Genomic DNA, 55,418 nt, shown 5'->3' on the forward strand with positions numbered 1-55,418 from the left:
CGCATAGACCGTGAGGAACAGGAAGCGCGATTCAGTGTCGAGCAGCTTGCGGCAATCGGCGATCAGGCCGGGCAGGCCTTCCTCTAGTTTCCACACCTCGCCTTCCGGCCCGCGGCCGAACTTGGGCGGATCGAGCAGGATGCCGTCATAGCGACGGCCGCGCCGGACCTCGCGCGCGATGAACTTGGTGGCGTCATCGGTCATCCAGCGGATCGGCTTGTCCGCCATGCCGGAGAGCACCGCATTGGCGCGGGCGGCCTCGACCGATTTCTTCGAAGCGTCGACATGGACCATCTTCACGCCTTTGGCCGCCATCGCCAGCGTGCCGACGCCGGTATAGCCGAACAGGTTGAGGCACTCCGGCGCCCCCCTGTCGGCGACTTGTTCACGCATCCAGCTCCACACTGGCGCCATGTCCGGGAAGAAGCCCAGATGGCGGAAGGGCGTGTTCTGCGCGGTGAAGCTGACATCGTCCCATTTAAGCGGCCAGCCCTCGCGCGGGACTGGCTCGGAGAACTCCCAGCGGCCACCGCCGTCCTCGTCGGAGCCGGGAATGAATTCGGCCTGGGCGCGCCAGTCGTCCTTCGCCGGCGCCCACAACGCCTGTCCCTCGGGGCGGATGAAGCGGAAGCGGCCATAGCGTTCGAGCTTGCGGCCGTTGCCTGAATCGATCAGCCCGTAGTCGGCCCAGGGTTCGCCGATGAGTGTCTTGAGGTCCATCTAGAAACCCGTTCGTATCGAGTAGAGGCCGAGCGCGTCGAGAACGCGTATCGAGACACATTTGCCCCTCGACATGCCATCTCGACAAGCTCGATGGCTATTCGGGGCGAACGGCAATTGGGACAGCCCGCTCGGCGATATAGCCGGTAACCGCCTCGAATGTGCCTGGCAGCGACGCGTACCGCTCCTCGCGGTCGAACAGGTCGCCGATCCGCGCGGGCAGCGACGGGCGGATGCCGGTCGCGCGTTCAACCGCATCGCCGAACTTGGCCGGATGCGCGGTCGCGAGAGTCACCACCGGTACATCGGCGGGGAGATCGATTCGACGCGCCGCGGCAAGGCCGATCGCGGTATGCGGGTCGATCACCTCTCCCGAACCATCGGATGCCCAGCGCATCGCCAGCGCCATGTCGTCGAGATCGACCCGGTCGCTAGCGAACAGGCTCGCCGCGCCTTCCCGCTGGGCGTTGGTAAGGCGCATCGCTTTCGTCGATTCGAAACCGCGCATCTGCTCGCATATCGCGACGCCGTCACGGCCGCCGAGATCGAACAACAGGCGTTCGAAATTGCTCGACACCTGGATGTCCATTGACGGGCTTGGCGTCGGCACGACGGTGCCTTGCGAATAATCGCCTTGCGACAGCGCGCGGTGGAGGATGTCGTTGACGTTGGTCGCCACCACCAGCTTCGCGACGGGGAGCCCCATCTTCGCCGCGACATAGCCGGCGAACACGTCGCCGAAATTGCCGGTCGGCACCGAGAAGGCGACCGGCCGGTCAGGCGCGCCGAGACGGACCGCAGCGTAGAAATAATAGACCACCTGCGCCATCAGCCGCGCCCAGTTGATCGAATTCACCGCCGATAGCTGGAATTTCCCGGAGAATCCGGGATCGTTGAACATCGCCTTCACCAGCGCCTGGGCGTCGTCGAAGCTGCCGTCGATCGCGATGTTGTGGATGTTGGGCGCGAGCACCGTGGTCATCTGGCGGCGCTGCACGTCGGAGACGCGGCCCTTGGGATGGAGCATGAACACATCCACGCCAGCGCGGCCGGCCAGCGCGTCGATCGCGGCCGAGCCGGTATCGCCCGAGGTCGCACCGACGATCGTCACCTGCCGGTCGGAACCGGCAAGGAAACGTTCGAACAACAGGCCGAGCAACTGGAGCGCCACATCCTTGAAGGCGAGCGTCGGGCCGTGGAACAATTCGAGCAGCCATTGCTGATGGTCGAGCTGGACCAGCGGGGTGACCGCGGCGTGCGAGAAACGGCCATAGGCCTGGGCGCAAAGGTCGCGCAGTTCCTCGCGGGAGAGCGTGCCCTCGACAAAGGGCGCCATCACCGCGACGGCGGTATCGACATAGGAAAGGCCGCGCAGCGCCGCGATCTCGTCGGCGCTCAGGCTCGGCCACGTCTCGGGGACATAGAGGCCACCGTCGCTAGCAAGGCCTGCAAGCGTAACCTGTTCGAAGTCGAGGACGGGTGCCGCCCCACGGGTACTGATATAGCGCATGGCCGACGCGCCTAACCCCGGCGCGCGAAAGTCACAAGCATCTCAGGCTTTCGGGCGCATCAAGCTTTCAGGCGCCGACGCACGGCTATCGCGTAGATCACCGCCGCGACGAGCGCGAACAGGAACCATTGAACGGCATAAGCAAGGTGGTTGTTGGGGACCGCCGACAGATCCGGACCAGGATTGGCATCGAGCCCCGGCGCGGGCGGGTCGGCCATGAGCATCAGCGTCTTGGGTTCGGACGAGAAGATCGAGGCGATCAATGGCCGATGGTCGAGCGCGTGGGTGATATAGCCGGTCACCTCGCCACCGCGCCATGTCGGCTTCGCATCGGGTGCCTGGGCGACGCCGATCTGCACCGTCAGCCCAGGCCCTTCGGCACCAGTGCGGCATTGAGCGATCTGGCGCCAGCCGACCCCGCCGCGCGCGTTGCGACCGCCCTCGACCCTGAAGCTGACCGGTTCGAGGCAGAACGCACTTGCCCGGCGAAACAACAAGCTGTCGTCAACCGGAATGCGCGGAAAGGCGATCGGCGGCAGTCCGCGATTTGCGGAGAGGCGCACGAGCATCGCTTCCTTCTCGCCCTTGCGCTGAAGTTGCCAGACGCCGAGCGCAATCATCGCCGCGATGGCCAGGCCGACCAGGACGGTCGCCACGATGGGAAAGCGCTTCATTCGTCCGCGATCCGGCCTTCGCGCGCCGAATTGCGATATTCGAACGCGAGCAGCGCGCCTTTGGCGACGCGCAGCGACCCGGTCACCGCGATGGCCGCGAGCGGCACCAGGATCAGCGCGAGCAGCCAGAGCGGCGGCTCGACCGTCAGTTGCAGCGTCACCGCCACACCGACGAGCAGGCCACCGACGATCAGGGTCAGGAACGCGGCGGGGCCGTCCCCGACGTTGAACCGGGTGAGATCGAGCCCGCAGGCGGCACAGCGATCGGCGAATTTCGTCATGCCGGCGAACAGCGTGCTGGCGCCGCAGCGCGGACACAGGCCCTTGAGCGCCACATCGAACGGCGCGGGGCGCGACGAGGCGACCGGATCAGGCGCGACCGACGCACCAGGGATCGGGCTGCATGTCGACGGGCACACCCACGGCATCGGGCGCGGGGTAGCGCAGCTTGAAGGTGAAGGCGCGCTCGCTCGGGCCGAACCGGTCGAGCAGCCAGAGTCGGGCAAAGGCCTCGTCGATCGTTGGCACGGCCCCGACAGGGACCCACCACAGCGCCTGATAGGCCCCGTCGAATCGATCGAACCAGCTGCGGCGTTGCGCCATCACCGGGGTGTGGGCGCTGCGATAGACATAGTCGAAAAGTGCTTCGGCATCGGCCCAGACCGACATGTTGACGATCAGTCTGGGATCGGGCGTCGGCTGAAGATCGGTGGCGCTGTTGCCCTCGCCCTTCAGCCGCCAGACGAATCCCGCGCTTGCCTCGGCGAGCGCGTTGATCCGGTCGAGTTCCTGGAAGAAGCCGGCCACCTGCGGGTCATCGGCCGGCGCGACGAGCCGACCGATATTGACCTGCGCGAGATGCCAGCCCGACGTCACGCCGGGGTTAGCCGCCGTGCACCGCAGCGCCCCAGCCGCCCCAGACATAGATCGAGACGAACAGGAACAGCCACACCACGTCGACGAAGTGCCAGTACCAGGCGGCAGCTTCGAAGCCGAAATGCTGGCGCGGCGTGAAGTCGCCCTTGTACGCCCGGATCAGGCAGACGATCAGGAAGATCGTGCCGATGATGACGTGGAAACCATGGAAACCGGTCGCCATGAAGAAGGACGCGCCATAGTTGATCCCGTGGAAGGGGAACGGCGCCTCGGCATATTCATAGGCCTGGATCGACGAGAACAGCAGGCCGAGAACGATCGTCAGCCACAGGCCCTTGAGCACGCCGTCGCGGTTGCCGACGCCGAGCAGGCCCCACAGGCCGGTCTTCTCGCCGCCGCGCTGGTTGTGGATCAGGGCGTGGTGCGCCCAGGTGACCGTCGTGCCGGAGGTGAGCAGGATGATCGTGTTGAGCAGCGGGAACTTGAACGCGTCGATCACCTCGATGCCCTTCGGCGGCCAGGTGCCGCGCGCTGCATCGGCGATCAGACTGACCGTGCCGTCGGCGATCTGCACCGGCGCCGGGAACAGCGAGAAATCGAAGAAGGCCCAGAACCAGCCGACGAAGAACATCACTTCCGAGGCGATGAACAGGATCATGCCGTAGCGCAGGTGGAGTTGCACCACCGGCGTATGATCGCCGGCATGTGCTTCACGGATCACGTTGCTCCACCAGGAGAACATGGTGAGGAGAACGGCCGCGACGCCAATGAAGAAGATCGTGCCGCCGCCGATGCCGAACACGCTGCCGGAATGCATCCACATGATGCCGCCGATCGCCATGGTGAGCGCTGAGAACGAGCCGACGAACGGCCAGATATCGGGTGGCAGGATATGGTAGTCGTGTTTCTTGGCGCCGGCCATTCTTCGGTCCCCGTTAATAGGCTGTCGACAACGCTCTAGCTGGCTGCTTTCGCGGAATCCACAGGGTAAAAGGTGTAGCTGAGGGTGATCGTCTTCACGTCAGCCGCGTCGGGATCGGTGAGGATCTTCGGGTCGACGAAGAAGATCACCGGCATGCGGGCGGTCTCGCCCGGCTTGAGCGTCTGCTGCGTAAAGCAGAAGCACTGGATCTTGGTGAAATATTTGCCCGCCTGGGCCGGCGTGACGTTGAAGGTCGCGGTGCCGGTCACTGGCTTGTCGCTGTTGTTCGTCGCGGTGAAGAACGCCATATCGCGCGCGCCGATCGCGATCGTTTCCGACGGCACTTCCGGCTTGAACGTCCAGGGCAGCTTAGGCGCGACATTGGTGTCGAAATCGATCCGCACCTGCTCATGCCCGACCGCGCCCGGCGCCACCAGGCCGCGCTGGGTGGTGCCGTTGAGCCCGGTCGCCTCGCAGAACATGCGGTATAGCGGCACGCTGGCATAACCGAGCCCGGTCATGAAGCACACGCCGACACCGGCGAGGATCGCGGTGCGCAGCGTGCGGGTCAATGCGCCGCCCCGGCCTTGATCTTCACGATGCTGATCGCGAAGACGAGGATGACGAAGGCGCCGAGCAGCACTGCCATGACGATCGCGCGGGAACGCTGACGGGCGCGAATCTGATCGTCTTCGTTCTTCATCAGCCGACCCACCTGTCGACGACCAGCGCGCCGAAAATAATGAAAAGATAAAGGATCGACCAGGCGAACAGCCGCTTTTCGGGCCGCATCGCATCGCCCATGCCGGTCGTGCGCAGGCTGACCTGAAGCGCGAGCGCAGCAAAGACAAGCGTCGTCGCGATGGCAACCCCGCCATAGATCGCGCCGGTCAGGCCAAGCGCCCATGGAGCGATCGCGACCGCCGCCATCGGGATGGTGTAGAGCCCGATCTGCAGCCGGGTCGTGCGCTCCCCGGCGACGACCGGCATCATCGGCACGCCGGCAGCGGCGTAATCCGATTTCATGAACAGCGCGAGCGCCCAGAAATGTGGCGGGGTCCACAGGAAGACCAGGGTGAACAGCAGCACCGGCAGGGTCGCGACGTCGCCGGTGGCGGCCGCCCAGCCGATCAGCGGCGGGAAGGCGCCGGCGGCGCCCCCAATAACGATATTCTGCGGCGTCCGACGCTTCAGCCAGACGGTATAGATCAGGACATAGAACAGGATCGAGGCGGTGAGGATCGCGGCGGCGATCAGGTTCACCGCCAGTCCCATCAGGATCACCGAGAAGAATGCCAGGCCGACGCCGAAATGCAGCGCCGCCTGCCGGTCCATGCGGCCGGCCGGCAACGGCCGGCGTTCGGTCCGCTTCATCCTGGCGTCGAGATCGGCCTCATACCATTGGTTGAGCGCGCCGGCAGCGCCGGCGCCGAGCGCGATGCACAGGATCGCGGTGAAACCGAGCACCGGATCGATGCCCACCGGCGCCGCCAGCATCCCGCACAGGCCGGTGAAGACGACGAGCGTCATCACCCGCGGCTTCGTCAGCGCGAGGAAATCGCGCCAGTCGGCGGGAAGGGCAGAGGCGGGCAATGTGGTCGTCGTGGTCATTTCTTTATTCTCCCCTCCCGCATGCGGGAGGGGCCGGGGGAGGGCATGTCGAGAGGAGGGCCCTTACAGGCCCTCCCCAAAGCCCCTCCCGCATGCGGGAGGGGGATTTCCTTGAGCCGCCCGCGAGCGGCCCCGTGCGGTCAGTCGATGCGCGGCAGCGTCTCAAACTGATGGTAAGGCGGCGGGCTCGACAGCGTCCACTCAAGCGTCGTCGCGCCTTCACCCCAAGGGCTGTCGCCTGCCTTCTTGCCCGCGAACAGCGACCAGAACAGGTTGACGAAGAAGACGACCATCGACGCTGCCATGATCATGTAGCCGACCGTCGCGATCCAGTTCCAGTGCTCGTACGCCGGGTTATAGTCCGGGATACGGCGCGGCATGCCCTGCAAGCCGAGGAAGTGCATCGGGAAGAACAGGATGTTCACGCCGATGAAGAAGACCCAGAAGTGCAGCTGGCCAAGGAACTCGCTGTACATCCGGCCCGACATCTTCGGGAACCAGTAGTAGAAGCCGGCGAACAGACTGAACACCGCGCCGAGCGACAACACATAGTGGAAGTGCGCGACGACGTAATAGGTGTCCTGCATGTAATCATCGACGCCGCCGTTCGCGAGCACGACGCCGGTCACGCCACCGACGGTGAACATGAAGATGAAGCCGATCGCCCACATCATCGGGGTCTTGAAGCTCATCGAGCCGCCCCACATCGTCGCGATCCACGAGAAGATCTTGATGCCGGTCGGAACCGCGATGACCATCGTCGCGGCGGTGAAGTACATCTTCACGTTCACGCTGAGGCCGGTGGTGAACATGTGGTGCGCCCACACGACGAAGCCGACCACGCCGATCGCGACCATGGCATAGGCCATGCCGAGATAACCGAACACCGGCTTCTTCGAGAAGGTGGAGATGATGTGGCTGATCATGCCGAAGCCTGGCAGGATCATGATGTACACCTCGGGATGGCCGAAGAACCAGAACAGATGCTGGTACAGGACGGGATCGCCGCCGCCGGCCGGATCGAAGAAGGTGGTGTGAAAGTTGCGGTCGGTCAGCAGCATCGTGATCGCCGCGGCGAGAACCGGCAGCGAGAGCAGCAGCAGGAAGGCGGTGACCAGCACCGACCAGACGAACAGCGGCATCTTGTGCAGGGTCATGCCCGGCGCGCGCATGTTGAAGATGGTGGTGATGAAGTTGATCGCCCCGAGGATCGAACTGGCGCCCGCGAGATGGAGCGACAGGATCGCCATGTCGACCGATGGCCCCGGCTCCCCATATGTGGAGAGCGGCGCATAGACCGTCCAGCCGGTGCCGGCGCCCCCGAAGAAGGGCGAGGCGAGCAGCAGCGTGAAGCTTGGCACCAGCAGCCAGAAGGAGATGTTGTTCATGCGCGGGAACGCCATGTCCGGCGCGCCGATCATCAGCGGCACGAACCAGTTGCCGAAGCCGCCGATCATCGCCGGCATGACCATGAAGAACACCATGATCAGGCCGTGCGCGGTGATGAGCACGTTCCAGAGATGCAGCGCGTGATCCAGCCCCTGGTCGCCGCCGGGCAACCAGGCAGCCCATTCGCCGAGATACTGGATGCCGGGATGAGCCAGCTCGGCGCGCATCAGGCCCGAGATGCCGCCACCGATGATGCCCGCGCAGATCGCGAAGATCAGGTAGAGGGTGCCGATGTCCTTGTGGTTCGTCGACATGAACCAGCGCGCGAAGAAGGCTGGCTTGTGATCGGCGTCGTGATGCGCATGATCGTCATGATGCGCGTCGAACGCGGACGGGTGAAGGGCGGTATCGGTCATTGTCTTACTGTCCAGCGTTGCCGGCGCCGGCGACGTTGGTCGCGGCAGCCTGGTTGGTGGCGGGAGCGGCGCTGGTCGCGTTCTCGACCGGTCCGGTGGCGTTTTCGGTGGCCGTTTCGGCCGGCGCGGTCGCCGCTGCGTCGGCCGACTTGGCGCCGCCGGCAGCCGGCATCGTGCCGCCCTTCGCCTTGACCCAGGCGGCGAACACCGCTGGTTTCACGGCCACGACCGTGATCGGCATGAAACCATGGCGCGCGCCGCAAAGCTCGGAGCACTGGCCGAAATAGACGCCTTCCTTCTCGATGGTGAAGCTCGTCTCGTTCAGGCGACCCGGGACCGCGTCGAGCTTGATCCAGAAGGCGGGCATCGCCCAGCTGTGAATCACGTCGTTCGCGGTGGTGATGAGGCGGATCGGCACGCCAACCGGCAGCACGATACGGTTGTCGGTCGCGAGCAGCGCAGGGCCGTCGGCATCGGTGCGCGCGCGCTCACCCGGCTGAACCTGGCCCTTTTCCTTCAGCATGTTCGAGGTGATCTCGAACCCGCCATGATCGGGATATTGATAGGTCCAGTACCACTGGTTGCCGATCGCCTTCAGCGTGACGGCATTGGCGGGCGCCGGCTTGAACTGCGCAGCCAGCAGCCCGATCGAGGGCGCGGCGATCAGCGCGAGGATGATGACCGGGACCGCGGTCCAGATGATCTCGATAAAGGTGTTGTGCGAGGTCTTGGATGCGACCGGGTTCGCCGCGCGGCGATAGCGGAACATCACCCACATCAGCAGGAACAGCACGAGCACCGAGATGGCGGTGATGACGGGGAGCAGGATCGCATTATGGAACCAGTGAGCACGACGGCCATTCGGCGTCACCTGATCCTGCAGGGTCAGGTGCCCGTCCACCGGCATGCCGACACCCGGGACCGGCCGGACATCCGGCCCGCCATCGAGCACGAGCATCGGATCTGCCGGCGCCGCGACGGCGGGCGCGGCGCTGGTGGTCGGCGCAGCATTGGTCGTTGCCGGGGCCACCGTCGTTGTAGGCGTGGCCGCCTGTGGCGCCGGTGCCGTGGCGTTGCCGATACCCGCTATCGCGAGTCCTGCCGCCAGCACAATCGACTTCAACCCCTTACTGCGCATGCGTCTCGTCACCCCTGATTGCGCCTTTTCCGTCTCCGGCGCGCGAGCGGACATACGCTCGTTGCGATGGGCCTATACGCGGGAGGTGCTGGTGCCTCAAGCGTGTCGGGGCGTTTTTTGACACTGGGGCCGACCCGGACGTTGCGCGCGCCCTGCCGGGCTCCTATCAACCCTTCGCTTCACGAAAGACCCGCGCAGATGACCGACGACGAGATCCTGGCCGAGTTCCGAGCCGCCGACGCCCTGCTTGAAGGACATTTCATCCTGTCCTCGGGCCTACGTTCCTCGCGCTACCTGCAATGCGCGCGCGTGCTGATGGATCCGGCGCGGGGCGCTCGCCTGTCGACCGAACTGGCGACGCGAATCCCGACCGAGCTGCGCTCTCGGATCGACGTCGTGGTCTCGCCTGCGATGGGCGGGGTGATCGCCGGGCACGAGATGGCGCGCGCGCTCGGCGTCGAGGCGATGTTCCTCGAACGGCCCGACGGCGTGTTCGAACTGCGCCGCGGCTTTCGCCTGTCGCCCGGCGCCAAGGTGCTCATGATGGAGGATGTCGTCACCACCGGCCTTTCGTCCCGTGAGGCGATCGCGGCGATCGGTCGGGCCGGGGGCGAGACGATCGCGGCTGCCTCGCTGGTGGACCGGTCGAGCGAGACCGCCGATCTGGGCGTGCCCTTCTTCCCGCTGATCCGGCTCGACGTACCGACCTACAGGGCCGAATCGCTGCCGCCCGAGCTGGCGGCCCTGCCCGCGATCAAACCGGGCAGCCGGGCCGCGGCATGAACGATTTCCTGCGGCTCGGCGTCAACATCGACCACGTCGCGACCGTCCGCAACGCGCGCGGCGCCGGCTATCCCGATCCGGTCCGCGCCGCGCTGGCCGCCGCCGAGGCAGGCGCCGACGGAATCACCGCGCATCTGCGCGAGGACCGGCGCCACATCACCGACGATGATATCGCCCGCCTGTCAGAACAGCTGACCATCCCGCTCAATCTTGAGATGGCGGCGACCGACGAGATGCTCGCCATCGCGCTGCGCCACCGGCCGCACGCCGCCTGCATCGTTCCCGAAAAACGCGAGGAACGCACCACCGAAGGCGGGCTCGACGCGGCGGGACAGCATAACCAGCTTGCCCCCCTGGTCAGCGCACTGGGCGCTGCGAAGATCCGCGTATCGCTGTTCATCGAGCCCGACGCGCGGCAGATCGAGGCAGCGCTGCGTCTCGGCGCGCCGGTCGTGGAGCTGCATACCGGCCGCTATGCCGAGCTTGAAGGCGCGGCGCAGGCGGACGAACTGCGCCGGTTGAACGACGCCGCCGCGCTCGCCGCGAAGAACGGCATCGAGGTCCATGCCGGGCACGGCCTGACCTATGACAATGTCGCGCCGATCGCCGCGATCCGGCAGGTGCGCGAGCTGAACATCGGTCATTTCCTGGTGGGCGAGGCGATGTTCATCGGCCTTGGCGAGGCAGTGCGCACGATGCGCGCCGCGATGGACGCCGCGCGGTGATTCCTTCCCGGCACGGCGAGGGGGACCGCGCGCTTCTTCAGCGCTTGGTGGAGGGGGGCTTCCACGAGCGCTTCGCCTGCGGAAGCCACCCTCTACCATCCTGCGGATGGTCCCCCTCGCCGTACCGGGGAGGATTTGCTCCATGATCATCGGGCTCGGTTCGGATCTGTGCAATATCGAGCGGATCCAGGCGTCGCTCGATCGATTCGGCACGCGGTTCGAGAATCGCGTGTTCACCGAAATCGAACGCGCCAAGGCGGATCGCCGCCCTTTCACCAAGGCCGGCACGCTGGCCAAGCGCTTCGCCGCGAAGGAGGCTTTCTCCAAGGCGGTCGGCACCGGATTCAAGCGCGGCGTTTTCATGAAGGACATCGGCGTGATCAACGCGCCGTCGGGCGCCCCGACACTGGCGCTGACCGGCGGCGCCCGGGCGAGGCTTGACGCGCTGACACCCGCGGGCCACGTCGCCCATGTACATCTGACGCTGACCGACGACCACCCATGGGCACAGGCCTTCGTGGTGATCGAAGCGATCAGGACCGAGTAGGACGACATATGAGTGAGGAGTTGGCGTTGGACCGAGTGCCCGAACAGGAGGCCGCGCCCGCGCCGGAAGCCGTCGAGACGCGCCCGACCACCGACTGGTGGGGCGAGGTGAAGGGGATCCTCTGGCTGATCCTGGCAGTGCTCGGCTTCCACAGCTTCATCGCCAAACCCTTCTACATCCCGTCTGAATCGATGTTGCCCGGGCTACAGGTCGGCGATCAGCTGATCGTCACCAAATATGCCTATGGCTGGTCCTTCGTCTCGCCGACCATCCCCAACCCTGTCGCGATGTTCCGCAGCCTGGTGCTGCATCAGGACGTGGAAAGCTGGGGCGTGCAATTGCCCTTCATCCAGGGCCGGCTGTTCGGGAAGATGCCCGAGCGCGGCGACGTCGTCATCGTGACGCCGCCGGGACGCAACACCGACTACATCAAGCGCCTGATCGGCCTGCCCGGCGACCGTCTCCAGGTGATCGACGGCACCGTCTATCTGAACGGCACCGCGGTGAAGCGCGGGGTGCCGCACGACACGCTGATTCCGGTCGATGCCAAGACGGTATGCGATCCGGAACAATATCCCGGCGCGCTCCAGACCGACCCCGACGGCAAGCAATATTGCCGCCTGACGCTGGTGACCGAGACGCTGCCCAATGGCCGTCATTACGACACGGTCGAGTCCGGGCCGAGCGACGGCGACAATTACGGCCCGATCACGATCCGCCCCAACCATGTGTTCCTGATGGGCGACAATCGCGACCATAGCGCCGACAGCCGCTTCTCCGTGTCGGCCATGGGTCTGGGCGGCGACGTGCCCTGGGAGAATCTGGGCGGCCGCGCCGAATTCATCACATTCTCCAAGAGCGGCAACGGGACGTGGAATCCCTTTACCTGGGGGCAGAGCTTCCGATCCGGCCGTGCTGGCACCTCGCTCCACGCGGCGCGGGACACTCCGAAGGAATGAGGATGGCGACACCGCCCGCAGCAACCGAACCCGGTCCGAACGAACTCCGCGATCCCTTCGTCCGCAAGGAGCTGAAGCGCGCGACCGTGTGGCTCGGGCTCGCCGCGGCGATGGCGTTGGTGGTGGTGCTGATCCAGCCGATCCTGATCATCTTCGGCGGCCTGGTCTTCGCCGCGATGCTCGACGGCGGCGTTCGCCTGATCGGGCGCGTGCTGCCGCTCGGACGCGGCCTCCGCCTGCTGATCGTCGTGCTCTGCACCATCGCGTTCGTGGTGGGCGTCATCTACATGACCGGCGTCCAGGTCACCGACCAGGCGGAACAACTGCGCGTGACGCTCGAGGTGCAGGCCAACCATCTCGTCACCTGGGCATCGGGCATGGGCCTGATGCCGGGACGCGCCGATGTGAACGGCCTGCTCCAGCAGGCGATGGGGTCCTTCGGCAAACTCACCTCCTGGGTCGGCTCGGCGCTGGGGGCGCTGACCAGCCTGTTCATGGTACTGGTGATCGGCCTGTTCGTGGCGATGGAGCCGCGGCTTTATGATCGCGGCCTGCAATGGATGGTCCCCTCCGACGTGCGCGGCGAATTCGCCATCACCATCGACCGGATGGCCGCGACGATGCGACGGCTGCTCGCCGGGCGCCTGGCGGGCATGTTGTTCGAGGGCGTGCTGACCTGGCTCTGCCTGTGGGCGGCGGGCGTGCCGATGGCGCTGCTGCTCGGCATCCTGACCGGCCTGCTCGCCTTCATCCCCAATATCGGCGCCTTCACCAGCGGCGTGCTGATGACTGCGGTCGGCTTCAGCGCCGGGGTCGAGACCGGCCTGTGGGCAATCGCTATCTATTTCACCGTCCAGACCTTCGACGGCTATGTCGTGATCCCGATGGTCGCCCGGCGGACCGTCGACCTGCCACCCGCCCTGACCCTGTCGTCGCAGATTCTGGCAAGCACGCTGTTCGGCGTGCTCGGCCTGGCCCTGGCCGATCCGATCGTGGCGATGATCAAGGTCGCGCTCGAGCGCAATTCGGAGCGCGCGATCGAAGACGCCAGCGAAGAGCGGGCCAGCGCGGCATGATCAGGCTCTATGATTACTGGCGGTCGTCCGCTGCCTATCGCGTGCGGATCGCGCTGAACCTCAAGCATGTCCTTCATGAGCGCGAAAATATCGCCCTGCTCGAAGGGGTGCATCGGTCGCCGGAGAATCTGGCGCGCAACCCCCAGGGATTCGTGCCGACGCTGGTGGTGGAAGGCGAAGCGCTGACTCAGAGCCTGGCGATCATCGACTATCTCGACGCGCTTTATCCCGATCCCCCGATGGTACCGCGCGACCCGCTCGCCCGCGCGCGCGTGCTTGCCCAGGCGCTTTTGATCGCGGCCGACATCCATCCGATGAACAATCTGCGCATCCTCAAGCGATTGGAAAGCCAGTTCGGCGCCGACCAGGCGGCGAAGGACGAATGGTACCGCCATTGGATCATCGAGGGCTTCACGGCGCTGGAGAAGTTGGCGAAATCGGGTCCCGGCCCGCTGCTCGGCGGCAACGCGCCCAATCTCGCTGATGTCTGTCTGGTGCCGCAGATGTTCAACGCCCGCCGCCTCTCGGTCCCGCTGGAGGGTTTCCCCAGGCTGGTGGCGGCTGACGCCGCAGCGAATGCGATTCCCGAGATCGCAGCCGCGCATCCCGACCGCGTCAAACCCGAGCGCTAGCGCCGGGCGACGACCGAATCGAACAGGTCGAGATAGCGCCGCGCTGAATCGGCGCCCGGTTCGGGCATCGGTTCCGGGCGGAGACGATCGGGCATGAGCCAATGGTCAAGCGCGCCGACCAGGGCATCGTCATCCCCCACCGGCACGATGCTGCCCTGCGCCGGGATCGTGACGATCTCGCTGACCGCAACGCTCGAATCGGTCGACACCACCGGGGTTCCCTCAGCGAGCGCCTCGCGCAGCACGCCCGGCACGCCTTCGAAATCGGAGGTCAGCACGACCGCGGTCGCCCGTGCCAGCACATGGCATGGATCGGGATGATAACCAGGCAGATGGACCCGGCCATCCAGGCCGAGCGCGGCAACCTGCGCCTCGAGCGCGGGCCGTTCGGTGCCTTCCCCCAGAATCACCAGTTGCACATCGTCATCCGCCAGCCGGGGCAGTGCAGCGATCATGCGATCCCAGCGCTTCTGCGGCGCGAGCCGGCCCACGCCGAGCAGGAAGCGTCCTCCAGGGAGCCAGGCAGGCGTGTCGCACCGCGCCCTGTGCGCCGGCGGATTGGGGATCACGCTGATCCGGTCAGCCGCGACTCCCATCCTCCCGATCGATTCGTCCCGCATCGCCGCCGTCATCGCGACGACATGGTCGACGAATCGAGGATGGATGGACAACCAGACCCGATAGGCCGCCGAAAGAAGTGGTCCCTGGTCGGCTCGGTCGAGCCGGTTCGACACCTTGGCGACGATCGGCGGGCAGCGCCTGCCAAGACGGAGCCGCAGGTACAGGGCCATGCCGGTATAATGGTTGCCCGGGCAGAAGATCAGGTCGGGCGACAACTCACGGGCGATTCCCGCCACCGCACGCAGCCCGCCATAGGAGCCGTCGCCGAGGATACGAATGTCCAGGGTTTCGGGCGCGATGAGAGGAAGCTCGCGCGCCAGCGGGCCGCTCGCGTCGCCGATCACCAGGGTGACGCGCCGCCCCGCCTCGCTCCAGCTGCGGGCAAGTCGCAGCAATACCCGCTCGACTCCGCCACCTTCGAGCGTCTGCGCATAGGCCAGTATGCTGGCTGCCTGTAGGGAGGGATTCGGCATCTAGCGGAGTGCCATAACGGCTCATTGCAGCAAAAGTGTCGCAGCGCAGCACAAAACGGACATTATTTGGGTGCAGGTTGCAAATTGCCGCAGAAAAACGATCTAGCTAAAGGCGCGCCAACCCCGGTCAAGACCGGAACCAGAATAAAACAGGTCGAAACGTGGACGGACTGGGCTCGAAAATTCCTATCATCGACAGTGCCAATGCGCCCCTGGTGACGGTCCCCGACCTCGCTGGGCTCGAACCCGTGCAGACGCTGAAACGGCGCTGGCCCATGGTGATCGGGGCGATCATCACCCTCGCGATGATCGGGGGGCTCGTCCGCGAGCTGTTCGGATCGGGCCTTGCCGGCCTGAGTCGCGCCGTGCCGCACGACCCGCTTTTCTACGTCGCCTTCACCCTGTTGTATCTCGCGCCGCCGGTCGGCGACTTCATCATCTTCCGCAAGCTGTGGCGCATTCCCCTGTCCGGGCTGGCCGCGCTGCTGAAGAAGCGGATCGCTAACGACGTGGTGCTCGGCTATTCGGGTGAGGCCTATTTCTACGCCTGGGCGCGGCAGCGCTCGCAGATGGTGGCGGCGCCGTTCGGTGCGGTGAAGGACGTCAGTATCCTGTCCGCGATCGCGGGCAACGCCGTCACCCTGGGCATGATCGCGATCGCGCTGCCGCTCGGCGTAGATCTGCTCACGCCGATCCAGCTCCACACCGTGGCCACCTCGGCAGCGATCACCTTCGCCATGTCGCTGCCCTTCCTGATCTTCTCGAAGCGTGTCTTCTCGCTGCCACGCCGCACCCTGTGGTGGATCTTCATGGTCCACGCCATCAGGCTGATCTCCGGATCGGTCTTCCTCGCCTTTGCCTGGCACTATGCATTGCCGACCGTTTCGATCGGCATGTGGCTGATCCTCGGCGCGGCACGACTGCTCGTCTCCCGGCTCCCATTGGTGCCGAACAAGGACCTTCTTTTCGCCAATTTCGCGATCATATTGATCGGGCAGGATGCAGAGCTTTCGGAACTGATGGCGATGACGGCTGCCCTGGTGCTGCTCGTGCATGTCATCCTGATCGGTTCCTTCAGCCTGTACGGCTTGCTGAGGACGAAGAATGTCGTTGCGTAAATCTCTCGCGGGCATCGTGCTGTGCGGCGCGATGATCGTTCCGCTGGCGGGCCAGGCTCAAGCCGGCGTGCTCGGCCCGGACAGCACGGCGTGCACCAGCGGCGCTGGACCGGCAATCCGGGTCAATGTTTCCGGGCTGAAGGATCGCACCGGCGAGCTGAAGCTCGAACTCTATCCCGCGACCGAGGCGGATTTCCTGAAGGACGACCGCGATCTCATCAAGGAAGGCAAGTTCTTCCGACGGGTCCGCGTACCCACGCCCCAATCGGGCGCGATTACGATGTGCATTAAGGCGCCAACGCCGGGCCACTACGCGCTGCTGTTCACGCACAATCGCGACGGCCGGAACAAGTTCGATTTCTGGAGCGACGGCGCGGGATTCCCGAGCAATGTGAAGCTTGGCCGGACGCGCCCCAAGCTGAACATGGCGATGATCAACGTCGGCCCGGGCGTGACCACCACCGATATCCAGGCGCAATATCTGCGCGGCCTTGGCGGCTTCGGCCCGATTAAGCCGAAGAGCTGAGGGCGGCATGCGAATCGTCGACGTCAACGAATTCTATTCACCCACCGGCGGCGGCGTCCGCACCTATATCGACCGGAAAATGGGAATCATGTCCGAACTGGGGCATGAGCTGATCGTGATTGCCGCCGGCCGCGAAGACCTGGTCGAGGAACGGCCGGGCGGCGGCAAGATCATCTACGTCAAGGCATCGCGCCTGCCCTTCGACAAGAATTACGGCCTGTTCTGGGATGCGGCACCGGTCACCCGCCTGCTCGACGATCTCAAGCCCGATCTGGTCGAGGCATCCTCCCCCTGGCGGCCGGCATGGATCGTGGGACAATGGCAGGGAGACGCCGCCAAGGTGTTCTTCATGCACAACGACAATGTCGCCGCCTATGCTCTGCGCTGGTTCGAGGGCCTTGCCGCGCAGGACCGGATCGAGCGCGCCTTCGCCTGGTACAGCCGCTATATGAGCCGCTTCCTCGACAATTACGACGCGGTGGTCACCAACGGCCCGGCGCTGGAGAAGCGGCTCAAGGCCCGCGGCGTCCGGATTGACGCAGCGATGCCACTTGGCATCGAGCGCGGCCACTTCTCCCCCACCCTGCGCGACGAGAAACTTCGGTCGGCTCTGCTCGCCCAGTGTGATCTGCCACCGGAAGGCCATTTGCTGCTCGGGCTCGGCCGGCACCATCCCGAGAAGCGCTGGCGGCTGGTGATCGACGCGGTCGAGCGGGCGGGATCATCGCTCCCGGTCGGCCTCATCCTGCTGGGCACCGGCGTCGAGAGCCGGACGATCGAGAAAAGGATCGCCGGATCGCCACATATCCGCATGTTCCGCCCGGTTTATGACCGCGAGCGGCTGGCGCGGATCGTGGCGAGCTGCGACGCGCTGATCCACGGGTCAGAGGCAGAGCCGTTCGGGCTGGTCGCGTCGGAAGCGATGGCGGCGGGCCTGCCGCTGATCGCGCCCGACACGGGCGGCTGCGCGGAAATCGCCGATCCTCATTGTTCCGAACTCTATACGGCACGCGATGCGCAATCCGCGGCGGTTGCCATCCACCGGCTGTTCGCGCGAGACCAGTCGATCCTGCGCCGCGCCGCGAACGTCGCAGCCGGCAAGGTGCGCAGCGATCGCGAGCACACCATCGAACTGATGGACTATTATACCAAGCTGGTCGCGGCGCGGCGCGAATCCGGCGGGACAAGCGCCGTCGCCTGACTCGATCGCGCGAACCGACGGCGCGTTTTAAGGGCGTCGGGACGCCCTTTAGGGGAAGGGGTTGACAGCGACTGCCCCTTTCCGGACAGGTACCTAGGGCAGCTTTGGAAGCCCGGCATCATATCGATAGCGGCGCTGCCAGGCATGAAGGCGACCGGATTTTGCGAGAAACAGGCGAACGGTCGATCATCCGGAGTCGACAGCTCTCGCGCCTCCTGAGCGTCGCGTCATTCCTGGCAGCCTATGCCCTGGCGATGTTCCTGTTCTTCCGGGAACCGATCCTCAGTGGATTCGATCTGGGATTTGGCGACCGCGGCGATTCGCTGATCGAGATCAGCCTGCTCGAGCATTGGCGGAATGTCTTCGTCCATGGGACTGTCTGGAACCTGCCGGCCTATTTTCACCCCTATGGCGATACCCTTGGCTATAATGACGGCTATTTCCTGTACGGGCTGGTCTATTCCTTCTGGCGCCTGTTCGCCGACCCGTTTCACGCCGACACGCTGAACATCTTCACGTTCAAGACGATCGGTTTCGCCTCCGCCTACGCGCTGGTCTCGAGGAGCCTCGGGTGGGAGAAACCGATCGCCCTGCTGATCGCGATCCTCTTCACCATCGCGAGCGGGATGGCGATCCAGGCGGGCCATGCGCAACTCCACACGATCGGGCTCCTTCCCGTCGTCTCGATGCTGGGGCTCGGCATGGTGCGAGCGGAACGGGCAGGGCGGCCCGGAAAGAGCGCCGCGTTCGGCTGTGCCTTCGCGGCCGTGATGGCGGCCTGGTTCATCACATCCTATTATCTGGCCTGGTTCACGATGCTATTCGCGGGCGTGCTGGCGCTGTGCTGGCTCTGGAAGACCGGCCAGCTCGCGCCACGAAAGGCAATAGTCCTGGCGCGCAGGCATATCGTCTCGCTCGCGGCAACAGGGTCAGCCTTCGCGCTCTGCATCGTTCCGTTCCTCATGGTCTACCTTGCCAAGCTGGCCGAAACGGGCGGCCACGGCTACATGATCAGTCCGCTGGTCACGGTCGCCGATCTCATCAATGTCGGGCCCGGCAATTATGTCTGGGGCTGGATTTTCCAGATCCTTGAGGCGCTCTTCAAGGCGGTCGTGCCCGCCGGATCGACCTTGCCCCAGCGCTTCCTGCGCGGGGAGCATGAAACTGGCTTTCCGCTGGTCCTGTTCGCGCTGACGATCCTTGCCCTTTACCGGGTGCTCGGCAGGGGGAAGACCGTGCCCGCGCCGCCGCCGGCGTCGATCGATATGCGGGTGTTCGCGCTGGCGATCGTCATCAGCTGGGCACTGACGCTGCAGCTCTGGATCCTGTCGCCCTGGGGTCTCGTGCACTTCCTGGTGCCCGGCGCGCGCGGCATTCGCATCGTCCTCCGCTATCAGCTCTTCCTGGTGCTGCCGGTGCTTCTGCTGGTGTTCGCCGTCTATCGCGACCGCGCGATGCGGTTGATCCGCGCAAGCCCGTGGATCGCCACAGCAATCGCCGGCTTCCTCATCGGCGAACAGCTCAGCGCCGAACCCGCCGCGCAACTCAGCCGCGCGCGGCAGATACGGGACTTGTGGCATATTCCCGCGCCGCCGACCGGCTGCCTGAGCTTCTATGTCGTCCTCGCCCGGACCAGCGAGGAGGTTTCGACCAAGGCTGGCAGCGCCCTGAAGAAGAATCCGAAAGACGGGGGCGGCAACGGCCTGTATCCGCACAATGTCGATGCGATGCTGCTCGCACAGCTTTGGCGCGTGCCGACGATCAATGGCTTTTCGACCTTCAATCCACCTGACTGGAACTTCGCGAACTCGACGTCGCCCGATTATGATGCGCGTGTCGCGGCCTATGCGAACAAGCACGGGCTCCATGGGGTCTGTCGCCTGGACGTGCGCCAGCCACAACCGTGGAGTCGCACCATGGAATGAGGGTGAGCCGGGCCTGAAACCGCGCGATTCCCCCCTAGTCCGCGCGGCGAGTTGACGTGCCAGGCCCCGTCACGGATGGCCGGCGCAAAACATCTTGAAAGTTTCTATGGCCGCGCTGCCTTCACGCCGACTGCCATCCGCCTATATCGCCGCCGCCATGGTTCTATGTTCGATCGCATTGGGCATGCTGGTACCGATCTACACTGATGAAGTCGGCTGACGATTTCAGGCACGGGTGACAATTGACGGCGGCGTGGACCGTTTCGTGGCGGAAAACTGCGGACTCAACACACTCGCCGCACCTCCGATGTTTGTCGGACCGCTTCGGCATCCAAGTGCCGCCCTGAACACGGCGTTCCCCAATCCGCTCACTATTCGAATAGTGGGCGTGTCGTTCGCGCTGGCTTGGCAGGCGCTGCTCTGGGGCCTGGTCGGGCAGCTCAGCGGAACGCGCGCCGAATCCAACAGTTTGAGAACGATTGGCTTCTCGCTGGCAAGCCTCTGCCTGCTTCCCTTCCTGCTGGTTATCAGCCGCCCGGAGCGGCCGATGAACAACCTCTTGAGGCTTCTCAACTAGAGCGGGCCACCCGACATGCCGGGTTCGCGACGTGCGAAAATCTCTATCGCCTGGTTGCCGAGCGTCCTGACCGCCTGCAAGCGGTAGTTCCGGCGCATTTCGGCCATCACCAGCGCCCGAAGGTCGGCGCGCTCACCGTGGTACGCCGGGCGCAGGACGACGATGGCAGGCTTCAGCGCAAGGATGCGCTCGATCTCCACCTGTTGATCGACGCCGATCGCGCCCTCCTCGCGCATGCGCCCGAGATGGCTCGGGAAGATATAGCGGGTCAGCGCGCAACGGCCGCTGGCGGGATAGAAGGCACTTTCCCCCGAATAAACGTAGAGGCAGCCCGGCCCGTGCCCGATCGTATCCGCGACGGCATAGAATTGCTCGGGCGTGCCGCGATTGTTGCGCTTGACCACCAGCGTCGTCTGGCCGCCGACAAAGGCAAGCAGCAAAACCGGCAACGCGACGCGCGGACCGGTGCGATGATCGCCGAAAAAACCGGCCGAGCAGATGGCGAGTGGCACCATCAGCGGCAGCGCATAATGTTCGAACCAGGACCCGAAAACGAGCAACCCGAGCGCCGCCGCGGCGGTCCAGGCGAAGAGCCAGCGCCGCACCCCGCGCGTCTCCCGCGTCCGCACCCCGTCCGAGCCGATCGCCAGCAGGGTCGCGGCGATCAGTGGCGAAGTGATCAGCAGAATCTTCACCAGATTGCCGATCTGCTCGAACATCGGATCAGGCTTGCGATCGAGGATCGAGGTGATGTTGGCGTAGAACCACGCATCGCTCGCGCCGAGCGAGGCGAAGGCGAGCCAGGACAGGATCGTCGGCACCAGCGCGACCGCGACCAGCCCGGCGCCATAAGGCAGGATCGCCCAGCGCGCGCCGGATCGCCAGTCGCGCCACAACAGCCACAGGCCGAAGAACATGCCTTCGAACACGACCGAATATTTGACTTGGAGTGCGAGGCCCACCAGCGCCATTCCCGCGAAGCCGCGCAGGCGCGGGGCGTGCTCCTCCGCCCGGGGAGCGATGAGCGCCGCGGCGGCAATGATCAGCAGATTGTAGAAGATCGGGGCCTGCCCGCCCTGCCCGTCAACGAAATTGACCCACAGGACATAAGCGAGCGCACCCGCCAGCGCGCCCCTGCCCCAGCCGGCGCGATCTGCGAGGCGCGCGATTAGCAGGGCCGTCGCCACCAGGCTGGCCAGCGCCATCACCTGATAGGCCCAGATGCCGAGCGGCATGCCGAGCGCCGCCGCCGGCAGATAGATCAGGAACAGGCCGACCGGCTTCCTGTCCCACACATCGACATAGGGAAGCGCGCCGTGAGACCAGGCCTGCGCCGCGACGAAATAGAATTCCTCGTCGACATGGACGACCGGGCTGCCGAAGGTGATCGCGCGGGCGATGATCGCCACGACGGCGATGACGATCAGTCGCCGGCCCGGCGTCGCAGGCGCCGTCAGCCGGTCAGCGGCCAGGGAAAATAATCGAGACATCGAACCAGCCCTTAGAAGCGATGGCACCTGCTGTCACGGAGCCGCCATAGAGCAGGTGCAGGGACAGCCGGCAGGAAGAAGGAAATGCCGATGCACCACCGGATCGATCGCCGCTCGTTCATGCTGACGGGGTCGCTTGGCCTCGGCGCCTTCGCCATTCCGGGCTTCGCCCAGACGCCCAATGTCGCCCATGGCACGGGCTTCACCCATTCGGTCGCGAGCGGCGAGCCGTCGGCCGATTCGATCCTGCTATGGACACGCTACGTCCCCGCCAACGGCGACGCGGTCGAGCTGAAGGCGGAACTGTCCGAAACGGCCGACTTCGCGAAGATCGTCGCGGGCGGCGTGCAGATCACCGGCCCTTGGCGCGACCATACCGCGAAGATCACCGTCGGCGGCCTCGCCCCCGGGCGGACCTATCATTTTCGCTTCGTCGCGCCGGACGGGAGCTTCTCGCCGACCGGCCGAACCAGGACACTGCCCGAGGGCACGGTGAAAAGCTTCCGCGCGGCGATCTTCTCCTGCTCGAACCTGCCCTTCGGCTATTTCAACGCCTATGCCCATGCCGCGGCGCGCGACGACATCGATCTTGCCGTCCATCTCGGCGACTATATCTACGAGTATCCGGCCGGCATTTATCCGTCGGTGCAGGAAACGGTACCTGGCCGGCGGATCGAACCCGCGACCGAGATGATCCACCTCGCCGATTACCGGCTGCGCTATGCAAGCTATCGCGCCGATCCCGACCTGCAGAAACTGCACAGCCTGGTGCCGATGATCGTGCAATGGGATGATCACGAATCGGCGAACGACAGCTGGGAGGGTGGGGCGGAGAACCACCACGCTGACGAGGGCGACTGGAATGTCCGGCGCGCTGCTTCGATCCAGGTGTTCCGCGAGTGGATGCCGGTCTCCGACGAGCCGTGGAAGGCCTATGACATTGGTACGCTGGCGACGTTGTTCCGTACCGAGACCCGGCTGCTGGCGCGGACGAAGCAGCCCGAGATCGGCCCCCTGTTCAAGCAGGCCGATCCGGCAACGGCACTGAAGGCGTTCCGCGACGGTGCCTGGCAGGATCCGGCGGCGACCATGATGGGGTCGCAGCAGGAGGATTGGCTGGCGCATGCGATGCGGGCCTCCGTCAAGGCAGGCCAGCGTTGGCAAGTGGTCGGATTCGGTACGATCATGGGCGAAACGGTGATGCCGGCCGCGGCGGCGAGCTGGCTCGCGCCGGACGCGAGCCAGCGCTCCAGGGGCTATATCATGGCCGGCATCGCCGCGGCGAAAAGCGGCCTGCCGTTCAATTTCGACAATTGGGGCGGCTATCCCGCCGCGCGTGCGCGCTTCCTGAAATCCTCGCAGGCGCTGGGCGCCAACCTCGTCGTCATTTCCGGCGACAGCCACAATGCCTGGGCCTATGATCTCGCGCAGGACGGCAAACCCGCCGGCGTCGAATTCGCGGGGCATGCCATCACGTCCCCCGGGTATGAATCAGCGCTCGGGACCGATCCCAAGGCCGTCGCCGCGGCGCTGGTCGCGGCCAATCCCGAGCTGAAATGGTGCGACACCAGCCGACGCGGCTATATGGCGATGACCCTGACGCCCGAGCGGGTGAGCAACGACTGGGTCATGGTCGATACGATCAAGACACGCTCGGCCAAGGGAAATGTCGGCTACAGCACCAGCATCGCCCGTGGCCGCAACGTGATGGCGTGAGATAGCCCGGCACGCTTGACTCGCCCCTCGTAATGCCGTGCTGGCGAATCGAGGGGAGAGGGCAGCTGACGGGGACAGGCGAGCAAGGCGGGATTTCGGCCACCGCCTATCGGCGCGAGATCGACGGGCTGCGCGCGATCGCGGTGCTGGCGGTGGTGCTGTTCCACGCCCGCATCCGTGGCTTTCCGGGCGGGTTCGTCGGCGTCGACATCTTCCTAGTCATTTCGGGCTATCTGATCACACAGCTCATCCTGCGCGAGAGCGACGCCGGCCGCTTCACCCTGATCGGCTTCTACGAGCGGCGCGTGCGGCGGATCATGCCGGCGCTGCTGGCGATGCTCGTCGCATCGGGCATCGCTGCCTGGATCTTGCTGCCGGCCGACTTCCGCACCTACGGCCAGAGCCTCGCGGCGATCGCCTTGTTCGGCTCCAACCTGCTGTTCTGGGGCTGGGAGGGTTATTTCAGCCTCACCGGTGAAGCGACGCCGCTGCTCCACACCTGGTCGCTCGCGGTGGAGGAGCAATTCTACATCCTGTTCCCCACCCTCCTCCTGATGGTGCGGCACAAGGCCCGGACGACGCGCACCGCCCTCATCGCGGCGGGGCTGGTCTCGTTCGCCTATGGCGTCTGGGCATTGCAGAACGATCCCGGCGGCGCCTTTTATTCGCCGCTGTCGCGGGCCTGGGAATTCATGGTCGGCGCACTGCTCGCCACCGGCATCCTGCCCCCACCGCGCCGTCGCAGGCCGGGCGATGCAGTCGCGCTGATCGGACTCGCCGCGATCGGACACGCCATCTGGAGCCTCTCCGAACGATCGGCCTTTCCTGGCGCCAACGCTCTCGAGCCGGTGCTGGGCACCGCTGCGATCCTCTACGGAACGCAGGCGCCCGGGTCGCGCATCGGACGGGTGCTGGGCACAACGCCGCTGGTGGCGATCGGGCTGATCTCCTATTCGCTGTATCTCTGGCACTGGCCGCTGCTCGTGTTCGGCAATTACTATCTGCTCGGGCCCTATCGCTTCGTGCGGCTGGGGATGGTGCTGCTCGCCTTCCCGATTGCCTGGCTTTCCTGGCGCTATATCGAGCGCCCCTTCCGCAAGCCCCGACTGCTACTGCCCAGGCGGACGCTGTTCCTGGGCGCGGCGGCCGCAAGCGGCGCGCTCGCGCTCTATGGTATCGGCATCTACCTCGCCAACGGCCTGCCGGAACGCTTCGACCCGGCCGTACAGCACCTGAACGAACGTGGGCCCGAGCCCGATTACGGGTGCGCGGGCCAGCCGGTCGCCACGATCCGCACCGCCACGCGCTGTCGCATCGGCGCCGCGACGGCACGCCCCAGCTTCGTGCTGTGGGGCGATTCGCATGCGGCAGTCTATATGCCCGCGCTCGACATGCTGGCCCACCGCCATCACGTATCGGGATATGACCTGACCTCGCTTGGTTGTCCGCCGCTGTTGCCGATCCGCGCCCACGGAGAACAGGCGAACCAATGGATGTTCCTGGCGAAGAATAAGCAGGAATGCGTGGCCCGCAACGCGGCGGTGATGCGGTTCCTCGCCGAGGAACGGCCGCAGGTCGTCCTCCTGGCCGCCCATTGGAGCATCTACCGCGGCGGCAAGCACGCCGATCCGGAGCCGCCGGATGGCGACCGGCGCGCCTTTGAGGCGGGCGTGAAGCAACTTCACGCGCTCGGCATCGCGGTGCAGATCGTCCAGGACGTGCCGGATGCGCCCTTCGCCGAGCCCCGACGGCTTGCCAAGGCGCAGTTGCTGGGTGTGATGCGCCGGATCGAACCTGCGCGCGCCGACTATTTCCGCCGCGACGCCGCCTTCCGCGCCATCACGTCTGACCTCGAGCGACAGGGCCTTGTCAGCGTAATCGAACCGGCGGACCGGTTGTGTGGACCGCTGAGTTGCAGGATCACCGACGCCGGCTACCCGCTCTATTTCGATGGCAACCATCTGAGCGCACGTGGCGCGCGCTTCGTCGCGCCGGTGTTCGAGCCGATGTTCGCGACACTGCCGGGGCCCTCGCGTCCATAGAATCTCCGACGGCCCGCGGGCGTCGGCGTACCGCCCAGGGACGCCCCCGCCCGCCCATCCGTGAACAATCATCGGATGATCGAAACGCGGCAAGCGCCTAAGGCCCCGTTACACTCAACGCGACCATGGAGCCCAGCACAGTGATTACTTGCTACATCAGATATGAGCTCGACGCGGACAGGATTCCGGCCTTCGAACGATATGCCGCGATGTGGCTCGACCTGCTGCCGCGTTTCGGCGGGACCCATCACGGCTATTTCCTGCCGTCCGAGGGTGCGAGCGACGTCGCGCTGGCCATGTTCAGCTTTCCGAGCCTCGCTGCCTATGAACAATATCGAAAAGACGCGAGCATCGACCCCGACGTCGCCAAGGCAGTCGCCTTCGCGACCGAGAACCAGTGCTTCCGACGCTATGAGCGCTCCTTCTTCCGGCCTCTGTTGCCGAAGGACGCCTGATTCGACACTCGTCCGGCGCGGTGGTGGGCGCCGGGCCACCCCGACTGAAGGCCGGATCGGATGGCAGCCCCCAAATCCGATTGAAATATAACAATAAAATCGCCCCCCAGATTAAGGCATCAGAAAAGCGAAAACCCAGGCGGCGATTTTCGCTGATTGGGTAATGACCCGATCATCCCAGCGATTCCTCGATCAGCAGCAGGCCGAGGAAACCGATGAAGAACATGCTGGTAACAAGCGGCGTGTCGGGATTCGCATGCGCCTCGACGAGCAGTTCCTCGGTCACGAGATACAACAAGGCCATAAGGCCAAAACTCAGGAAGCCGGCGATCACCACCGGCGGCAGCGCGGCGACTGGCACGGCGACCAGCGCACCGATCGGCAGCATCAACGCCAGTCCCGCGACGATCGCGATCACCCGCAGCTTCGACCGCACCCCTTCCGCGAGTTCAGTCGTGACCGACAGGCCAAGGAAGAGCACTTCAAGGGTTAGCGCGATGGTGAGCAACAGCCCGGCCTTTGCCCCCGCGATGAAAGCCAGGCCGAGCACGAGCCCATCGACAAGGATATCGAGGCCGACCGCGACAAGCAACGCGACCTTGCCGGCAAAGCGCCCCTCGATCTGCTTGAGGCCAAGCATGACCGCGATGCCGAAGCCGCCACCGATCAGCGTTGCCGGGGGTGATGCCTGATGCAGCACCTGGGGCAGGATCTCGGTGGCGGCGGCGGCGAACACCACGCCTGCGGCGAGGTGCTGCATCGCGCTGATCACCGCATCGCCGGGCCGGCGGATGACGGCGACGAGGGATCCGAGCAGGACTGCCGCCACCGGCACCAGCGTATAGGCGAGCGCGGACATCAGCCCCGCCGCCCCTGAGCGAAAGTGCCGCCGAGGATATCGACCACCACCGCACGGTCGCTTTCGGGAACGTGGCGGCGCCGGACACGCGCGGAACGGCCAAAGCCGATCATCGCCCCGAGCGTCGCCGTCCCGGCCAGCCCCACGTCACGCGCGGGGCTGGCGACGACTTCGAACACCTTGCGGCTCCCCAGACAGGCGGTTTCGCCGGTATGGATGCTTAGCAGGCCGACGTTGGACATTCGGTCCCTCCTCAAGCTGCAGGGTGCGGAGCGGCTTCACCGCCCACCCCCTGATTCTCCTCACGCCTGACCTTGCGGCCATCGGCCATCCCAAGGATGACCCTGGAGATGGCCGGAAGTACCAGCAAAGTAAGGATGGTGGCAGCGATCAGTCCGCCGATGACGGTCGTGGCAAGCGGCTTCTGGACCTCGGCGCCGGTACCCGTGGCAAGCGCCATGGGCACGAAGCCGATGGCGGGGACGAAGCCGGTCATGATCACCGCCCGCATCTTTTCCGCCATGCCTTGCCTGATCGCCTCGGGCGATGCGACGCCTGCCTCGAGACGCTCGCGGATCGCCGTCATGACCACGAGGCCGTTGAGCACCGCGACGCCGGCAAGGCAGATGAAGCCGACGGCCGCCGACACCGAAAAGGCGATCCCGGTCATGACGAGGGTGAACACCCCGCCCGCCAGGCCAAGCGGAACGGCGAGGAAAACCGCCGCCGCCCGGGCAACGCCGCCGAGCGCCATGTAGAGCAGACCGAAGATGATCGCGAAGCAGATTGGGACCACGATCGACAGGCGCCGGGATGCCGCCTGCAGATTCTGGAACTGTCCACCCCATTCCAGATAATAGCCGGCCGGCAGCGTCACCTGCCCCACGTTGGCCATTGCCTCATCGACGAACGACCCGGCATCGCGGTCCCGCAGGTTCATCTGGATCACGACGCGGCGCTTGCCGTTCTCCCGGGTGATCTGGTTGAGTCCATCGGTGAAGCGGATCTGGGCGACCTGCGCCAGCGGGATCGATCGTCGTGTCGAGCCTTCCGCCTGCGGCAGAAGCACAGGAAGCGCCAGCACATCGTCGAGATTGACGCGGGTGGTTTCGGGAACGCGCACGGCAATCTCGTAGCGGCGGTCGCCTTCGAACAGCAGGCCGGACTCGCGCCCGCCCATCGCCGCCGCGACGGTATCCGCCACTTCCTTCACGGTCAGCCCGTAGCGAGCGATCGCCGAGCGATCGAACCGGACGTCAAGCGTGGGCGCGCCGCCAGTCTGATCCGCCTTGACGCTCGCCGCGCCCGGAATGCCCTGGAGCACACGGACGATCTCGTTGGCCGAGGCCGACATCCTGTCAAGATCGTCGCCATAGAGCTTGATCGCGACGTCACCGCGCACACCGGCGATCAGTTCGTTAAAACGCAGCTGGATCGGCTGGCTGACTTCGAACAGGTTACCGATTTGGCCACTGGCCGCCTTTTCGATGCGCGCCAGTACTTGCTCCTTCTTCGTCACTCCCGCAGGCCATTGGTCCTGTGGCTTCAGAATGACGAACGCATCCGAGACGTTCGGCGGCATCGGGTCGGTCGCGACCTCCGCCGTGCCCGTCTTCGAAAACATCAGTTCCACTTCGGGGAGCTTGCGCACCGCTTCCTCGACCTTGAGCTGCATCACGAGCGACTGGCCGAGACTGACCGAGGGCACGCGCGTCGAGGCGAGCGCGACATTCTTCTCGTCGAGTTGGGGGATGAACTCCGATCCGAGCAGACCGAAGGCGGGAATGGCCAACAGGAAAAAGGCCAGTCCACCGCCGATGAACGGCCAGGGCCGCGCGATCGCCATGTCGAGAAGCGGCAGATACCGCTCCTTGGACTTGCGAATAAGCCAGCCTTCCTTCTCGGCCACCTTGCCGCGAATGAACAGTGCAACGAGCGCCGGGACAAGCGTGATCGCGAGGATGAACGCCGCACCCAGAGCCAGCATGATGGTGATGGCCATCGGCGAGAAGGTCTTGCCCTCCACCCCGGTGAACATCAGCAGCGGCGCGAAGGCCAGCAGAATGATCGCCTGTCCGAAGACGGTAGGTCTGATCATCTCCTGCGATGCCCGCATCGTCTCCTCGAGCCGCTCGCGCAGGATGAGCAGCCTGCCCTCATGCTCCTGCCGGTGTGCCAGGCGCGCCAGACAATTCTCGATGATGATGACGGCACCATCGACGATGAGGCCGAAATCAAGCGCACCGAGGCTCATCAGGTTACCGGGCACGCCGAACGCCCGCATCCCCATTGCCATCATCAGGAAAGAGAAGGGAATGACGAGCACGGCAATGATCGCCGCTCGCCAGTTGCCGAGCAGCAGGAACAGGGCGGCCGCGACGAGCAGCGCACCTTCGGTCAGGTTGCGTTCGACCGTCGAGACGGTCGCATTGTCCAGCTTGGCGCGATCAAGCACCACCTGCACCTTGATGCCCGGCGGCAGGGTCTTCGCCACCTGCCCGAGCTTGTCGCCCACCGCCTTGGCGACGACGCGGCTATTCTCGCCGATCAGCATCAGCGCGGTGCCGACCACCGCCTCGTCGCCATTCATAGTGGCGGCACCGGTGCGCAGGTCGCCGCCGACCTTCACATTGGCGATCTGACCGACGGTCACCGGCATGCCGCCGCGAGTCGCGGCGACGGCGTTGCGAATCTCCTCTACCGAACGGATTCGAGCGTCCGCGCGAACCAGATAGGCCTCGCCGGCGCGGTTGAAGAAATTGGCGCCAACCGCGACATTGGCATTTTCCAGCGCCTCGCCGAGTTCGCTGTACGAGATACCGTAGTTGGACAACTTCACCGGGTCGGGCTCGACGACGAAGGTCTTGGCATAGCCCCCGATCGAGTCGATGCCGGCGACACCGGAGACGGTTCTCAGCTGCGGGCGGATGATCCAGTCCTGGACTGTCCGCAAATAGCCGGCCTTGGCGATCTCGTCGGTCAAGCGCTCGCCTTCGGGCGTCAGATAGCTGCCGTCCGATTGCCAGCCGGGTTGGCCGTCGACTTTCTTCGCGCCCTTGCCGTCAGGATTCGCATAGCCGACCGTGTACATGACGACCTCGCCGAGGCCGGTGGTGACCGGGCCGATTTGCGGCTGGACGCCCTGGGGCAGGTTTTCCTGCGCCTGGGTCAACCGCTCGCCGACCTGCTGACGGGCGAAATAGAGATCTGTGGAATCCGAGAAGATCGCCGTGACTTGGCTGAACCCGTTGCGGGACAAGGAACGTGTCGTCTCAAGCCCGGGGATACCGGCCAGCGCTGTCTCGATCGGGTAGGTGACCAGCTTTTCCATCTCGACCGGGGAAAGCCCGCGGTCGGTCGTGTTGATCTGCACCTGCTTGTTGGTGATGTCCGGAACGGCGTCGATCGGCAGCTTCATCAGCTGCCAGACGCCGACGCCTGCTACGCCCAGGAAGAGAAAGAGGACTGCCCAGCGTGCACGCACGGACAGCGCGATGAGGTTCGCTATCATCGCTTATTCCTCCTCACCCGCGCCCTTGCCGAGCTCGGCTTTGAGCAGGAATGCGTTGCGCGTCGCGACGCTCTGGCTGGCCTGAAGGCCCGACAGGATCTCGACGCGGCCTGCGCTGCGCTGACCGAGGCGGACGGTGACCGCGCGGAAGCCCTGGGGGGTTCGCACGAAGACGACGTCCCTTCCTTCCAGCGACTGGACGGCATCCTCAGGCACGACGATCGCCTTGCTCACATTGCCGGGCGCGGGCATGAGCCGCACCCGCACTGCAAGGCCGGGCTGAAGGCCCGCGGGCACGTTCAGCACCGCGGTCGCGGAACGCGTCGCGCCGCTGAGCGTCGGCGTGACGGCGCGGACGCTGGCATCGACCGTGCGCCCATCGGGTAGTTCGACGATCGCCCTGTCGCCCGGCGAAACACGCCGGGCATCGGCCGGGGCGATCGCTGCCTCGATCTGGATCCTGCTCGGATCGGCAACCCGGTACAGTTCGGTTTCCGGCTGGACGAACGCGCCCAGCGTCACCGCCTCGGCGGCGATCTTGCCGGAGATCGGGCTGGCGACGATCACGCCGCGTCCGTCCCGCGTGACATTGGCGGCACCGGCGGCCACCTGGGCGCGCCGCGCTTCCGCCATTGCCGTGGCGGCCGCGGCCTGGGCCTGTTCGAGTTCGACCTTGGCCGAAACGCGCTCCTTGTAGAGATATTGCTCGCGGGCGAGCGCCTTCTGCGCCTGGACGACCCTGGCGTTCGCGACCGATCGGTCGGCGGCGATCTGAGCTGCATCCCGGCTCTCGACGATCGCCAGCGCCTCACCGGCGCGAACCGGGTCACCGAGCCGTTTGAACACGCGGGTCACCGCGCCACCGGCGCGCGCCGTCACGATCGCCTCGCCCGACGGAGGATGGGAGACGGTCGCCTGGGCCATGATCTCCACACCGAGCCCGCCTTCCTTGATCGTCTCGACGGCGATGCCGGCCTGCCGGATCGCGTTTTCCGCCATGGCCACGCTGTCGGTCGGCACTTCGGCAGGCTTTCCCTTTTTCGGAATCCCGGCCCCGGGGGGAGTTGCCGATTCGCCCGACCATTGGCCGATGCCATAGCCGCCGACCGCCGCGATCAGCGCAACGCCGGCCGCGCCACCGAGGAGGCGCATTGTATCGTTCGTCATTGATTGTCTCCGGAAGAAGCGGGCGCGGGCGCGATCAGGCGCGCCAGCCGGGCCTCGGCATCATGATATTGGGCGAGTGCATCGACGGCGGCGTCGCGGGTCTCGGCGAGAGTCCGCTCGGCATCGAGCAGCACGAGCTGGTCGAACTTGCCCTGGCCGTAGCCGAGACGGGCGATGCGGGCGGCCTCCATTGCCGCCGCGAGCGCCGGCCCGGAAGCCCGGACGCTGGCCGCCGCATTGTCCCGGTCCCGCTGGACGATTGCGATGTCCTGCTCGGCGTCGAGCTTTATTGCCCGCCGCCGCGCCCCGGCCTGATTGAGTTCGGCATTTGCCTGCGAGACCGAGGCGCGCCCGTTGTTGAAGAACGGTAACGGTACTGAGATGCCAAGCACCGCTGCGGTGCCACCGGTCGCCGAGAACCGCCGCGCACCTGCGCTGAGCGTCAGATCAGGCACACGCTGGCTGCGCGCGAGCCGGACATTGGCGCCGGCGATCAGCAGGTCGGCGCTCGCCGCTGCATAGGCCAGCGTGCCCTCCCCCGTCGGCCGCATTTCCGGGCCAACGGCACGGACGCGATCGAACCAGGCCTGGTCGAGGGGCCCCGCAAGAGGCTGTCCGAGCAGCAATGCCAGATTGTCGCGGGCGACCTGGAAGCCGCGCTCGGCGCGCTCCAGTCCGGTTTGCGCGTTGATCTGGGCAACCGAGGTGCGCTGCTCGTCGATCGGCGAACTCTCGCCGACCATCACCCGATCCCTGGCAACCCGCAGCGACTCATTGGCGATGCGCAGCTGATCCCGCGCGATGATAAGGCGGCGGTCAGCCGCGACTGCCTCGATATAGGCCTGGGTGACACGCAGCCGAACATCGGCACGCGTGATCGCCGCTTCCAGTTCCGCACGCCCGATTCGCGCGTCCGCGACGCCGATTCGCGCACCGCGCTTGCCGCCCAGCTCGAGCGGCATCGAGAAGGTAACCGTAGTCTCGGCCTGGTCGAACCCGCGATAGGGTCCGCTGCCGACGACATTTTCGGACTGCGCGGAAACCGACGGGTTGGGCCTGAGACCAGCCACCGTCCGGCCCGCTTCAGCCGCGCGGATGCCCGCGGTCGCGGCCGTCGCTTGAGGAGAGGAGACACCCGCTTGAGCGAGCGCCGAATCCAGGGTGAGGACCTCACCCGCCTCTACGGGCGGTGAAGTCTGCGCCTGCGCCACACCGGCACAGGACGCCGCGGCGAGCAACGCCGCGACAAATCGATGCATCTATGAAACTCCTGACAAACCAGACGAGTCCCGCGCGGCTCAGGGCCGGCGGGCGTTTGGCAGTCAGGCTTGTGGAGGGCGCAGCGCGGGGTCGACGGTTGCCGCAGGCAGGAGATAGCTCTTGCCCGGAGATGGAAGAGCCTGGGACGCGAGGCTCACGACCGGCCCGTCATTGTCGGATTGCGGGGCCACCTGGTGGCCGTGGCAGGCGCCATGATGGTGGGGATAGCCGTTGTCGCTGTCCGCCGGCACCTGGTCGCCATCGCCGTCGACATGGCCCAGAATCTGGGTCGAGCTCGAGTCCATGCACGCAAGGTCTTCATTGGCGTGCACCATCGATGCCGCAAAGAGCGACATTGTCATCATGCAGAGTACAAGAAGGGTCCACACTGCGCGCATTGAGCGTTAGTTAGCAGCTATCCGGCTTTGATCCAAGCGCCGGCCATGAACCGCGAAGCACGTGAAAAAGGCCGGACAGAGGTGTGCGCGAATTCAAGCGATCCGCAAATACGTAATCAGCAGCAGATTTCTGCGGTTCTTCCTGCCCTCCCCGGTTCGAGGAGGTTCGCTAAAGATCGAAATCTGGCGGAGACGGAGGGATTCGAACCCTCGGTACGAGTAAACCCCGTACGGCGGTTTAGCAAACCGCTGGTTTCAGCCACTCACCCACGTCTCCGGCCTGGCGGCGAAGGGCGGCTATAGCGAGGGGTTTGGCTGCGATCAACCGGCCTCTCGCATGTCGTCCAGCCCGAATTCGACTCGGGTCGTCGCGCGGTTCATTGTGGGGCAAGCCGCAGACGGGCAACACCGATCCATTAAGCGCGCTGGGGGAGTATTACGGATGCGCAAGACCCTTCTGATTCTGTTGCTGGTGGCGACCGCCATCGGCGTCGGTCCCGCGCCCTCGATTGCCCAGGTGCGTACAATCGATCCCAATGAGGCCATCGACAGCGACTTGCAGCGCCGCCAGACTCCGCCGCCGCCCGCGCCGGAGCGGAACACGGCGGTGTCGCCCGACACCCAGCCACGGTACAATGACACACCGGTCGAATCGGGATCGCAGCAATATCCGCCCTATGACCCGAGCAACCCCAACACGCCCGCCCCCGGCTACCAGCCCGTGCCCCCGGCCCAGGGTGGTACCGCGCTGACCGAAGCCAATGCCGACGCGGCGCAAGGCTCGACATTCAGGCGCGAGGAACTGCTCAGCGCCGCGGAAGGCACCTTCGGCAAGGGCGCATCGGGCCTCGCTGGCATCCTGGAGCGGACTCTGAAGGAACAGGGCGAGCCCAACGCCTATATCTCCGGCCGCGAAGCCTCCGGTGCGCTGGTCGTCGGGTTGCGGTACGGCAGCGGCACGATGTTCCATAAGATCGAGGGGCAGATGCCGATCTACTGGACCGGGCCGTCAGTCGGCTTCGATCTGGGCGGCGACGCGAACAAGGTATTCGTGCTGGTCTACAATCTCCACGATTCGGAGGAACTGTTCCGGCGTTTCCCGGCGGGCGAAGGCCGGCTCTATTTCGTCGGCGGTTTCGCCGCGACTTATCTTCGCCGTGGCAATATCGTGGTGATCCCGATCCGCCTCGGGGTCGGCTGGCGGCAGGGCGTGAACGTCGGTTACATGAAGTTCAGCCACAAATCGAAATGGCTGCCCTTCTGAGCGCTGCTGTCACTGCGCGAAATTGCGCATCATGAAATAGAGGCGGTTCACGTGCTTCGAGAAATCGAAGCTCGTGTCCTCCATCAACAGGCCGATCGCGCGGGAAACTCGCGACGATTCACCGCTATAGGCTAGCGACCAGCCGGCAAAATCCCGCCTGGCCCGGCCGCCGAGATCAACCAGCCTGATGTCGCGGTGGCGCTGGTCGCGCTGGATGCTGGCCATCAACTGAGCCAGATGCGCCTCGGGGCCTTCGAGGATCTGCGCAAAGCTGCCCGGCGTCGCGACGAGCGCGCCCGTCACGTCGAGCGAGGCGTTGCGCGGCCGGGAAATGGCGACGATGTCCTGCACGTGCATCGCGCCGTCATCGGCGCCATGGCAACGCGTGCTGACATACAGCAGCGACTGATCCATCCGGTCAGCCGAATTCCACCGCCTCGAAGCGAATCGGTTCGCCTCGCGCCGCGCTCGCCAGCGTACCGTCCCACATCACTCGTTGGCCGCGCACGACCGTGCCGATCGGCCGGCCGGTCAGCGTCATGCCGGTGAAAGGGGACCAGCCGCTGCGCGAGGCGAGCCAGCTCTCCTCAATGGTCCAGCGCGCCTTCAGGTCGACGATGCTGAAATCGGCATCATAGCCGATCGCGATCCGGCCCTTGCCGACGATGCCGAACACGCGCTGCGGCCCGGCGCTGGTCAGGTCAATCACCCGGGCGAGCGTCGTGCGCCCTTCGGCGACATGGTTGAGCATCAGTGGCAGCATCGTCTGCACGCCGGGCATGCCACTGGGGCTATCGGGATAGGGCTTGCCCTTTTCCTCCAGCGTATGCGGCGCATGATCCGATCCGAGGATATCGGGCACTCCCTGTTGCAGCCAGTGCCACAGCCCGTCGCGATGCGTGCCCGACCGGATCGGCGGGTTCATCTGCGCGAGGGTGCCGAGCCGGGGATAGGCCTCCTCGCCGGCCAGGGTGAGATGCTGCGGCGTCACCTCGCAGGTGGCGATGTCCTTGTGCCGGCCGAGCAGTTCGAGCTCAGCCGGTGTGGTCACATGCAGCACATGGATACGGCGGCCACTGTCGCGCGCCAGCTTCAGGATACGCTTCGTCGCGAGCAGCGCGCTCTCGTCGTCGCGCCACACCGGGTGGGAAGAAGGGTCGCCCGGAACGCGTTCGTCGGCGCGCGCGTTCATCCGCGCCTCGTCCTCGGCATGAATCGCGACGCGGCGATGGCCCGAGGCGAGCACTTCGGCCAGCGAAGAATCTTCGGCGACGAGCAGGTCCCCAGTCGAGGCGCCCATGAAGATCTTGACCCCGGCAGTGCCCGGCAGGCGCTCAAGCTCGGCCAGCGCAGCCGCATTGTGGTTGGTCGCGCCGACATAGAAGGCATGGTCGCACCACATGCGATGGTGCGCGCGGGTGAGCTTGTCCTGGATCGCCTCCGCGCTGTCGGTGTTGGGCTTCGTATTCGGCATCTCGAACACCGCGGTCACGCCGCCGAGCACCGCCGCACGACTGCCGCTTTCGAGATCCTCCTTGTGGACCAGCCCCGGCTCGCGAAAATGGACCTGGGTATCGATTACCCCGGGCAGGATATCGAGCCCGGTACAGTCGATCGTCTCACCGGCATCGCCTGCCGCGCCGATGGCGACGATCCGGCCACCCAGTACCCCGATATCGGCGCGCACTGGGCCGGCTGGGGTGTGGACGGTCCCGCCCGTCAGCTTCAGGTCATATGTCGCTGTCACGATCTTCTCCGGCTCTTCCGCTTGCCCGGCGGACCTCCTACCTGTTCGCCATGAGCGAAACCACCCCGCATGCCACAATGCTCGCCGATCGCGCGCTGATCCGTATCGCCGGCGAGGATGTCCGCAGCTTCCTGCAAGGCTTGGTGACTCAGGACGTCGCGACGCTTGAAGCATCGGCGCCGCGCTGGTCGGCCCTGCTGACGGCGCAAGGCAAGGCGCTGTTCGATTTTCTGCTCTGGGCCGACGACGACTCAGTCCTGGTCGATTGCGAGGCCGAGGCCGCCGACGCGCTCGCCCGGCGCCTGATGATCTATCGCCTGCGCCGCCCGATCACGATCGAGCGCGTTGCCGGTGCGGTGCACTGGTCGATCGACGGCGACCGCGGCATAGCCGACCCACGCCTTGCCGAACTCGGCCGGCGCTGGCTCGGCGCGCCCGGCGAGGCCGCGACCGGATGGACAGCGCATCGCCTGTCGCTCGGTGTTACAGAGGGCCTTGCCGAGCTTGGATCGGACAAGACCCTGTGGCTCGAAGCCAATGCCCGCGAGTTGAACGGCGTGAGCTTCACGAAGGGCTGTTATGTCGGCCAGGAGAACACCGCGCGGATGCATCACCGCGCCAAGGTCAATCGCCGTCTGGTGGTCGCGCCGATCGCCGAACCCGGCGACCGCACGCGGACGGCCTACCCCGATCTCGGGTTGATGGTAGAGTTGCGGCGAATCGAGGCACTGGGTGACGCGATCACGCCGCCCTGGTTGCGGACGGCGCTGCTTTCATAAACCAGTCCCGGCGCGGAAACTGGAGCAAGCAGATTTCGCGCTGCCGTTGCCTGATTGCCAGAGAGGAACCCGATGACCTTTTCGCTTCACGCCGCCACCATTCCTTCCCAGCTACAGATGCTCGGCGCCTTGGCTGGCCTGATCGGCAAGGCCGAAGCTTTTTGCACCGAACGGGGCCTCGCCCCCGACGACATCATCCAGGCGCGCCTCGCCGAGGATATGCTGCCTTTCGCCTATCAAGTGAAATCGACCGCGGTGCATTCCCTCGGTGCGATCGAAGGCGTTCGCCGGGGCAGCTTCTCGCCCGACCTGTCGACGCCACCGGGAGACTTTGCGGGGCTCACCGCACGGATTTCGGAAACGATCGCTGCGTTGCGCGCGATCGACCCCGTCGAGGTCGACGGTTTTATCGGCCGCGACATGCGCTTCTCTGCTGGCGAGCGCCAGATCGACTTCGCCGCTGAGGAGTTCCTGCTCTCCTTCTCGCAGCCCAATTTCTATTTTCACACCGCGACGGCATACGACATCCTGCGCTGGAAGGGCGTGCCCCTCGCCAAGCGCGATTTCATGGGCAGGCCGCGCACAAAGGCATGATCCGGCGCCGGTGATTGGCCCCCCGGACGGGGGAAAAGACTATCGCCCGATCGAGCTGTAGGCGAAGCCGGCCCTCTCCACCTCGGCCGGACGATAGACGTTGCGCAGATCGACCATCACCTTGCCGTTCATGGTGGTAGCCAGGCGGCCAAGGTCGAGCGCGCGATAGATATCCCATTCAGTCACGATCACGACCGCGTCGGCGCCTGCTGCTGCCTCATAGGCATCACCGCAATAGGTCACGGAAGGCATCATCGCCTTTGCGATATCCATGCCTTCGGGATCATGCGCGCGAACCGTCGCGCCGGCATCGAGCAGGCTCTGCACGATCGCCAGGCTCGGCGCGTCGCGCATGTCGTCGGTGTTTGGCTTGAAGGTCAGGCCGAGGATTGCGACCGTCTTCCCCTTACCCTCGCCACCCAGCGCCTTGATCACCTTGCGGCCCATGGCGCGCTTGCGGTTGTCGTTGACCTGGACCACCGCCTCCACGATGCGCACCGGCGTTTCGTAATCCTCTGACGTCTTGAGCAGTGCCAGCGTATCCTTGGGGAAGCACGAGCCGCCATAGCCCGGGCCGGCGTGGAGGAATTTCGAACCAATCCGGTTGTCGAGGCCGATGCCGCGCGACACGTCCTGGACGTTCGCGCCGACAGCCTCACACAGATCGGCGATCTCGTTGATGAAAGTGATCTTCGTCGCGAGGAATGCGTTCGCCGCATATTTGATCAGTTCGGACGTACGACGGCCGGTGAACAGGATCGGGCTCTCGTTGAGATAGAGCGGGCGATAGATGTCACGCATCACCTGCTGCGCGCGCGCGTCCTCGGTGCCGACGACGATTCGGTCGGGCCGCTTGAAATCGCCGATCGCTGCGCCTTCGCGCAGGAATTCGGGATTGGAGACCACAGCGATCTCATAGTCGCCGGCCGCTTCCTTCATGATCTCCTCGACCTTGTCGCCGGTGCCGACGGGTACGGTCGATTTGGTGACGATCACGATCGGGCCGTCGATCGCTGCTGCGATCTCGCGCGATGCCTCGAACACATAGGTCAGGTCGGCGTGACCATCGCCGCGTCGCGACGGCGTGCCGACAGCGATGAACACGGCGTCGGCGCCGGAAACGGCCGACTTCAGATCTGTGGTGAAGCTCAGCCGGCCGGCGGCGACATTGGTCGCCACCAGCGTATCGAGCCCGGGCTCGAAGATCGGCATCTTGCCGGCCTCAAGCGCGGCGATCTTGTTCGCGTCCTTGTCGACGCAGATCACGTCGTGGCCGAAATCCGAGAAGCAGGCGCCCGATACCAGACCAACATAGCCCGAACCGATCATCGTTATCCGCATGCCTGGTACCCTGTTTCATATGTGGATGGCGCCGCTGCCGGCCCGCGTCCTCTAGCCTACCAAAGGGCGATTGCCACCCCTGACGGCGCAGACGGCAGGACAAACACGGTCAGGCCAAAGAAATTGTCGGCGCATCGCCAGTGCGCCGAGCGGCAATCAGCCGACATCAAGCGAATTAATGTCGGATCGGCCATTGATTGCTGTCGTCATGCTGCTCGCACAAACGAAAAGGGAGACCGGCGACGCCGATCTCCCCTCGTTTCTTCGAACTCAAACTCCGGACTTAGTTGCCCGAACCAGGTCCGTAGGTAACTTCCACGCGGCGGTTCTGAACCTCGCGAACACCGTCGGCGGTCTGGACGCGCGGACGGCTTTCGCCGAACGCTTCCGTCGAGATCACACCCTCAGGGATCGAGTGCGCGGACATGTAAGCCTTCACCGAGTCAGCACGACGCTGCGAGAGGCCCACATTGTACTTGGGCGAACCCGAACGGTCGGCGTGACCGGCCAGCATGACCTGCGCATTGCCGCAGTTCTGGTACTGGGTGATCGCGTTGTCGAGGATCGACGACGCGTCCGGCGTGACGTCCGACTTATCCCATTCGAAGAACACGATGAACGGCCCAGGCGAGCAGACCGGGGGTGCCACGACCGGAACCGGCTCCGGCGGAGGCGGCGGGGGAGGCGGCGGCGGGGGAGGCGGCGGAGGCGGCGGCGGTGCCGGCGGCTCGCCGAAGTTGTAGGTCAGACCGCCCAGGATGCTGTGCGACCGGTAACGACCGTCGAACGCGCGACCCGAAACGTCGACCAGCTTGAGGTTGGCGGCGTTGAAGAAGCGATACTTCAGCGTCGCATCGAGATGGCTGGTCAGCGGCGCGCGGATACCGGCTAGGCCCTGCCAAGCGAAGACGGTGTCCGAATCGTCGAGGAAGTTGCTGAGCGTGTTCAGGCCAACCTTGGTCTTCACGCGGGCGACACCGACACCACCGCCGATAAAGCCCTGGATGCCGTCATCTGGACCGAAATCGAGCAAGCCGTTCAGCATGAAGCTGAGTGCCGTCGTCCGACCGCCAGCATAGTTATAGGTGCCAGCCGGAGCGTTGATCGGCACGTTCTGGAGATTGCGGATCGGTGTGGTCGTGGTCGAAGAATAGGTATCGACCGTCGAGTTCTTGTAGCCGACTTCGGTTTCGACCCGGAACGCACCGAAATCGTAACCGATCACGCCGTCAACATCGTACCCGTAGTGGTGGTCGATCTTGGCAGCATCGGAAAGCGCGCCGATATCAAAATTCGAATCTTCGACGAGCAGCGCACCACCTTCAACACCCACATACCACGAATTGTCGCGGGCCAGGGCAGGTGAGGCGAGAGCGGTGGAGGCAAGCGCCATAGCAACGGCAAGCTTCCGCATAAAAATCCCCTTTCTCAGTTGTCACTCGGACAGCGCAAACTCCCTACCCAAAGGATGGTTTCCGCGCAAGCGAACAAATTCTGCGGCCTGTTGCCCAAGCGCAACAGCTTTGGTTCCTTCTTGCAGCATTGAACAGCCCCTCGTCAGGCGCCTGGACAAAGATCGCGGCGATCGTCGGCGCGTGATGACGAGCCCCCACCCGTTCGCGCTGCACCGCAGCGATATCCCAATCTGGCTGGAGACCCGGGAGTGAGGCGGAGCGGCGTCCCCCGGCCCCGTCCGCACGATCTACCATCGGAAAGCACGCAATTGCGCAGATCGTTGGCCCCGCACGGTCCGTACAATCCGACGATTCGAGCATGGTTTCGCAGCCGTCGACGCTCCTGGCGCTCGCTCTCGCAACGTCGTTGCGCAGCAGGCATCCGAGGGCGACAAGTTCGACCAAACGACAATCGACTCTGAACTACGCACCGCTACGTAATGCGGCAGATGCGAAGAGAAAAATGAAGCCGTTGTGGGACAAATTTATGGGACCACCGCGGCTACTGTGTCGATGGAGCGCCGGATTTTCCGGAAGTGGCTGTAATGTCCCACATGATTCGCGCGAACGAATCGTCGGACTGGCAGATCGTGAGATCGCTGGATCGGCCCCGATGCCGGGTCATTCCGGCGGGCCACCGTCATTCGGAACCGGCCGCCTGGATATTGGCAGCCTGCTTGCCCTTCGGCCCTTCGATCACCTCGAACGATACGCGCTGCCCTTCGGCGAGCGTCTTGAAACCGGGCATGTTGATGCCCGAGAAATGGACGAACAGATCCTCTCCGCCGTCATCCGGGGTCAGGAAGCCGAAACCCTTCGCGTCGTTGAACCATTTTACCGTTCCGGTCGCCATGGCTTCTCTCCTCTTCGTCCGCGAGCCTATGCCAGGGCCGCCCCCCTTCCAAGTCAATTATGTTTCGGATGAGTAACAACTATCCCCGACGTGACAATAACGGCTGTCCAGGGTGAACCTTGGCGAACGGAGGAGTCCCCGACGTCAGAGCCGGGTCGCCAGCCAGATGACGTGGCGTGCGCCGCGTCCACCCCTGGCCTTCACGACCACCTCCTCCACCGAAAATCCCGCCGTTTCCAGCCGCCGCACGAAAGGGGCGTCGGGCGCGGCGGACCAGACGGCGAGCAGGCCCCCGGGGCTGAGCGCCAGGCGCGCTGCGCCGAGCCCGGCCGCGCTGTAGAGCCGGTCATTGCTGCGCCGCGTCAGGCCGTCCGGACCATTGTCGACATCAAGCAGGATCGCATCCCAGCCGCCGCGCACGCCGACGATCTGCGCCGCGACATCCTCCTCGACGACAACCGTCCGGGGATCCTCAAGGCATCCGCCGAAGATCGACGCCATCGGCCCCCGCGCCCAGGCGACGACCGCCGGCACCAGTTCAGCCACCGTCACCGCCGAATCCGCGCCGAGCCGGCCGAGCGCGGCGCGAAGCGTGAAGCCCATGCCCAATCCGCCGACCAGCAGGCGCGCCGCCGCCCTGCCGGCCAGGCGATCGCAGGCTAGGGTGGCAAGCGCTTCTTCCGATCCTGAAACGCGGCTGTTCATCAACTCGTTGGCGCCGAGCATGATCGAGAATTCGTCACCGCGACGGAACAGTCGCAGCACGTCGCCTCCGGGGATCTCGGCCGCATCGATCAATATCCGGGGAACCATGGCTGTTCTTTCGTCCTGCGACGTCACCGGACTCCTGCAAAAAGCGGGCGGGACGGGGGTTGGCGGCGGCGGCGATTGCACTACGCTATCGTGATGAGCGAGTCATGCACACATCTGGCTGGTATCCGCGACGTGACGCCAAGCGCCGACGGATGCGAGGAATGCCTGAAGACGGGCGACTGGTGGGTCCATCTGCGCCTGTGCCGAACCTGCGGCCATGTCGGCTGCTGCGACGATTCGCCCAACCGGCATGCCACCGCGCATTTCCACGCGACCGGCCATCCGGTCATCGAAGGCTATGACCCGCCCGAGGGCTGGGGCTGGTGCTATGTCGACGAGGTGGATTTCGACCTGTCGGACCGGATGACCCCTCATCCGCGACCGATCCCCCGTTTCGTCTGAAAACCGTAGCGGCACGGAATCGAAATGATTCCGCGCCGCTATGGTTAAGCATGACAGGACAATAGAGGCGCCGGATCAGCGGCACTTCACCTGCTGGTTGTTCTGGTCGATCGACTTGCCGGCCACGCCGCCGACGATCGCGCCCAGGATCGTGCCCACGCCGCGCGAATGCCCGCCGTCAATCACATTCCCCAGGATGCCGCCGCCGATCGCGCCAACGATCAGGCCGGTCGTGCCGTCATTACGCTTGCAATAATAGCGTCCGTCAGTGCCGCGATACACACGGTCGTCGGCGGTCAGGACGCGCTCCTGATAATTGGCCCCGCCGCGATAATAGCGTGACGGATCATAGCCGCCTTCGTCCCGATCGTCATTGTAATAGCCGTCGGGGCCACCCGGACCCCGATCATAACCGCCGCCGCGACGATAGTTGCGCGCTTGCTGATAACGGTCGAATTCCTGCTGGAAGACGCGCAGTTCGTTCTGGAACCGCTGTTGCGCCTGCTGGAAACGGGAATCGTCCTGTGCCGTCTGCGCGAGGCCCGGCGTGGCAATTGCCAGGCAACTCGTGGCCGCAATGACGGCGATCCTGGTTAAGCGACTCATGATACTCTCCTGGTGACGTTACGTAGGCAGAACGAATGATGCCGCCGAACGTTGCGCGGACGCAATCGCCAACGGCGTCATAAGGGGACGACAATGCCGCCGCACCCGTCAGCGACAGACGCGCACGCGGTGGCCATAGCGCCAGATCGTCCGGCAATGGCGGTTCCAGCCATAATGGCGGCGGCCATAGTGGCGACGGTCATAGCCATTGTGCCGGCCGCGATCGTAGTGGCGACGATCCCGATATCCGCCGCGGTCGCGATGCCCGTCGCGATAGCCATCGCGATCATGGTTCCGGTTCTGCGCGACGGCAGCCGTGCTGACGCCCATAGACGCGACGGCCAGGCCGGCGGCGGCGAGCATGATAGAGATTTTCATGACAACTCCTCTCTTGCCCATCCATTGGGCGATGAGGAGAAGTACGCCTCAGTTCGAGCATGGTTGCTGAACATGGTTGTCGGCTTAGGTACAGGTTCGCGCGATCGGAGAGGCTATCCGATCGCCTCGACCACCCCGGCCCAGGCCGCAATCTCGGCATCGAAATGCCGAGCAACCGTCAGGTCGCCCGCAAGCCCGCGCTCCCAGTCGACCTCGACCGACCCTTCCCATTCGAAGGTGGCGTTGCCTGACAGGCGGACCATGCCGTCGCTTTCCGCCTGCGCCCGGACCAGCCCGCCGCGGTTGAACACGGTGAGTTCAGCCCCGAATGCCGCGCGGCCGGTCAGGCAGGCGGCGAAGGTGGAGGCAGCCATCGCGCTGCCGCAGCTGTCGGTCAGGCCGACACCGCGCTCGAACGTGCGGACGAACAGCCCGCCGGGACGCGCTTCGACATAGGAGACATTCGCGCGATTCGGCAGCCAGCCAGGTGCCGCCTCGCAAACCTCGCCCACCGCGACCAGTTCAGCTTCGTCGACCGTGTCGACGAAGGTCACCAGATGCGGGTTGGGCATCGCCACCGCGGTGAAACTGCGTTCGGTCGGCAGCAACGCGACCGGCTGCTGGACGATCTCATGCGCGTCGATGCCGAGCGGCCAGCGCGTCACATCGAGATCGGCCGGCCCGGCCGTTTCGCGGATCGTCACCACGCCCGGCGCGATATCGGCATCGCGCGCGGCCTCGGCGGCGCTCGTCTTCAGGCGGACCAGCGCCCGGTCGATCCCCTGTCGTTCGAACCCCAGCCGCGCGACACACCGCAAGCCGTTCAGGCAGGTCTCCGCCTCGCTGCCATCCGAATTGAACATCCGCATGCCGAAGGCGTGGATCTTGTCGCCCGGCGTCAGCAGCAGCAACCCGTCGCCGCCGACCGCCCCGCGCCGGTCAGCCAGAGCACGCGCCACGCCCGCCCAGACCGAATCGTCAAGCAGGATGTCGCGCGCATCGATCAGGGGAAAATCATTGCCCGAGCCGTGGCATTTGATGAAGTCGAACCGCATGGGTCGCCTCCTAGCCGAAAATACCGGCCTGCTCCACCATCAGCGCCAATGACCAACGCCCCGCAAGGTCCGAAACGAGGGCTCGACAAGATCAAGCGAAACGATTCCATCCATTCCGGCTTGGCGATAAGGCAATCGCCATGGATATGCTCACTGCCTTCGGCCTTTTCGCCGTCACGGGAATGCTGGTCTGCTACGCGTTCGACGCGCGGTCGCACTGGTGGGGCCTTGGCTTTGCCCTGTTCTGCCTGCTCGGGTCGGCCTATGGCTTCCTGCAGGGCGCGTGGCCGTTCGGGCTGGTCGAGGGCATCTGGGCCATCGTCGCTGCCCGGCGCTGGTGGGCGCGCCAGACGCCGGCCTGACAGCGGAGAACCGTGAGAGCCGTCATGCCACCCGCGCGATGAACGCCTGCTCCGCCGCAACGATCGGCGCGAAGCTCGGCCGCGCCAGGATGGCACGCACATAGGCAGCCGTTTTCGGCCAGTGCGCCGGATCGATCGGGCAGCCGACATGGGCGAGGTTCACGAACGGGCTGGCCACCGCGATGTCGGCCAGGGTGATACGATCCTCGACCAGGAAGCCGCTCGCCGGAATCTGCCCTTCCAGATAGTCGAGCAGGGGTGGCAATTCAGTGGTGACCGCAGCCTCGGCCACCGCCTCGTCGCCCGGCTGCTTCAATACCCTGGGCGAGACGAAGCGATTGAAGAACACCTTGCCCGCCATCGCGAACAGGATCGTATCGGTGAATTCCTCGAACCAGATGGTCCGCGCTCGCTCGATCGGCGTGGCCGGGATCAGGTTCGGCTCCGGGAATTTCGCGTCCAGATAGGTGATGATCGCGGTCGAATCCGAAATGCAGAAATCGCTGCCATTGTCAGCGCCGGGATCGCGAAAGCCCGGCATCTTGCCGAACGGGCTGCATTCCTCGAACGCCGGCCCGCCCCGGCCCATGCCGGCGGGCGACAATTCGAGCGAGATTCCCTTCTCGGTACCGAAGGCGAGCACCTTGCGCACGAACGGCGACATGCTCGATCCATAGACGATCATCGGATATTCTTTCTTTCTCGGTCCGTTTGTCGAATGCCGGCACCTAACATATCAGTTGCATGTCGCAACCAATTCTCAGGTGCGTGACGCGAGACAGCGTGGTCGCGCTGTGGCAGACTCCCGTCGCTGCGGAACCGGGGAGGCGCGCGTGACGGTCATCTTGTTCATCGCCGCGGTCGCGCTTGGGATCGTGCTTGAGCGCGTCATCGCCCGAGTCCGGCGGCTCGAACGCCGCGTTTCCGACCTGCAGGACCGGTTGATCCGGTTCGATCCCGGCCTGACGACCGATCGCCGTCCGCGCGACGACGAGAACCCCGCACCTCAAAGCACCGCGCCTGCGGAGCCGTGGCGCCCAGCAACGATCGTGCTGGCGCAGGCCGCCACCGCGCCGCCAACCATCGCCCACCCTTCCGAACTGGAACCCGTGCCTGCTGAGTCAGCGCCTGCCGCGCCGGAACCAGCCGTGCCGGATCCGGTCGAGGAGGTGCCAACCGCCCATGACGACACGATTCCCCGCCGCGAGCCGATCCGCCTCAGCTTCGAGAATATCGTCGGCGGCAAGCTGCCGATCTGGATCGGCGGCGCCGCGCTTGTGCTCTCCGCCTTCTTCCTGGTGCGCTATTCGATCGAGAACGGCCTGCTCGGCCCCGCCGCCCGCACGATCATCGCCGGACTGTTCGGGCTGATCCTGGTCGCCGCGAGCGAAGTTGCACGTCGCCTCCCCGCCACCCGCGACGACGAACGGATCGGGCAGGTGCTGTCGGGGGCGGGAATCGCGAGCCTGTACGGCACCCTCTATATCGCGGCGCAGCTCTATCACCTGCTCTGCGCGGCCCCGGCCTTTGCGATCATGGTCGCGGTTACCGCAGCCGGCCTAGGCCTCGCGTTGCGACATGGTCCGCCCACCGCGATCATGGCCCTGATCGGCGGCTTTGCGGCGCCACTCGTCTCCAGCTTCGATCCAGGCAATATCGGGCCGTTGCTCATCTATCTCGGGCTACTCGTCGCGGCGCTGTTTGGGCTGGCGATCCGGCGCGGCTGGGTATGGCTGGCGATCGCCGCATGCGGTGGCGGCTTCGCCTGGATAAATATCCTGGTCGCAGCGGTTTCCGGGCATGCGCTGGCCGGCGTGGGCGGCTTTGTCGTACTGCTCGCGATCGGCGCAACGCTGGCGCTGCCCCGCACCGGCGCGGCACGCCCCTGGCTTCTTGTGCTGCCGCTGGTCGCCGGGCTGGTCCAGTTGCTGATCCTCGCGCCGGCGCTCGATTTCGGGCCCCTTGCCTGGGGGCTGTATCTGCTGCTGAGTGCAGCCGCCCTGTGGCTCGGATCGCGCGACGACGCGCTAGCACCGGGCGGTGCCGCGGCGCTCGTTCTCGTCCTGGCCCTGCTCGGCATCGCGCTCGCGGCGGACAATCCGACCAGCGCACCGCTGGCGGCCCTGGCCACCGCTCTGCTGTTCGGCATTGCCGGTCATCTTTTCGCGCGGCGAAGCGTGCTCTGGGCAGGAATCGCACTTGGCGCCACGGCCGGGCCGGTCCTGCTGGTGCTTGGCCTGGCACACGACCTGCTGACGTCGCCGTCCTGGGCGGCCCTGCTGATGCTGGCGGCGCTGGCCGGAGGGTCGCTGAGCTGGCGCGCGCGGGACGAAGCGGAGGATACACCACGATGGTCAGCCGCGCTTACGGGCGGCGCAGCGCTGGCGGCGCTGTTGCTTGGCCTCGCCATGGCCGAACTCATCGCACCGCCATGGTGCTGGTGCGCCTGGCTCATCATCGCCGTCGCGCTTGCGGCATGGGCGCGACGCACCCGCGATTCCCTGATCGGCTATCTTGCCTTCGCCCCGGTAGCGACGACGATGGCCGCGATGGCCCTTGATACGCGGACTACCGGCTATGCGCGGAGCATCTTCCTTCCCGAACCGACACCGACGATTCTCGATCTCGCCACGATCGGCCTGCTGCCCGCCTGCCTGCTTGCCGCATGCGCCTGGCTGCTGCTGCCCGGAAGGGCACGCACGGCATTCGGCTGGATCGCGCTCGCCTGGTCGCTCGGCTTCGTTCCGGCGTTGTTGCCGGCACCGTGGCATACGCCCGGACTCGCAACGGCGACCGCAGCGCTGATCCTGTGCCGTCCGGCCCCACGTCCCTGGGCGATTGCCGCCGGGACCGTCACTTTTGCATTCGCCATCCCGTTGCTCGGCAAGCTGCTATGGTTGCTGGGCTTGTCGCTCGCTGGCGACCCGCTGCCCTATCTCGCCTTACCGCCGCTCCTGACGGTGCTGCGCGAGCTGACGCTGCCCGGCACATTGATCGGCGTCGCCTTGTGGTACGGGCCGGCATTGCCCGACCCATGGCGGATACGCACCATCGCGGTGCTCGCCGCAATCGGAACCATCACCGTCTACGCGCTGGCCAAGGCGCCGCTGGCCATCGCCGACACGCCGCGCTTTGAAATGCTGGGCATGCTCGAACGCGTCGCCATCACCCAGATCTTCTTTGCCGCCGCGTGGATCGCCGCACGATACCGGCAGGACATCGCCCGCGCCCTGCTGATCGTCGCACTGGCCCGGTTCGTCTGGTTCGACCTTGCCATCCTCAATCCCGCATTCGTGCCCCAGGCAGTCGGCACGATCCCGCTGTTGAACCTGGCGACGCTCGACGCCGCATTAGTCGCCGCATGGCTCTGGCCACGGCGCGGCGATCGGTGGTGGCGAGGTGCCATGCTGGCCGCCGTCGCCGTGGCGGTCGCGGCGACCGTTCGCCAGGCAACGCATGGCGGCATCCTCACCGGGCCGATCGGGCGGACCGAAAACTGGCTGTATTCCGCCGCCTTTCTCGGCCTCGCGCTGGTCTGGCTGGCCCATGGCATCCGCCGCAACCTCGACGATTTCCGCGTCGTCGGGCTTGGGCTGCTGGTCGCGGTGACGCTCAAGGTGTTCCTGATCGATGCCGCAGTCCTTGAGGGGATATTGCGCATCCTGTCCCTGCTTGGCCTCGGCGTCGCGCTGATCGCGATCGGCTGGGCGTATCGCCGGTTCGTCGGGGTTCAGAGCCTGAGCACATAGCCCTTTTGCGGCGGGGCGCGGCCGGCCACCTGCTCGCGCCACACCCGTTGCAGCGCCTCCGCGCCTGTGCCTTTCTCGACGCTTACCCAGGTTTCCGCCTCGGCGACGAAGCCTGCCCAGCGTTCGGCCAGAGCGGCATTGAACGCCTCCGGGCCGATTTCGCCGATCAGCGCGGTTGCAGCATCGGGCGCGAAGAACCAGACCGGCGCGGGGCCGGGCAGTTCCCCCGTCTCGCCGCCTTCGTCATGGTGAGTCACCCCGACACGCAGCACATAGGAGAGCTGCCCGGGCAACTGATCGTACACGGCGTGAAGCAACGCCGCGTTGCCGGCGAAATCGACCAGCACCGCGCCGCCTTCGACCGCCAGCCCGTCAAGCGAATCATAGCCGATGACCTCGTCATACAGGCCGGTCTCCTGCACGAAGGCGATATTGCCGGGGCTCGTCAGCCCGATCCGCCGCACCGCCGGGCTGTCCGCCCGCGCGACATACGCCGCAGCCATCGCTGTCTTGCTCGACGCACTGGTTACGATCAGCGTGGTCGCACCATGCCAGCCAGCCCGGCGCAACTGATCGCCGATCAGGAAGCTGGTGGTAAACAGCGGCGCGAACAGCATCCGCGCATCCTCCCGCACCGGATCGTGCGCCGGATCGGCGGCAAGGCGGCGATACTGGTTGTAGATCGGGCTCATCGGCTGGCGATGCGCCGCCATGTCGCGAAAGCCGTCCGACGCGACCTTGCCCGGCTGGACGATCAGGTGCGAGGCCATCGGCAGATAGCCATAGAGTCGCTCGCCGACCGCGATCTCGGGGTGCCGTGACGAGACGACCCGCGCATGCCCCCACACGGGCACGATTCCCCAGCTCTCCGGCGCGGGGAAGAAATTCCAATAAGCGAGCTGGTCCCCCACCACTGCATAGGTGACGTTGTTGGCGGTCACCGCGAACGCCTCGATCTCGAGCAGGATCTCGCCGTCCCTGGGCTCACTCACCAGCGTTTCGTTGATCGCAGTCTGAGTCAGATCGCCGCGCCGGACCATCATCTCGCGCTTCACGGGCATGCCGGTCTCCCTCGCGCCGCCCCACCGGCGCGGCGCGCATCATGATCGGCGAAGCGGCCGGGCGCCAGCCCCGTTGCAGGTCATTCCGGCTGAAAAAGGACGAGCCTTGTCCCGGTGGCGCGTTTGGGGGATAAACGGAAACCGATCTGGTTAGGAGTCGGCAATGATCACCGCGATCCGCGAAGTCCGCCGCGCCAAGGGACTGACCCTGGACGATGTCGCCCACCGTTGCGTGCCGCCGACCACCGCGCAGACGATCGGTCGGCTGGAAACCGGCACCCGCACCGTTTCGGTCGGCTGGCTCAACCGCATCGCCGATGCCCTTGGCGTCACCGCCGCCGACCTGGTCAAGCTGCCCGAGCGCGCCGACATCCCGGTCGCGGCCGTGCTTGACACCAGCGGCGCACACGCGCCGAAACGCCCGGCGACTGTCGTCCCGCCGCTGCCGGCGCCAGGCCTGGTTGCTGTCACCATCACCACCGGGATCGGCGACTATCGCGCCGGCGACGAATTATGGTGCGAGACGCTGGCCCCCGGCGGCTATGCTCAGGCGCTCAACCGCGACGTACTGGTGCCGCGCCCGGCGGGCCGCTTCCTGTTCGGGCGGCTGATCGGGCGGGAGGAAGGCAGGCTGCAGATCCTGCCGCTAGGCGCGGGAGCGCGGCAGCAGGTCGTCGCCGACCCGCCCTGGATCGCCCGGGCGGTACGGCTGCTCAGATCACTATGAGCTCAAAAACCTAATCCTCGCCGCGCTGCTCGCGCGTTGCCCTGGCTTCCTCGGCAAGCGCCTCCAGCTCAGTCCGATAAGCGGCGATTCGCCGCATCTCGCCGGGCTCGGCTTCGTTCGCATTGGCGCCGGCGATCAACTCGTCGACGAAATCGCTGTCCGGAAGCCGGGCAAGAAGTTCGGCGATCACGTGCCGGTGCGCCAAGCGGACACCGTCCAGCGAGATGACGTGACCCATGAAATTTTCCAGCAGCTTGTTCAGCCGCTCGTCCGGTGTGGCCATGGTGATTGCCTCCTGTTCATATGCACCGGCCGCGCCGCGCGGGCAGATCGCGCGCCCTCGCGCTCGGGGAGGGGATGGTGGGCGATGACGGGCTCGAACCGCCGACATTCTCGGTGTAAACGAGACGCTCTACCAACTGAGCTAATCGCCCCTCCCAAAAGGATTTCGCGCCGGGAGAACCGGTGATTCGGAAATCGCGTCCTGGAGCGGTCCCCGTTGCCATCGCCCGCGGCGATGGGCAAGCCTCAAGCGACAGGTCCGCCGCGCTTCACCGCCATGAAATAGTCGCGCATCCCGTCATGCGCCTTTGGCGACAGCGCCATGAAGGCGCGGCGCTTGTCGAAGGGATCGGCGTGGCGGACGAACACCCCGGCCTCGGTCATCTTCGCGATCCAGCGCAGCGCCGTGGTCGGCGCGACCGCGGCGGCGATGCACAGGCTTGAGACCGAGACCTGAGTCTGTTCGAGCTCGGCTGCGAACAGATCGAGCAGCATGTCCCAGGCGGGGTCCTCGAACAGCCCGCGCTCGAAGAACTGGTCGCGCAGCCGGCGGGCGCGAATCACTTCGCGTACATCACGCGCGATAACCGGCGTCGATTCGCCGTCCGGCACCGCGTCATAATCGCCCGCACGGCCCTTGAGGCCGGGCAGGAGCGGCTCGCCATCTTCTTCTCCACTCAACCGGGCGATGATCTCGGCGATCCGGGCAATCTCCTTCTGCATCCGGCGCAAGCGCGCCGAATCGGAATCGCGCCGCGAATCCTGGAGCCGCCCGGTGGGCGGCATCAGCGCGACGGCGAGCGCGGCGACGCGATCGGCGAGCGACGGTGCGCAGAGCAGGTCGACATGGCCGCCGAACAGATACGCCGAGACCAGATCGATCTGGTGCGGAGCCAGCGCGACGACGACACGGGCGTCGATGGCCCGCACCAGTGTCTCGACATGAGGCAGCACGGCGGCAAGCGTCTCGTCGGGAATGTCCTCGGCTTCGATCATCACGAGGCCAAGCACGTTCTGCTGGCCGAGATGCTCCGCTGCATCATGCCAGTCGACACGGCCGAGCGCCCGGCCGCCAGCCAGCGCAATCGCCTCGAGCGCGGCCAAAGCCTCTGCGCCCTCGTCGGCGACGATCAGCGCCGGCACGGTCATGGCGTAGGTTGCCTCCTTCGCCGAATGGATCATTGTCCCCACCATCACGCGATCCGGTTGCCCCCTCGGCCCGGAGTCCCGCAAAAATACTCTTTCAGGCGGAATGGGTTAGCCATAGGTACATCCATAATGGACGGGAAAGCGAGAATATCGTCCAGAGGCAGGCGCTCACGATGCAAAAATACCGGCCAAAATGGATGCATCATCTGAATGAACCCTCGGTTCCGGATCAATCGAGCGACTTGACGATCTCCTCGACCATCTTCTTCGCGTCAGCCAGCAGCATCATGGTGTTGTCTTGGTAGAAGACATCGTTATCGACGCCGGCATAGCCGACTCCGCCCATGCTGCGCTTGATGAACAGCACGGTCTTGGCCTTGTTCACGTCGAACACCGGCATGCCGTAGATCGGCGAGGACTTGTCGGTCTTGGCTGCCGGATTGACCACGTCGTTGGCGCCGATGATGAACGCGACGTCGGTCTGGGCGAACTCGCTGTTGATGTCCTCGAGCTCGAACACCTCGTCATAAGGTACGTTGGCCTCGGCGAGCAGCACGTTCATGTGGCCGGGCATGCGCCCCGCGACCGGATGGATCGCATATTTCACCCGGACACCGTGCTCCTTCAGCTTGTCGGCCATCTCGCGCAGCACATGCTGCGCCTGGGCAACCGCCATGCCGTAGCCGGGGACGATGATGACCTGTTCCGCCTGGCTCATCAGGAAGGCGGCGTCTTCGGCCGAGCCGCGCTTCCACGGCCGGTCGGTCGCCGTCGCCGCGCCGCCGCCCGAGCTGTCGCCGCCGAACCCGCCCGCGATCACGCTGATGAAGCTTCGGTTCATCGCCCGGCACATGATGTAGGACAGAATCGCACCCGACGATCCGACCAGCGCGCCGGTGATGATCATCGCGGTGTTGTGCAGCGTGAAGCCCATCGCCGCCGCCGCCCAGCCCGAATAGCTGTTGAGCATCGACACCACGACCGGCATGTCCGCGCCGCCGATCGGGATGATCAGCAGGAAGCCGATCGCGAAGCTGAGCAGCGTCACGGTCCAAAAGATCCACGGGCTCTGGTCCTGGGTGAACCAGGCGATCAGCCCGAGGATGCCGGCCAGCACGCTGAGATTGATGACATGGCGCCCCGGCAGCATGATCGGCTTGCCGCCCATATTGCCGTTGAGCTTCAGGAAGGCGATCACCGAGCCGGAGAAAGTGATCGCGCCGATCGCCACGCCGAGCCCCATCTCGATCCGGCTGACCGTCAATATCTCGCCATCGGTGCCGGCAATGCCGAACGCCTCTGGATTGAGGAACGCCGCCACCCCGACCAGCACCGCCGCCATGCCGACCAGCGAATGGAAGGCGGCGACAAGCTGCGGCATGTCGGTCATCGCGATCTTCCGCGCGGTGACCACGCCGATCGCGGCACCGATCGCGATCGCGACCAGGATTTCCGGCAGCGAGGCGATCTCATGAGTGAACAGCGTCGTGCCCACGGCAAGCGCCATGCCGATCATGCCATAGCGATTGCCCTGCCGCGAGCTCGCCGGAGACGACAGGCCGCGCAACGCCAGGATGAAGCAGACGCCCGAAATCAGGTAGGCCAGCGCTACCCAGGGATTGACCGGTGCTGCTTCATGCATGTGATAAACCCCCAAAAACCTCGTGCCGCTCACTTGGCGACGGGCTTTTCCTTCTTCTTGTACATGGCGAGCATCCGCTCGGTGACGGCGAACCCGCCGAAGATGTTCACGCTGGCCAGCACCACCGCGAGCAGCCCCAGCCATTTCGACGAGGCCGATCCGCCCGCCGCCGCCGAACTCGCGATCAGTGCGCCGACGATGATGACCGACGAAATCGCGTTGGTCACCGCCATTAGCGGCGTATGCAGTGCGGGCGTGACCGACCAGACGACATAATAGCCCACGAAACAGGCCATGACGAAGATTGACAGGATTGAGATGAAGTCCATTGTTAGCCCCTAGCGATCGAGTTTCTGCGCGAGGAAAGTCTGCAGCCCACGCATGTCGTCGTTGCGCCCTACCCTGAATTCGATCGGTTCGTGGCCGGACAAGTAGATCTTGATCTCCGCATCAAGGTCGAATGTCCCTGCCGTCTCTATCGCGAAAGCGGTGATCGAACGATACGGCACCGTCAGGAACTCGCGCTTGCTCCCGGTGATGCCCTGTACGTTGATGTACAGCACTCGCCAGTTGGTGAAGGCGATATAGTCGCGAATGGTCTTGTAGACATAGGAGACGGTTTCACCCTCGGTCAGCGCCTCGCGATGCTTCTCGATCAATTCGCGCGGGTCGGCGGCCGTGGCGTTCAGGATACCCATCAGCTTCCACGCAACGCAGGCGCCAAGCGCTTCGCTGTCATGCGAGCAGCCGCTGGTTCACGACGGCGCCACCCTGCGTCAGCCGGATCGCGTCGCCGATCTCCGCGTCGAGCATCGGCTTGCCCGCTTCCTTGTCCCAGAAGGCGCTGAGGAAGTTGAACAGGTTGCGGGAGAACAGCGCCGAGGCATCGGCCGCCAGCCGGCCCGGCACGTTGCGGTGTCCGACGATCTTCACACCCGAAACGGTGACGATCTCCCCAGCGACCGCGCCCTCGACATTGCCGCCTTGCTCGACCGCGAGGTCGACGATCACGCTGCCCGGCTTCATCGACGCAACCTGCGCCGCCGAGATCAGCCGGGGCGCCGGGCGCCCCGGGATCAACGCCGTGGTGATGACGATGTCCTGCTTGGCGATATGGCCCGAGACCAGCTCAGCCTGCGCTGCCTGGTATTCGGGGCTCATCTCGCCGGCATAGCCGCCCGATCCCTCGCCCTCGATGCCGGCGACATTCTCGACGAAGATCGGCTTCGCGCCGAGCGACTGGATCTGCTCCTTCGTCGCCGAGCGCACATCGGTCGCCGAGACCTGCGCGCCCAGCCGCCGAGCGGTGGCGATCGCCTGCAGGCCGGCAACGCCGACGCCCATCACGAACACCCGCGCTGCCGACACGGTGCCGGCTGCCGTCATCATCATGGGGAAGACGCGGCCATATTCCCCCGCCGCGTCGAGCACCGCCTTGTACCCGGCAAGGTTCGACTGCGAGGACAGGATATCCATCGACTGGGCGCGCGTGATGCGCGGCATGAATTCCATCGCCAGCGCCTCATAGCCGCCTGCCGCATAGGCATCGACCCGCGCACGCTCCCCGAACGGGTTGAGGCTCGCGACGATCCAGGCACCGGGCGCCGCGCCGCCGAGGCTTGCCGGATCGGGACCCTGCACGCCGAACACGATGTCGGCGCCCTTCAGCGTCTCGTCCCGCGTGCCGACCGCCGCGCCAGCCGCAGCATAGTCCGCGTCGGCGCAGGACGCGGACTCGCCCGCCCCTGCCTCGACCGCCATTTCGGCGCCCAGCGCGATGAATTTCTTGACCGTTTCGGGGGTCGCGGCAACGCGGCTTTCCCCTGCGGCCTGCTCCTTGAGG

General features: G+C 65.6%; 57 protein-coding genes and 2 tRNA genes (2 of these 59 only partly in view). 21 read left to right on the forward strand and 38 right to left on the reverse strand.

The annotated features are described in order from the left end of the window. The 11 genes from NDN01_RS19065 to coxB form a co-directional block, all read right to left on the reverse strand. On the reverse strand, positions 1–720 hold the 5' portion of the coding sequence (locus tag NDN01_RS19065) for a class I SAM-dependent methyltransferase (protein WP_272623312.1). Its footprint begins 150 nt before the window's first position; only the first 720 of its 870 coding nucleotides appear in the window; it begins with the start codon at positions 718–720; its stop codon lies beyond the left edge, outside the window. A 97-nt stretch (positions 721–817) separates the two neighbouring features. After that, positions 818–2,230 (reverse strand): threonine synthase, encoded by a 1,413-nt coding sequence (gene thrC / locus NDN01_RS19070; protein ID WP_272623314.1) that lies wholly within the window; start codon positions 2,228–2,230, stop codon positions 818–820. Between the two features lie 59 nt (positions 2,231–2,289). After that, positions 2,290–2,904, reverse strand: a complete 615-nt coding sequence (locus NDN01_RS19075; RefSeq protein WP_272623316.1) for an SURF1 family protein — start codon at positions 2,902–2,904, stop codon at positions 2,290–2,292. Continuing rightward, positions 2,901–3,332, reverse strand: coding sequence for a DUF983 domain-containing protein (locus NDN01_RS19080; protein ID WP_272623318.1), 432 nt, complete (start codon positions 3,330–3,332; stop codon positions 2,901–2,903). The genes NDN01_RS19075 and NDN01_RS19080 overlap by 4 nt, the downstream gene beginning before the upstream one ends. After that, on the reverse strand, positions 3,274–3,780 hold the full coding sequence (locus NDN01_RS19085) for a DUF3291 domain-containing protein (RefSeq protein ID WP_272623319.1): 507 nt from the start codon (positions 3,778–3,780) through the stop codon (positions 3,274–3,276). The genes NDN01_RS19080 and NDN01_RS19085 overlap by 59 nt, the downstream gene beginning before the upstream one ends. A gap of 7 nt (positions 3,781–3,787) precedes the next feature. After that, positions 3,788–4,702 carry a cytochrome c oxidase subunit 3 gene (locus NDN01_RS19090; protein ID WP_272623321.1) on the reverse strand — a complete coding sequence of 305 codons (915 nt, stop codon included), beginning with the start codon at positions 4,700–4,702 and terminating at the stop codon, positions 3,788–3,790. Between the two features lie 35 nt (positions 4,703–4,737). Then, the gene (locus NDN01_RS19095) at positions 4,738–5,223 is read right to left on the reverse strand and encodes a cytochrome c oxidase assembly protein (RefSeq protein ID WP_443025258.1); all 486 of its coding nucleotides are present in this window, start codon (positions 5,221–5,223) and stop codon (positions 4,738–4,740) included. Positions 5,224–5,270: 47 nt separating this feature from the next. Then, positions 5,271–5,405: a hypothetical protein gene (locus NDN01_RS19100; RefSeq protein ID WP_272623325.1), complete on the reverse strand. Its 135-nt coding sequence runs from the start codon at positions 5,403–5,405 to the stop codon at positions 5,271–5,273. Further along, positions 5,405–6,313, reverse strand: a complete 909-nt coding sequence (locus tag NDN01_RS19105) for a heme o synthase (protein WP_272623327.1) — start codon at positions 6,311–6,313, stop codon at positions 5,405–5,407. The genes NDN01_RS19100 and NDN01_RS19105 overlap by 1 nt, the downstream gene beginning before the upstream one ends. 140 nt (positions 6,314–6,453) lie before the next feature. Then, positions 6,454–8,118 (reverse strand): cytochrome c oxidase subunit I, encoded by a 1,665-nt coding sequence (gene ctaD / locus NDN01_RS19110; RefSeq protein WP_272623329.1) that lies wholly within the window; start codon positions 8,116–8,118, stop codon positions 6,454–6,456. A 4-nt stretch (positions 8,119–8,122) separates the two neighbouring features. Beyond that, positions 8,123–9,256: a cytochrome c oxidase subunit II gene (gene coxB, locus NDN01_RS19115; protein WP_272623330.1), complete on the reverse strand. Its 1,134-nt coding sequence runs from the start codon at positions 9,254–9,256 to the stop codon at positions 8,123–8,125. A 198-nt stretch (positions 9,257–9,454) separates the two neighbouring features. Between coxB and pyrE the strand changes: the two genes are divergently transcribed. From pyrE to maiA, 6 genes are all read left to right on the forward strand, one after another. Then, positions 9,455–10,039, forward strand: a complete 585-nt coding sequence (gene pyrE / locus NDN01_RS19120; protein WP_272623331.1) for an orotate phosphoribosyltransferase — start codon at positions 9,455–9,457, stop codon at positions 10,037–10,039. After that, positions 10,036–10,764, forward strand: a complete 729-nt coding sequence (locus NDN01_RS19125) for a pyridoxine 5'-phosphate synthase (RefSeq protein ID WP_272623333.1) — start codon at positions 10,036–10,038, stop codon at positions 10,762–10,764. The genes pyrE and NDN01_RS19125 overlap by 4 nt, the downstream gene beginning before the upstream one ends. A gap of 142 nt (positions 10,765–10,906) precedes the next feature. Beyond that, complete coding sequence (gene acpS, locus NDN01_RS19130; protein WP_272623335.1) at positions 10,907–11,311, forward strand: holo-ACP synthase; 405 nt, start codon at positions 10,907–10,909, stop codon at positions 11,309–11,311. An 8-nt stretch (positions 11,312–11,319) separates the two neighbouring features. Continuing rightward, positions 11,320–12,270 (forward strand): signal peptidase I, encoded by a 951-nt coding sequence (lepB, locus tag NDN01_RS19135; RefSeq protein WP_272623337.1) that lies wholly within the window; start codon positions 11,320–11,322, stop codon positions 12,268–12,270. Positions 12,271–12,272: 2 nt separating this feature from the next. Then, positions 12,273–13,346 carry an AI-2E family transporter gene (locus NDN01_RS19140; protein ID WP_272623338.1) on the forward strand — a complete coding sequence of 358 codons (1,074 nt, stop codon included), beginning with the start codon at positions 12,273–12,275 and terminating at the stop codon, positions 13,344–13,346. Beyond that, complete coding sequence (gene maiA / locus NDN01_RS19145) at positions 13,343–13,978, forward strand: maleylacetoacetate isomerase (protein WP_272623340.1); 636 nt, start codon at positions 13,343–13,345, stop codon at positions 13,976–13,978. The genes NDN01_RS19140 and maiA overlap by 4 nt, the downstream gene beginning before the upstream one ends. Here the strand turns inward: maiA and NDN01_RS19150 are convergent. Then, positions 13,975–15,072, reverse strand: coding sequence for a glycosyltransferase (locus NDN01_RS19150; RefSeq protein ID WP_272623341.1), 1,098 nt, complete (start codon positions 15,070–15,072; stop codon positions 13,975–13,977). The genes maiA and NDN01_RS19150 overlap by 4 nt on opposite strands. A gap of 212 nt (positions 15,073–15,284) precedes the next feature. On the opposite strand from NDN01_RS19150, the gene NDN01_RS19155 reads away from it, so the two are divergent. From NDN01_RS19155 to NDN01_RS19175, 5 genes are all read left to right on the forward strand, one after another. Beyond that, positions 15,285–16,190, forward strand: a complete 906-nt coding sequence (locus tag NDN01_RS19155; protein ID WP_272628314.1) for a hypothetical protein — start codon at positions 15,285–15,287, stop codon at positions 16,188–16,190. Further along, a complete protein-coding gene (locus tag NDN01_RS19160) occupies positions 16,177–16,716 on the forward strand; it encodes a DUF2141 domain-containing protein (RefSeq protein ID WP_272623342.1) in 540 nt (179 codons plus the stop codon). The genes NDN01_RS19155 and NDN01_RS19160 overlap by 14 nt, the downstream gene beginning before the upstream one ends. A gap of 7 nt (positions 16,717–16,723) precedes the next feature. Further along, positions 16,724–17,917 (forward strand): glycosyltransferase, encoded by a 1,194-nt coding sequence (locus NDN01_RS19165; protein ID WP_272623344.1) that lies wholly within the window; start codon positions 16,724–16,726, stop codon positions 17,915–17,917. A gap of 161 nt (positions 17,918–18,078) precedes the next feature. Next, positions 18,079–19,842 (forward strand): hypothetical protein, encoded by a 1,764-nt coding sequence (locus tag NDN01_RS19170; RefSeq protein WP_272623346.1) that lies wholly within the window; start codon positions 18,079–18,081, stop codon positions 19,840–19,842. A 235-nt stretch (positions 19,843–20,077) separates the two neighbouring features. Next, a complete protein-coding gene (locus tag NDN01_RS19175) occupies positions 20,078–20,419 on the forward strand; it encodes a hypothetical protein (protein ID WP_272623348.1) in 342 nt (113 codons plus the stop codon). On the opposite strand, the gene NDN01_RS19180 is transcribed toward NDN01_RS19175, so the two are convergent. Then, a complete protein-coding gene (locus NDN01_RS19180; protein WP_272623350.1) occupies positions 20,416–21,909 on the reverse strand; it encodes a hypothetical protein in 1,494 nt (497 codons plus the stop codon). The two genes, NDN01_RS19175 and NDN01_RS19180, sit on opposite strands and share 4 nt — an antisense overlap. 90 nt (positions 21,910–21,999) lie before the next feature. Here NDN01_RS19180 and NDN01_RS19185 point away from each other — a divergent pair, with 90 nt between their 5' ends. From NDN01_RS19185 to NDN01_RS19195, 3 genes are all read left to right on the forward strand, one after another. Then, a complete protein-coding gene (locus NDN01_RS19185; RefSeq protein WP_272628316.1) occupies positions 22,000–23,625 on the forward strand; it encodes an alkaline phosphatase D family protein in 1,626 nt (541 codons plus the stop codon). Positions 23,626–23,657: 32 nt separating this feature from the next. Then, on the forward strand, positions 23,658–25,667 hold the full coding sequence (locus NDN01_RS19190; protein ID WP_272623351.1) for an acyltransferase family protein: 2,010 nt from the start codon (positions 23,658–23,660) through the stop codon (positions 25,665–25,667). 125 nt (positions 25,668–25,792) lie between these two features. Then, positions 25,793–26,122, forward strand: a complete 330-nt coding sequence (locus tag NDN01_RS19195) for an NIPSNAP family protein (protein ID WP_272623353.1) — start codon at positions 25,793–25,795, stop codon at positions 26,120–26,122. A 172-nt stretch (positions 26,123–26,294) separates the two neighbouring features. Here the strand turns inward: NDN01_RS19195 and NDN01_RS19200 are convergent, their stop codons facing one another. The 7 genes from NDN01_RS19200 to NDN01_RS19230 form a co-directional block, all read right to left on the reverse strand. Next, positions 26,295–26,981, reverse strand: coding sequence for a ZIP family metal transporter (locus tag NDN01_RS19200; RefSeq protein ID WP_272623355.1), 687 nt, complete (start codon positions 26,979–26,981; stop codon positions 26,295–26,297). Then, the gene (locus NDN01_RS19205) at positions 26,981–27,223 is read right to left on the reverse strand and encodes a DUF190 domain-containing protein (protein WP_272623357.1); all 243 of its coding nucleotides are present in this window, start codon (positions 27,221–27,223) and stop codon (positions 26,981–26,983) included. The genes NDN01_RS19200 and NDN01_RS19205 overlap by 1 nt, the downstream gene beginning before the upstream one ends. Before the next feature lie 11 nt (positions 27,224–27,234). Then, the gene (locus tag NDN01_RS19210; RefSeq protein ID WP_272623359.1) at positions 27,235–30,492 is read right to left on the reverse strand and encodes an efflux RND transporter permease subunit; all 3,258 of its coding nucleotides are present in this window, start codon (positions 30,490–30,492) and stop codon (positions 27,235–27,237) included. A 3-nt stretch (positions 30,493–30,495) separates the two neighbouring features. Beyond that, positions 30,496–31,659 carry an efflux RND transporter periplasmic adaptor subunit gene (locus NDN01_RS19215; protein ID WP_272623360.1) on the reverse strand — a complete coding sequence of 388 codons (1,164 nt, stop codon included), beginning with the start codon at positions 31,657–31,659 and terminating at the stop codon, positions 30,496–30,498. Further along, positions 31,656–32,918 carry a TolC family protein gene (locus NDN01_RS19220; protein WP_272623362.1) on the reverse strand — a complete coding sequence of 421 codons (1,263 nt, stop codon included), beginning with the start codon at positions 32,916–32,918 and terminating at the stop codon, positions 31,656–31,658. The genes NDN01_RS19215 and NDN01_RS19220 overlap by 4 nt, the downstream gene beginning before the upstream one ends. 63 nt (positions 32,919–32,981) lie before the next feature. Then, on the reverse strand, positions 32,982–33,284 hold the full coding sequence (locus NDN01_RS19225; RefSeq protein ID WP_272623364.1) for a hypothetical protein: 303 nt from the start codon (positions 33,282–33,284) through the stop codon (positions 32,982–32,984). A gap of 217 nt (positions 33,285–33,501) precedes the next feature. After that, positions 33,502–33,594, reverse strand: a tRNA-Ser gene (locus NDN01_RS19230). A 165-nt stretch (positions 33,595–33,759) separates the two neighbouring features. Here NDN01_RS19230 and NDN01_RS19235 point away from each other — a divergent pair. Further along, on the forward strand, positions 33,760–34,581 hold the full coding sequence (locus tag NDN01_RS19235; protein WP_272623366.1) for a DUF1134 domain-containing protein: 822 nt from the start codon (positions 33,760–33,762) through the stop codon (positions 34,579–34,581). Between the two features lie 9 nt (positions 34,582–34,590). On the opposite strand, the gene NDN01_RS19240 is transcribed toward NDN01_RS19235, so the two are convergent. Together NDN01_RS19240 and NDN01_RS19245 are read right to left on the reverse strand one after the other, a co-directional pair. Then, complete coding sequence (locus NDN01_RS19240; RefSeq protein ID WP_272623368.1) at positions 34,591–34,995, reverse strand: BLUF domain-containing protein; 405 nt, start codon at positions 34,993–34,995, stop codon at positions 34,591–34,593. Between the two features lie 4 nt (positions 34,996–34,999). Further along, a complete protein-coding gene (locus NDN01_RS19245) occupies positions 35,000–36,328 on the reverse strand; it encodes a dihydroorotase (protein ID WP_272623370.1) in 1,329 nt (442 codons plus the stop codon). 50 nt (positions 36,329–36,378) lie between these two features. On the opposite strand from NDN01_RS19245, the gene ygfZ reads away from it, so the two are divergent. Then, positions 36,379–37,107, forward strand: coding sequence for a CAF17-like 4Fe-4S cluster assembly/insertion protein YgfZ (gene ygfZ, locus NDN01_RS19250; RefSeq protein ID WP_272623372.1), 729 nt, complete (start codon positions 36,379–36,381; stop codon positions 37,105–37,107). 72 nt (positions 37,108–37,179) lie between these two features. Continuing rightward, positions 37,180–37,701, forward strand: a complete 522-nt coding sequence (locus NDN01_RS19255; protein ID WP_272623373.1) for a DUF1993 domain-containing protein — start codon at positions 37,180–37,182, stop codon at positions 37,699–37,701. Positions 37,702–37,740: 39 nt separating this feature from the next. On the opposite strand, the gene NDN01_RS19260 is transcribed toward NDN01_RS19255, so the two are convergent. The 4 genes from NDN01_RS19260 to NDN01_RS19275 form a co-directional block, all read right to left on the reverse strand. Next, positions 37,741–39,042, reverse strand: coding sequence for a UDP-glucose dehydrogenase family protein (locus NDN01_RS19260; protein WP_272623375.1), 1,302 nt, complete (start codon positions 39,040–39,042; stop codon positions 37,741–37,743). Positions 39,043–39,325: 283 nt separating this feature from the next. Beyond that, complete coding sequence (locus NDN01_RS19265) at positions 39,326–40,456, reverse strand: OmpA family protein (RefSeq protein ID WP_272623376.1); 1,131 nt, start codon at positions 40,454–40,456, stop codon at positions 39,326–39,328. A 680-nt stretch (positions 40,457–41,136) separates the two neighbouring features. Continuing rightward, complete coding sequence (locus NDN01_RS19270) at positions 41,137–41,349, reverse strand: cold-shock protein (RefSeq protein WP_272623378.1); 213 nt, start codon at positions 41,347–41,349, stop codon at positions 41,137–41,139. Positions 41,350–41,493: 144 nt separating this feature from the next. Then, positions 41,494–42,162, reverse strand: coding sequence for a hypothetical protein (locus NDN01_RS19275; protein WP_272623380.1), 669 nt, complete (start codon positions 42,160–42,162; stop codon positions 41,494–41,496). Positions 42,163–42,255: 93 nt separating this feature from the next. Here NDN01_RS19275 and NDN01_RS19280 point away from each other — a divergent pair, with 93 nt between their 5' ends. Next, the gene (locus NDN01_RS19280; RefSeq protein ID WP_272623382.1) at positions 42,256–42,564 is read left to right on the forward strand and encodes a UBP-type zinc finger domain-containing protein; all 309 of its coding nucleotides are present in this window, start codon (positions 42,256–42,258) and stop codon (positions 42,562–42,564) included. 75 nt (positions 42,565–42,639) lie between these two features. Here the strand turns inward: NDN01_RS19280 and NDN01_RS19285 are convergent, their stop codons facing one another. The 3 genes from NDN01_RS19285 to dapF form a co-directional block, all read right to left on the reverse strand. Further along, the gene (locus NDN01_RS19285; protein WP_272623383.1) at positions 42,640–43,170 is read right to left on the reverse strand and encodes a glycine zipper 2TM domain-containing protein; all 531 of its coding nucleotides are present in this window, start codon (positions 43,168–43,170) and stop codon (positions 42,640–42,642) included. A gap of 108 nt (positions 43,171–43,278) precedes the next feature. Further along, complete coding sequence (locus NDN01_RS19290; RefSeq protein WP_272623385.1) at positions 43,279–43,548, reverse strand: hypothetical protein; 270 nt, start codon at positions 43,546–43,548, stop codon at positions 43,279–43,281. A 113-nt stretch (positions 43,549–43,661) separates the two neighbouring features. Next, on the reverse strand, positions 43,662–44,603 hold the full coding sequence (dapF, locus tag NDN01_RS19295) for a diaminopimelate epimerase (protein WP_272623387.1): 942 nt from the start codon (positions 44,601–44,603) through the stop codon (positions 43,662–43,664). Positions 44,604–44,743: 140 nt separating this feature from the next. On the opposite strand from dapF, the gene NDN01_RS19300 reads away from it, so the two are divergent. Further along, complete coding sequence (locus NDN01_RS19300) at positions 44,744–44,965, forward strand: hypothetical protein (RefSeq protein WP_272623388.1); 222 nt, start codon at positions 44,744–44,746, stop codon at positions 44,963–44,965. Between the two features lie 22 nt (positions 44,966–44,987). Here NDN01_RS19300 and NDN01_RS19305 read toward each other — a convergent pair whose 3' ends face one another. Then, positions 44,988–45,650, reverse strand: coding sequence for a glutathione S-transferase family protein (locus NDN01_RS19305; RefSeq protein WP_272623390.1), 663 nt, complete (start codon positions 45,648–45,650; stop codon positions 44,988–44,990). Positions 45,651–45,798: 148 nt separating this feature from the next. Here NDN01_RS19305 and NDN01_RS19310 point away from each other — a divergent pair, with 148 nt between their 5' ends. Further along, positions 45,799–48,714 carry a DUF2339 domain-containing protein gene (locus NDN01_RS19310; RefSeq protein ID WP_272623391.1) on the forward strand — a complete coding sequence of 972 codons (2,916 nt, stop codon included), beginning with the start codon at positions 45,799–45,801 and terminating at the stop codon, positions 48,712–48,714. Here the strand turns inward: NDN01_RS19310 and NDN01_RS19315 are convergent. Then, complete coding sequence (locus NDN01_RS19315; RefSeq protein ID WP_272623392.1) at positions 48,696–49,775, reverse strand: DUF2855 family protein; 1,080 nt, start codon at positions 49,773–49,775, stop codon at positions 48,696–48,698. The two genes, NDN01_RS19310 and NDN01_RS19315, sit on opposite strands and share 19 nt — an antisense overlap. A gap of 163 nt (positions 49,776–49,938) precedes the next feature. Here NDN01_RS19315 and NDN01_RS19320 point away from each other — a divergent pair, with 163 nt between their 5' ends. Further along, the gene (locus NDN01_RS19320; RefSeq protein WP_272623393.1) at positions 49,939–50,502 is read left to right on the forward strand and encodes a helix-turn-helix domain-containing protein; all 564 of its coding nucleotides are present in this window, start codon (positions 49,939–49,941) and stop codon (positions 50,500–50,502) included. Between the two features lie 10 nt (positions 50,503–50,512). Here NDN01_RS19320 and NDN01_RS19325 read toward each other — a convergent pair whose 3' ends face one another. The 7 genes from NDN01_RS19325 to NDN01_RS19355 all read right to left on the reverse strand — a co-directional run. Beyond that, positions 50,513–50,785, reverse strand: coding sequence for a hypothetical protein (locus NDN01_RS19325; RefSeq protein WP_272623394.1), 273 nt, complete (start codon positions 50,783–50,785; stop codon positions 50,513–50,515). A 75-nt stretch (positions 50,786–50,860) separates the two neighbouring features. Beyond that, positions 50,861–50,936: transfer RNA gene (locus tag NDN01_RS19330), tRNA-Val, on the reverse strand. A gap of 94 nt (positions 50,937–51,030) precedes the next feature. Next, positions 51,031–51,966 (reverse strand): hypothetical protein, encoded by a 936-nt coding sequence (locus NDN01_RS19335; protein WP_272623395.1) that lies wholly within the window; start codon positions 51,964–51,966, stop codon positions 51,031–51,033. A 196-nt stretch (positions 51,967–52,162) separates the two neighbouring features. Then, the gene (locus NDN01_RS19340; RefSeq protein ID WP_272623396.1) at positions 52,163–53,575 is read right to left on the reverse strand and encodes an NAD(P)(+) transhydrogenase (Re/Si-specific) subunit beta; all 1,413 of its coding nucleotides are present in this window, start codon (positions 53,573–53,575) and stop codon (positions 52,163–52,165) included. A gap of 29 nt (positions 53,576–53,604) precedes the next feature. Continuing rightward, on the reverse strand, positions 53,605–53,904 hold the full coding sequence (locus NDN01_RS19345) for a proton-translocating transhydrogenase family protein (protein ID WP_272623397.1): 300 nt from the start codon (positions 53,902–53,904) through the stop codon (positions 53,605–53,607). A gap of 9 nt (positions 53,905–53,913) precedes the next feature. Next, positions 53,914–54,273, reverse strand: coding sequence for a PH domain-containing protein (locus NDN01_RS19350; protein ID WP_272623398.1), 360 nt, complete (start codon positions 54,271–54,273; stop codon positions 53,914–53,916). A 37-nt stretch (positions 54,274–54,310) separates the two neighbouring features. Beyond that, positions 54,311–55,418, reverse strand: partial view of an NAD(P) transhydrogenase subunit alpha gene (locus NDN01_RS19355; RefSeq protein ID WP_272623400.1) — the 3' portion only. The gene runs 14 nt beyond the window's last position; the window shows 1,108 of its 1,122 coding nt (coding positions 15–1,122); its start codon lies off the right edge, out of view; it ends in the stop codon at positions 54,311–54,313.

It is taken from the genome of Sphingomonas sp. QA11 (genome assembly GCF_028473665.1).
In the GTDB taxonomy this organism is placed as follows: Bacteria; Pseudomonadota; Alphaproteobacteria; order Sphingomonadales; family Sphingomonadaceae; genus Sphingomonas; species Sphingomonas phytovorans.

Bases quoted from the DNA above. Each gene is read 5' to 3' on its own strand.
- thrC (WP_272623314.1), bottom strand. From the start codon at position 2,230: ATGCGCTATATCAGTACCCGTGGGGCGGCACCCGTCCTCGACTTCGAA.
- lepB (WP_272623337.1), top strand. From the start codon at position 11,320: ATGAGTGAGGAGTTGGCGTTGGACCGAGTGCCCGAACAGGAGGCCGCG.
- NDN01_RS19100 (WP_272623325.1), bottom strand. From the start codon at position 5,405: ATGAAGAACGAAGACGATCAGATTCGCGCCCGTCAGCGTTCCCGCGCG.
- NDN01_RS19350 (WP_272623398.1), bottom strand. From the start codon at position 54,273: ATGGGTATCCTGAACGCCACGGCCGCCGACCCGCGCGAATTGATCGAG.
- NDN01_RS19235 (WP_272623366.1), top strand. From the start codon at position 33,760: ATGCGCAAGACCCTTCTGATTCTGTTGCTGGTGGCGACCGCCATCGGC.
- ctaD (WP_272623329.1), bottom strand. From the start codon at position 8,118: ATGACCGATACCGCCCTTCACCCGTCCGCGTTCGACGCGCATCATGAC.
- NDN01_RS19150 (WP_272623341.1), bottom strand. From the start codon at position 15,072: ATGCCGAATCCCTCCCTACAGGCAGCCAGCATACTGGCCTATGCGCAG.
- NDN01_RS19300 (WP_272623388.1), top strand. From the start codon at position 44,744: ATGGATATGCTCACTGCCTTCGGCCTTTTCGCCGTCACGGGAATGCTG.
- NDN01_RS19205 (WP_272623357.1), bottom strand. From the start codon at position 27,223: ATGTCCAACGTCGGCCTGCTAAGCATCCATACCGGCGAAACCGCCTGT.
- pyrE (WP_272623331.1), top strand. From the start codon at position 9,455: ATGACCGACGACGAGATCCTGGCCGAGTTCCGAGCCGCCGACGCCCTG.
- NDN01_RS19180 (WP_272623350.1), bottom strand. From the start codon at position 21,909: ATGTCTCGATTATTTTCCCTGGCCGCTGACCGGCTGACGGCGCCTGCG.
- NDN01_RS19265 (WP_272623376.1), bottom strand. From the start codon at position 40,456: ATGCGGAAGCTTGCCGTTGCTATGGCGCTTGCCTCCACCGCTCTCGCC.
- NDN01_RS19165 (WP_272623344.1), top strand. From the start codon at position 16,724: ATGCGAATCGTCGACGTCAACGAATTCTATTCACCCACCGGCGGCGGC.
- NDN01_RS19270 (WP_272623378.1), bottom strand. From the start codon at position 41,349: ATGGCGACCGGAACGGTAAAATGGTTCAACGACGCGAAGGGTTTCGGC.
- NDN01_RS19290 (WP_272623385.1), bottom strand. From the start codon at position 43,548: ATGAAAATCTCTATCATGCTCGCCGCCGCCGGCCTGGCCGTCGCGTCT.
- ygfZ (WP_272623372.1), top strand. From the start codon at position 36,379: ATGAGCGAAACCACCCCGCATGCCACAATGCTCGCCGATCGCGCGCTG.
- NDN01_RS19320 (WP_272623393.1), top strand. From the start codon at position 49,939: ATGATCACCGCGATCCGCGAAGTCCGCCGCGCCAAGGGACTGACCCTG.
- NDN01_RS19215 (WP_272623360.1), bottom strand. From the start codon at position 31,659: ATGACGAACGATACAATGCGCCTCCTCGGTGGCGCGGCCGGCGTTGCG.
- NDN01_RS19195 (WP_272623353.1), top strand. From the start codon at position 25,793: ATGGAGCCCAGCACAGTGATTACTTGCTACATCAGATATGAGCTCGAC.
- NDN01_RS19225 (WP_272623364.1), bottom strand. From the start codon at position 33,284: ATGATGACAATGTCGCTCTTTGCGGCATCGATGGTGCACGCCAATGAA.
- maiA (WP_272623340.1), top strand. From the start codon at position 13,343: ATGATCAGGCTCTATGATTACTGGCGGTCGTCCGCTGCCTATCGCGTG.
- NDN01_RS19220 (WP_272623362.1), bottom strand. From the start codon at position 32,918: ATGCATCGATTTGTCGCGGCGTTGCTCGCCGCGGCGTCCTGTGCCGGT.
- NDN01_RS19075 (WP_272623316.1), bottom strand. From the start codon at position 2,904: ATGAAGCGCTTTCCCATCGTGGCGACCGTCCTGGTCGGCCTGGCCATC.
- NDN01_RS19095 (WP_443025258.1), bottom strand. From the start codon at position 5,223: ATGACCGGGCTCGGTTATGCCAGCGTGCCGCTATACCGCATGTTCTGC.
- dapF (WP_272623387.1), bottom strand. From the start codon at position 44,603: ATGCGGTTCGACTTCATCAAATGCCACGGCTCGGGCAATGATTTTCCC.
- NDN01_RS19340 (WP_272623396.1), bottom strand. From the start codon at position 53,575: ATGCATGAAGCAGCACCGGTCAATCCCTGGGTAGCGCTGGCCTACCTG.
- NDN01_RS19190 (WP_272623351.1), top strand. From the start codon at position 23,658: ATGCCGTGCTGGCGAATCGAGGGGAGAGGGCAGCTGACGGGGACAGGC.
- NDN01_RS19125 (WP_272623333.1), top strand. From the start codon at position 10,036: ATGAACGATTTCCTGCGGCTCGGCGTCAACATCGACCACGTCGCGACC.
- NDN01_RS19335 (WP_272623395.1), bottom strand. From the start codon at position 51,966: ATGATCCATTCGGCGAAGGAGGCAACCTACGCCATGACCGTGCCGGCG.
- NDN01_RS19315 (WP_272623392.1), bottom strand. From the start codon at position 49,775: ATGCCCGTGAAGCGCGAGATGATGGTCCGGCGCGGCGATCTGACTCAG.
- NDN01_RS19140 (WP_272623338.1), top strand. From the start codon at position 12,273: ATGGCGACACCGCCCGCAGCAACCGAACCCGGTCCGAACGAACTCCGC.
- NDN01_RS19080 (WP_272623318.1), bottom strand. From the start codon at position 3,332: ATGCCGTGGGTGTGCCCGTCGACATGCAGCCCGATCCCTGGTGCGTCG.
- NDN01_RS19325 (WP_272623394.1), bottom strand. From the start codon at position 50,785: ATGGCCACACCGGACGAGCGGCTGAACAAGCTGCTGGAAAATTTCATG.
- NDN01_RS19260 (WP_272623375.1), bottom strand. From the start codon at position 39,042: ATGCGGATAACGATGATCGGTTCGGGCTATGTTGGTCTGGTATCGGGC.
- acpS (WP_272623335.1), top strand. From the start codon at position 10,907: ATGATCATCGGGCTCGGTTCGGATCTGTGCAATATCGAGCGGATCCAG.
- NDN01_RS19160 (WP_272623342.1), top strand. From the start codon at position 16,177: ATGTCGTTGCGTAAATCTCTCGCGGGCATCGTGCTGTGCGGCGCGATG.
- NDN01_RS19210 (WP_272623359.1), bottom strand. From the start codon at position 30,492: ATGATAGCGAACCTCATCGCGCTGTCCGTGCGTGCACGCTGGGCAGTC.
- NDN01_RS19275 (WP_272623380.1), bottom strand. From the start codon at position 42,162: ATGGTTCCCCGGATATTGATCGATGCGGCCGAGATCCCCGGAGGCGAC.
- NDN01_RS19240 (WP_272623368.1), bottom strand. From the start codon at position 34,995: ATGGATCAGTCGCTGCTGTATGTCAGCACGCGTTGCCATGGCGCCGAT.
- NDN01_RS19200 (WP_272623355.1), bottom strand. From the start codon at position 26,981: ATGTCCGCGCTCGCCTATACGCTGGTGCCGGTGGCGGCAGTCCTGCTC.
- coxB (WP_272623330.1), bottom strand. From the start codon at position 9,256: ATGCGCAGTAAGGGGTTGAAGTCGATTGTGCTGGCGGCAGGACTCGCG.
- NDN01_RS19090 (WP_272623321.1), bottom strand. From the start codon at position 4,702: ATGGCCGGCGCCAAGAAACACGACTACCATATCCTGCCACCCGATATC.
- NDN01_RS19305 (WP_272623390.1), bottom strand. From the start codon at position 45,650: ATGATCGTCTATGGATCGAGCATGTCGCCGTTCGTGCGCAAGGTGCTC.
- NDN01_RS19105 (WP_272623327.1), bottom strand. From the start codon at position 6,313: ATGACCACGACGACCACATTGCCCGCCTCTGCCCTTCCCGCCGACTGG.
- NDN01_RS19285 (WP_272623383.1), bottom strand. From the start codon at position 43,170: ATGAGTCGCTTAACCAGGATCGCCGTCATTGCGGCCACGAGTTGCCTG.
- NDN01_RS19345 (WP_272623397.1), bottom strand. From the start codon at position 53,904: ATGGACTTCATCTCAATCCTGTCAATCTTCGTCATGGCCTGTTTCGTG.
- NDN01_RS19255 (WP_272623373.1), top strand. From the start codon at position 37,180: ATGACCTTTTCGCTTCACGCCGCCACCATTCCTTCCCAGCTACAGATG.
- NDN01_RS19280 (WP_272623382.1), top strand. From the start codon at position 42,256: ATGAGCGAGTCATGCACACATCTGGCTGGTATCCGCGACGTGACGCCA.
- NDN01_RS19185 (WP_272628316.1), top strand. From the start codon at position 22,000: ATGCACCACCGGATCGATCGCCGCTCGTTCATGCTGACGGGGTCGCTT.